This window comes from Streptomyces sp. NPDC028308, assembly GCF_055565855.1.
Map to the genome: position 1 here is coordinate 57,370 of NZ_JBVHTO010000008.1, position 57,393 is coordinate 114,762.

Here is a 57,393-nt window from a genome sequence, read left to right on the forward strand (position 1 = left end):
CACCCCAGAGGGTGATCGTCGATTCCGGCGCGGACACCGGGTTCTCAGCGCCGGGCTGACCGGTCTCGTGGCGGACGGGCTGGTCCGCGAGCGCTCTCGTCTCGGCCTTGGCCCGCTTATCGCCGCGCGAGGGCTTGTCGAGCGCCTCCACGAAGACCGCGGGTGTGGCCTCCCTCCTGGGCCCCGTGTCCGCGGGCGGCGCGCCCGGTGCCCGCGCCTTGTCGTCCTGCGGGGTGGCAGGGGCCGGGACGGCCGGTGCGGCGGGCGCCCCGTTCGCCGTGATGGGAGGGGCGCCGGCGGCCGGTGGCAGCGCCGCCCGGCCACCGACCAGCGTCGACGGGTCCCAGACGGCGAACGGCCCCTCGTCCGCACTGTCGTGCTTCTTCCGCTGCGGCTTGTCGTCGCCGGTGCGCTCGGCTCGTTCGCCGTCCATGACCATGGTGGGCTCCCCCGGTGCGGGCGGCGGAACGGGATCCCGCCGCACGGTGGTTGTTGGGTACGCGCGCTCCTGGCGCGCGGTGGTGTTCCGGTCTTTCAGCCGGTCGCGGGCAGCCAGTCCCCGCCCGCACCGTCGGTCACGACGAGGCGGATCGGTGCGCCGTCCTCGGGCCGGCAGAGAGCGGGCGCGGCGACGGCGGAGGCGATGAAGCGGGGGTCGTGTCCCGCGGCGAAGCGCCCTTCGGCGCCGAACAGGTCCCAGGCCCGGTCCGCCCACTGCGCGAGGTGGGGCTCACCCGCCAGGCGGTCCATCCACGACGGCTCGTCGACGACCGCGACGCAGTGCACGCCGTCGTAGTGGCGCAGCGATTCCAGCGCTCTCTCCCACTCCACACGGTCCGGACAGATGCGCACGGCCGCGCCGCGCCGCAGGACCTGGGGCGGCCGGCTGTGCGGATGAGGGGGGCGGGAGCCCAGGACCAGGAGGACCCGATGACTCTCCGGCCTCCAGACCGTGCTCCAGTGGGCGAGCTCGTGCGGTACGTGTTCCAGTCCCGTGGCGAAGTCGTGCCGCAGGGCGGTGCGCTGCCAGTCGGCGAGTTCCTTCGCGGCCGACGTGGCGGATGACAGGCCCACCCGGTGCACGAGTGGGTCGCTGTGGTGGCGCCGGTCGAGCGGCGCGTGGTCCCGGTAGCCGATCAGTCCCACGCGGAGGACGGTGTCGTCTCCCACGGCATCCCGCACGGCCGCGACGACGGCTGTCGCCTCCTGCAGCCGCTCCTCCACGGCCACGCCCCCGTCGGCCTGCGGGCCGGCAGTCTCCACCGCGAGAACGAGGTCGACGGGGCGAGGCCGGGAGAGCCGTCGCGGCGTGTGTACGGCGAGGGCGGCCCAGGGCGAGGTCTCCGACTCGTGGCGGCCCTCGTAGTCGAACTCAACCCTGCCCGGGCGGGTGAGCCGGTAGCCCAGGGTCACGCGGGCACCGGGCGACAGCTCGAGCCGGTCCACCCGGACGGGCCGCCACCGGGACGGCGGCTCCCCCTCGCCCGCCGAGACGACGGCTGCCACGCTGTGCCCGGCGGTGGCGGCACCGGGCGGCGCCGCCACGGGCACACGGACGACGGGACCGGCGGCGGGTTCAGCGGGACGGCTGCCGGCCGGGAAGAGCAGCCGCCGAACCAGTCCCACGGTGCCGGACGTACCGTCGATGTGAGCGCCCGCGAGCCAGATCGGGTGCCGCAGGGGCAGCCCGGCGACGAGGTCGCCCGGTGTCTGCGGCCAGTGGACCGGCAGCCGCAGGCGCAGAAGCGGTTCATCCTGCTCGTTCAGCGCCTCCGCCGCCCGCTCGACAGGTGACCACCCCGCCGCGCGGACGACGAGCACCAGTGGCGCCGAGCGGGCCGCCCACTGGCGCACGAAGGCTCGCAGATGCCGGCCGAGGCTCGCCGCGAGGTCTGCGGGCACCGCCCCCGGGCTCATGGCACCCGCGCCCGGACCGGCGGCCGTTCGGGCCGGTGAGGACGTGACGTAGGCCGCCGTGCGGGGGGTGACGCAGGTGCCGTCGGTACCGCCCGCCAGCAGAAGCAGTCGTCGCAGCCGCCCGTCGGGGAGCCCGTCGGCTGCCGGCACGAGGTCGGTCCAGACGGTTTCGGCGACGGTACGGATCTCCGCCTCCGCTCCGTCCGAGCCGTACGACAGACGACTCAGCCGGATCCGCTCGCAGCCGATCTCAAGGAATTCCAGTGCCGGAAAAGCTTCGCGGGCCAAGGACGTGAGAATCCAGCTCAGTCCCGATGTCGTGACGCGGGCGCTTTCCGCGGTCAGCACCTCGTGCCATGCGCGTCGCCACACCTGGGGCGTGGGCAGTGCGCCGCTGAACAGATCGGTCACGGCGCCCCGTTCAGGTACCGCGGGAACCGATCCGTGCTGCGCCCGATCCCCGTCCAGCAGGTCCGCGACCCGTAGCGCGGCACGCAGATTTCCGTTTCCGCCGTCTCTGACCTGGTCCCCAAGCACGATTCCCCCCGCCCCCGCTGCGCTCTCCGGTACGTCGCCGACGCGGCCGGACCACGCGGTGCACCCCGCCTCGGACCCATGACGGCCCAATGCGCGAACACGCAGGTCTGATCAATGTTCCCCCGGAGTCCCCACTCCGCTTACGCGTCACACTATTCGCCGAGTGATGACCGGCGCAGGACTTTCGCCAGCCTTTCAACAACATTCGTCCAGACCACTGAAATATCCATTCTCATGCCGAACAATTGATCGGAATGCACGTTGAATTTCGATTCTTACGGCTTCGGTGCCCCGCAAATACGCCATCGAACACCGGCTTGCTCGGTCGCCGTCTTGGGCCAGCCCCCTTCCCGGGCGCCACTACTGGGTAGTCCTCAAGTCGCCCGCGCTGGACGGGGCGGCTTCCATGCCGTATCCATCCGGATGCACAACCACCGAACTCGCCCTACGGCTCGGCATCTCAGCCGCGTCGGCTTCGGAGCGCAGTCGCGCCCTCCGGAAGGCCGGCTTGGTCAGCAGCAGCCGGGCAAACACGGCGTCGGCGCTCGGGCTGCAACTCTTCGAAAGCGCGCAGAATGTGCTCGCAAAGGGCCACGAGACAGTGGGCGCGAGGACGTGTCGTGTGACCGGGTAGCAGTGGGCCGCAGCCTCATGGCACGTATCCGAAACCTGCCCGTGCTCACGTAGCAGATCACATCACGTCATATCACCAGTGCTCCCGCTGTGAGCCCTTATAGAAAAAAGCTCCCGAGTGGTGCGCCCGGCCTCCTACCGTGACGGCTTCACCAGCTGTCTCCCTGGGAGGGGTGAAGGTTGTCGACAGTGCTGCCGGAAAACGACCGACGCGTCGTCGGGGCGCTCGCGCACATAGTCGTCACAGACGGGGCGCCTGGCGAACTGCCGGCCTTCCGGGTGATGCGGGACGAGTACTTCAGGCGGGGCATCCGACTGGACCGCAAAGGCCGGGACACGCTGCTCGGCATCGGAGTCGAGACAGCGGTGGCACTGCTGAGCCCGGTGGCGCTGGAACTCTGCCGACGCCTGTGGGACACGCTGTGCGCAGAGGCCGCGGGAGCCATGGTGCGAGCAGGGCGCGCACGGGCCGAGGAACTGCTGAACGGTCTGCGCGCACGCTTCGGCACGGACACCGGTGAGGATCCGACCGTGACGTTCAGCCCCGAACATCTGCGGGAAGTGCACCGGCGGATCCTGCAGCAGGCCGGAGCCATGGGCCTGCCCGAGGAGCAGCAGTGGCTCATGGCGAATGCCGTAGTCGGCGCCCTTCAGGGCCCTCAGGACACCACGGCCGCACCCGACGCCCCGACGGCGCAGGAGGCCACGCCGGCACCGAACCACGCTGACCAGGAGGGCGCCCCGGAGGGACCCTGCCAGCCGCTCGCCGACGAGGAAACTACGGGAGACGCGGCATGAGCGAGCAGGAAAGAGCCGCCACGGAGGACCCGACCGGCACGCCCGTGACGGTCATCTCGGAACCGGGGCCCATGCGCCGCCGACGCGGGTCCGGGCCGCCCGTAGAGACCACCTTCCTCTTCGTCCTGCTGCTCATCATGATCACGCTCTCCTGTTCGGTGTTCCTCTCCACGCTGCTCACTCCCAGCGCGGAGGCACGGCAGCACGGGCGGGTCCTGACCAGCTGCCTGGAGCGCATGGGCGAAAGCGGTGCGGCCAAGCCGCCGACCGGTCCACTCGATCTGCACACGGCCATCGACGCATCCCGGGGCGAAGCACAACGAGCGGCTCAGTGGGGGCGGTGCATGGCACCGACGCAGCGTCGTCTGCTCTCGTACCAACTCGGCGGCCTGGGCTTGGTCTTCGGCGCAGGACTCTTGCTCTACCTGGTCCATCCCGCGTGGCACGAGCGGCGTCGCCGGCTGAGCTCCTTGTCCACCGCCGACGCTGCCGACCTGCTCGAGGAACTGGAGCGGCTGCGACGGCTCGCCGGCGTGAACCGTCTGCGTTTTCGCCTCGAACCCTTCAACGCGGTGCCCTGCGCCTTCGTCTTCGGACTGCCCCGAAGGCGCAGACTGGCCATCAGCACTGGCCTGGTGGTCCGCTACCAGACCGACCCGGCCGCCTTTCGCGCGGTCGTCCTTCACGAACTGGCTCACCTGCGGAACCGGGACGTCGAACCCACCTACCTCGCCCTCACCTTCACTGCGTCCTTCGGGATGGTGCTCGGGGCGGATTCGGTGAACCGCCTCCTCAACTCCGGTCCGCTGCGCCTCATTGTCCTCGGTCCCGTTGCGCAGGCTCTGCTACTGGGCGTCCTCGCCCTGCTGCTCCTGGCCTCGCTCGTACGCTCGCGCGAGTTTCAGGCGGACGCGCGGGTCGCCGAGTGGGAAGGAAGGACCAGCGCGTTGCCCCGTGTGCTGCGAGACATGCCGGCGCCGCGCCACCGAGTGGGGGCCGGCTTGCGTACGCTGCACCCCACACCGGCCGAGCGAGCACGGCGCTTTGCGGGGACGAGCCTGCCCTTCGGACTCGGATACTGGGGTGGCGTCGGCGCCGGGCTCACGGCCACCGTCACCCTGATGGGACTCCGGAATCTGTCCATCCTGAGCAACATCGTCTTCGTGCCGTTGTGGATGAGCGCGGTCCCGGGCGTCCTGGTGGCGGCGGTCGTCGTGGTGGGCCGCTGGCGGTACGAATCCGCCCACCCCCAAGCTGCTCCCCGCCGCATGTGGCCCTACGGTCTCGGGCTGGCCACCGGCACAGTGCTGGGCCCCCTCGCCTCGCCCGACTCGTTCATCGTCTGGACGGACGCGCATGATCTGCTGGCCTGGATTCCAGGATGGATCCTCCTCGTCCTCCTCGCTTCCGTGCCTGCACCCAGGCTGACCGCCGAGGCGGTGGCGTACTGGCACAGGATGACGGCGAGCAGGACGGTGCCGTACTCGGGACGGCACATGCCCGGTGCGCTCACGTGCGCGGTCGCCCTGGCCGCCGTGAGTTACACCTTCCTGACGCAAGCCGTCCTCGTAGGCCAGTCCGTGGTCGGCTTGGCGGACAACCCGGCACTGAACATGCTCAGGGTCTCGGCGTCCTACAACGCTCCGGTCACGCTGATCTCCCTCGTAGTGACGACCGGGCTGGCACCGTTGCTGCTGACCATGGCAGCCGTGATGGCGGCGCTGTCGGTCCCGGCCGTGCTGTGGCGCAAGTCGAGCACGCCCCCGTCGCCCTTGGTACGGCCTGGGCCACCGCCGACAGCGACAACAGCGGCGGGAGAGGTTCGCAGATCTCTACGTATCGGCGTGACCGGAGTATCGCTACTGGTGGTGTTCCTGCTTCTGACCTCGGCGCTGGGCCACCGGCTGACTCTGGCGGAACGCTGGCACACCGAGTTCTTCACGCGGTTCTACCTCCTGCACATGGCCGCTGCCGTCGCCACCGTGGTGCTGACCGCTTTGGTGGCCACCGCACGGGCTGGACGACAGCCGCTCCTTCACGGGCTGTTGACAGCCGCGGCGTCCGTTGCCGCGGCGGCGGCGGTCGTCATCGCACAGCCGAGTCTCGGCAACTGCGTCGACGTCCTTGAGGGACCGGTGTCCGCCCGGCGATGTCTCGCACCCCCCGTCGCAGCCGGGATGTGGGTAGTCGTCCAGGTCTTGCTCGGCTGGACCGCGGTGGCCACCGCGGTGCTGCTGCTGCCGTGCTCCGCGTTGCGTGAGCGGGCCCTTCGCGCCCGTGGTGCCCGGGCCGGCGCCGGTCCGGCCCGGGATCGGCCGCGGGAACGCCGGTGGACATCTCCGTGGCACCGTGCCGCTTTGGCCCTCACCACGGCCGGCGCCTTGTCGGTGGGAGCGGTCACGCTCGTCGAGCACAGCCGGGTCGATCCGGCGTACTTGGCCGGGGTCAGCATCGGCGACCGGGGGTGGGTCGACGGCGGGGACTTCCGTATGCACCTGGCACCCGGCTGGTACGAGTTCACTGGCGCCGCGGCGCACCCGGTGACCGGGCAGAGGACGGTCCAGGCGCAGATGGGACTGCTCAGGCCGGGCTTCGGTCAACGAGGCAGGGTATGGATCGGCCGCACAACGCGCTGGCCGATCGACGACGTGACCGCCTCGATCCTGGCCGAGGGCGGACACCGCACCACGGTCGCCGGAGCACGGGCACTGGTCCTGGACGTGCCGGACAAGAACCTACACGTCGTCCTGATCGAGAGGGGAAGCGAGCAACTACGCCTCGAACTCACCGACCACGACAACAACTTCGCGGACACCACACGCCACTTGGACGTCATGCTGTCCACTTGGCAGTGGACGTAAGGCGGCCCACGCCCCGTGGGCGACACGACGCGAGCGCGCCTTCGACTCGCCCGTGACCATGCCCCGCGGGTCACCCACCGTCCGGTCAGCCGAGGTTCGACCGTCGTGCAAGAGGTCCGAGCCTGGTGGTGACCTCGCCGGTCCGGGGCCAGTGGCGGGCGAGGCGCCGGATGCGGCTGCCTCGGCTGGTGGCGACGAGTTGCCGGTTTGCGAGGGAAGGAGCGGAACTGCACAGGCAGTGCCGGCACGTACCAAATTTCGCGCTCCCACCCGGGCGCTCAGGTGCAGGTGGGTACCCCTTCAGCCATGCCGCGCCGTAGATGTTCCACCAGGACGACCGAGCCGACAGCCTTCCGTCCGGCTTGATTTGTTGAAGGCGCTCGGGAGTCGGACCGTACCAATCACTACGAGAAGTATTGACGCCTACATGACAGGTGCCCTTCACTCAGCCCAGGGCCGGAACCGGTACCGGAACCGGTCCCGGCAAACATCCCCCACCTCTTCTCACAAGGAGGAGTGCTGTGCTGAGGAATCCCCCACGCCCTCCCACGGACCGCCGCCGGAAGCACCGCGCCTGGTCGACGGCCCTGGCCGCACTCGGTCTTCTGTTCGCCGCTCTGTACAGCGGCGCCCCTTCGTCCGGTCCCCAGCCCAAGACCGGCGAACTCAACGCCACTCCCCAGGGCGCCCAGGTCATCCGGGTCGCAGAGTTCCTCGCCGAGTGCCCCTACAGCCACCGACTGCCCGACGACCCCATCGTTTTCCCCGGCCTTCCCGGCGCCTCCCACATGCACAGCTTCTTCGGGAGTCGGGTGACCAACGCTCACACGGACGTCACGGATCTACTCGGCTCGTCGTCCACCTGCAGTCCGGCGGTAGACACGTCCTCGTACTGGGTGCCGACGCTCTACCGAAACGATCAGCCGGTGGAACCCACCGGCACCACCTTCTACTACCTCGGTGAAGGTGTCCGGGACGACGTCATCCAGCGCATTCGCCCCTTCCCGCAGGGACTGCGGATCGTAGCCGGAAACGCCAAGGCCACGGGCACCAACGACCCCACCTCCATCGCCCGTTGGTCCTGCCTGCACCACGGCGAGGTCAACCCTTCCAAGGACTTCGTGACCTGCCCTGCGGGTTCGATGATGGAGTCCTACCTGGACTTCCCTCAGTGCTGGAACGGCAGGGACCTGGACTCCGCCGACCACAAGAGCCACATGTCCTACCCAGTCAACGGCGAGTGCCCTGCCAGCCACCCCGTTCCCGTACCGAAGCTGCGCCAGGTCCTGCGCTACCCGGTATCAGGCTCCACACAGGGCCTGCGGCTGGCCTCGGGGCCCGGGTACACCATGCACGGTGACTTCTTCAACGCGTGGCCCGAGAACGAACTCGCCCGCAGGGTCACGAACTGCATCAACCCCATCGTCAAGTGCGGAGCCGACGGCAACCCCTCCTGATCGTCGAGCCAAGGCGCCCAGCCCCCGACACGTCAGAGCACGGAGAAGAGAGGAACAGCGATGACGACAAACATCGTCGCTGGAGCAGGTAAGGCCCTCGCCGCCGCTCTGTTCTGCTCGCTGAGCGTGTCGGGGTGTGCCCACTCCTCAGGGCAACCCGTTCCCTCCAAGACCTCAACGCTTGACCCCGGACCGCCCTCCCCTGGCCTCGGTCGGCCCCAGGGCCATCCTGCCGCCACGACGACCTTCAACGCCACCGATCTCGGTTGGATACAGCTCATGCTGGCCATGGACCGTCAGACGCAACGGATCCTGGAACTGGTACCAGAGCAGGGCTCAAGCACTAACCTCAAAGCCTGGGCCGTCGGCACCTCGGACCGTAATAGAGCCGAGCTCTCCTCCCTGCGCGCTTTGCTCGCGGACAGAGGCGCAGCCGACAACAACCCGCACGAGGGCCACGACATGCCCGGCATGGTGGATGAACGCGAGCTGCAAGCCTTGGAGAGCGCCCGCGGAGCACATTTCGACCTCCTCGCGCGGTCCGCCCTGCACGACCACTACAGCCAGGTACGAAAGCTGGCCTCAAGCGTTCAGGAGGCTGAGGCAAGCGCAGGTGTGCGCGAAACCGCTCGTAAGGCGGGAGCGGACGCCGCAAGAGCCCTGCGCCACCTTGGCCGCCTCTGAGAGCGCTGCCCTGCCGTTCGAGGCTCCTCGCCAGGCCGGGCAATCTCCTCGGCGAAACGATCACCGCGGCCTGGAGACCATAGGGCCCGGCCCCGACCCAGCCTCCAGGCGGCCCATCCCCCACCGGCCGACTGTCCCGCCGCTCATCGGCGATCACGCCCCGGCGCGAACACGGTCACATCGTCCGGCGTCGCCATTGGGGCCCGACCTGTTCCCACTCCCGCGCCCAGAGGTCGTAGCGTCGGCGGTCCAGCCGCCACCGTACGGCCCGTCCGGCGGCGTACGTCAGGCCACTGAAGGCAACAGCCGCGCCGGCCCCCAGGAAGGCCGACTCCGCCGCCGCCTCACCCGCCGAAGGTGGTTCCCTGGTGAGCCGGCCCTGGCCGTCGGTCCATACGGGCACGGTCGCACCCGCCTTCCGACCGGCGTCGACCCAGGCTCGGGAGGTATGCGTGGCGCCGTCCGAGGTGGTCCAGCGGACCTGCGCCCGCACACTGATCCGCTGAGGTCCCTCCGCCATCGCGACGGCGTCCATCGTGCTCTCCAGGAGCACTCCCTGATCGGCGTGTAGCGCGGCCCGCCGCTCCGCAAAGGACTGGTCGATGCTGTCCGCCGTCAGCGTGCCGACGAACGCTCCGCCCAGCCAGACGGCCGCCCATACCGCCACGACGACCCTTGCCTCGACGACGTCGGCGTGCCGCCGCAGCGGATTGCTCCGCCACCGCCACATGAGGTGGCGCCTGGTCCTCGCGTACTCCGCCTCCGGCATCGGACTGCACCTCCCGGGTCGTCCCCCTTCAAGGTGCATCGGGCGGGCCGTCCCCGCATGTGCTGAGCGGTCCGGGCCCGAGTGCACGCGGCCTGCCGGCGAGGAGACTGAGGAGGCCGTTTCGTCCCGGCTCCCCCACGGAAGCACCGTGGCAGTCATGGGCAGGACGGGGACGCGCGTTCCGGCGCCCAGGTCAGGGCGGGTACGGACCGAGTAGGCCACCGACTCGTTCGTCCAAGCCGCGACGCGGAAGGGGAGCGGGAAGCCTGCGAGCCGGTCACCCATGGTCACCAGGCGGCAGAACCCGGTGGCCACAATGCCCCAGCCCGGGTGCGTCTCCGGGGCCATGGCAGCGGCTGTCCCCTACGGCGTCGAGCCGAGGGCGCCACTCGGCTGGGCGCTGACCGCTCGCCGTCGGAGCCGAACGAACAACCCGTCACGGCCGTCAGCAGGAGAGCCGCGGACGCGGCGGGCAGGGCGGACTTGCGGAGGCTGATCGGCATGACGGAGGAGCCTTTGCCACGGGTGCCCTGCACCCCACCGGATTTAGGTGGTCACAGGCAGAGGCTCGGGCGGTGCAGCCGTGAGCAGTGCGACGAGGTACCAGTGGATGGAACCGCGACAGGCGTCCTCGCGCGTCTCGGCCCCTTGAGGGTGCCAAAGTAGCCCGCATTCCGCCGATTTGAGTCACCGGACGCGAGAACGGTGGAGGGGCCCGGTTGCGCCGGGCCCCTCTTCACACGTTGGGAGTCGACCCGCGGCCCTCGCAGGCTTCGGGCGTCGACGGACGGCTCAGGTCAGCCGCGGACGATGTTCTCGGCCTGGGGGCCCTTCTGGCCCTGCGTGACGTCGAACGTGACGTGCTCGCCTTCGACCAGCTCACGGTAGCCGTTGCCGGAGATGTTGGAGTAGTGGGCGAAGACGTCCGGGCCGCCGCCCTCCTGCTCGATGAAACCGAAGCCCTTTTCGGAGTTGAACCACTTCACGGTGCCGCTGGCCATACTGCTGTCCTTCGAATTAGCGCCGGGTCCACCCCGGCTGATCTGTGGCGGGCGCCTCTCCGTCACCGGAGTGCACCCGACACCTGTTCTACCCCACACGGCGCACAGATCAACCACCGACTTCGGGTATGTCCTGGGAGCGGTGCGGGAGTTCGCGTATTTTGCCGCTTGGTGGGCTTTTCGCCCCTGCAGCGCCGACCACAGCAGACCCGGGATTCGTGCGCCTAGGCAACCGGTCGCCTAGCAACCTGTACGGCACCTCCCACACGGACGGCCAGAGCACCATCCCGTCGACGACGCCGTCCGCACGGCCGCCCGCAACCAGGTCGAGCGGGTGATCAAGACGACCGCGAAGCTCAAGGCGGCGGAGGCCGAGACGTGCGCCGAAGCCCAGTCCCACGCCGCGGAGGAGAGCCACCAAGGCGCCCCTCCCCCGAGTCGTTCACGGAGCCGGACACGGACGCCCTCCGGTCATCACTGGGCCCGCCCACTTGCTTCGTCCCCTTGATGCCGCATGCCGCCGGGCCGCCGGACGTGCGCACAGGGGAGAATGCCGGGAAGGAGGCATCCGAACGGTGCGAGAAAGGGGGAGATCCGTGTCCGAGGACGACGCACGTGCCTCGTCCCGGCCTTCGGCCGGCGACGACTGGTCCGCGCGGCTGCACACCCTGTGGCGTGCGGCCGCACAGATCCAGGACGTCACCGCCCTTGCGGACGGCGTGTACCCGGCTCTGCTCGCCCACCCCGACGTGCTGGCCAGTGTGGGCAGCCGCTGGGACGCCCGGGACGTCCAGTACGTGCGCTACTCCAGCGACGTAACTGGACCGACGATCACTCTGAGTCGTGCCGAGCTCGCGGCGCGCGACGAGCACGTATGCCGTGCCAGTCGAGCCGACGCGGTCCCCCACAGCCCGAAGATTCTGCGCCACGTTCCCCTTTCGGCCGAACCTGCGGCTCGCGGCCCTGAGAGCCGGCTGCTGGCCTCGGCAGGCGCCGTCCACGCTCTCGAATGCGTCATCCCGTTCGGCGGGTCCGACTGGGCGTCGCTGTGGGTGGGTCTCGCCTCGCCGCCGGCCGAGGACTGCGTCTTGGAAGAACGGCTGCTCCAGATCGCGGACGTCCTGATCGCGAGCAACAAGCGGATCGTGGAGTACCGCATACACGACCGGCTTCAGGTCGAGGACGCCTTTCTCGCCGAGGCATCGCTGCAGATGGACGCCAGTCTCGATGTCGAGGAGACCCTGCGGCGGGTGGCCCGGCTCGCGGTTCCGGCCGTGGCGGAGGGATGCGTGGTGCACCTCTTCGGCCCCGGCGACGAACTCAACCCCGTGGCGTCCGCCCACGTGGCCGCCTCCGCCCAGGACTGGCTGGCCGAGGTGTCCCGTGCGGACTCCTGGCTCGCGAAGGTTCTGCGGGCGGGGGCCGAGGGCGGCGCGAGTGAGGTCCTGCGCGGGACGGACCTGCTGGGCGGCCCCTTCGGTACCGGCGCCGCGGCCGAGGGCGCTCCCGTACGTGCGCTGAGCGTGAGTCCGCTGCGTGCACGGGGCCGCTCCCTGGGAACCCTCACTTTCCTGTACCACCGTGACGACGCGGAGATCGGCAGCCCGAGACTCCTGGACGATCTCGCGGGACGCGCCGCCCTGGCCATCGACACCAGCATGCTGTACGAGCAGCGCCGCCGACACGTCCAAGTCCTGCAGCGACACCTCCTGCCCCGCGCACTGCCCGACGTGGACGGCGTGGAGCTGAGCGCCGCGTACGCCGTCGCCGACTCCTCTCTCGACGTGGGAGGGGACTTCTACGACGCCGTTGTCGCCGGGGACCAACTCGCCCTGCTGATCGGCGATGTCTGCGGGCGAGGCGCGGAGGCCGCCGCGCTCACCGGCCTTGCCCGGCACACCCTGCGCACCCTTCTGGAGGACCGCACGCCTCCCGCGCAGGCGCTCGCCCGCCTGAACCGGGCCCTACTCACCGAGCAGACCACGCGTTTCGTGACCGCCGTGGTCGCCGTCCTGTCGCCCGCGCCGGGCGGCTGGTCGGCCGAGGTGGCCAGCGCCGGGCATCCGCGCCCCCTGGTGCGCGGCGCCGACGGGCGGGTACGTGAGGTCGACTGCTCCGGGGTGTTCCTCGGCGTCCTCGAGGACGCCGACTACCAGCCCACGCACCTGCATCTGTCCGAGGGTGAGGCCCTGGTGATGTTCACCGACGGTCTCACCGAGGCCAAGGGTGCCGACGGCAGCTATTTCGAGGACCACCTCGCGGACGCGCTACGCGAGAGCGGCGCCGCGACCGACCCGGCCGGACGGCTGGTCACCATGTCGGCGGACTTCCGTCGGCACGGCGACGACGACACAGCCGTCCTCGTGGCAAGGCTGAAAGGACGAGCGTGAAGCAGCACGACCACGAAAGGTCCATCGACCACGGCCGCGTACTGGTGGTGGAGGACTCCGAGGAGGATGCGGAGGCCATCCAACGTGCCCTGGCGCAGACCCATCCCGATCTGCGTCTGGAGTTCGCGAACCGCGGCGAACACGTGGTCGCCGGGCTGCAGGAGGCGGACGAGCTGCCCGGCCTGGTTCTGCTCGACCTCAACATGCCCGGTGCGGGCGGGCACACGCTCCTCGCCGCCATCCGCTCCCATCCCGAGTTCTCGGCGGTGACCGTCGTCGTGTTCACCTCCTCCACCGCGCCGGCGGAGGTCGACGCCTGCTATGCGGCAGGGGCGGACAGCTACATCTACAAACCCGTCAACTTCCACTTGTTCCGAACCGTGTTGAAGGGCGCCGTGGACTACTGGCAGCAGACGAGGATTCACGCGGGTTCGGACGGCGGCGCCGGCTCACCGAACGTGAAGTAGAAGGCGGATCCCACACCCGGCTCGCTCTCAAGCCACAGGCGTCCGCCATGCCGCTCCACGATCCGCTTCACGACCGCCAGTCCCACACCGGACCCTCCGCCGTGGTCGCCGGGGCCGTGCAGCCTCCTGAACAGATCGAAGACCTCGGCCTGCCGGTCCGCCGGAATACCGAGGCCGTTGTCACGCACGACGACGGCCTGTTCGGTGCCCGCGCCGTTCGGTCCGTCCACGTTCTCCACGTCGATCGTGACGGTCCTGTCTGGCCGGTCCGCGGCGTACTTGGCGGCGTTGACCAGCAGGTTGACAAGGATCTCGTCAAGCCGGTCCGGGTCGGCGTTCACGTAGGGCAGCGACGGCGGCCGGAGTACCGTGACCCGCTCCTCCGCCAGGCGCGGGCCGGCGACCTCCAATGCCCCGTCGACGGCCTCGTCGAGGGGCAGGTCACGGCGGCGCAGGCCGGCCCGGCCCAACCTGGCATAGTGCAGAAGCGAGTTGAGCAGCTCGTCCATGCGGCCCGCCAGGCGCTCCATGGTCCGCAGACGCGCCACGCTCCTGTCGTCCAGGGAGTCGCCCGCGTCCTCCAGCGTGAACGTCGCCGCGTTCGAGATACCGCGCAGGGGCTCCTTGAGGTCGTGCGCGGCGGCGTGGGCGAACGAGTCGAGGTCCGTGTTGGTCATCCGCAGCTCCTCGTTGAGTTCACCGAGGACGTCCGCGTGGTGCAGCACCAGCCCGGTCAGCATGCGCCACAACTCGCCTGCCACCGCCCGGTCCTGTGGCGTCCACGGACGGCTCCGACCGCGCGTCACGGACCGGAACACCTCACTCGAACCCCTCGGCGTCAGCCGTTCTCCGCGAGGCCCCACGCGGACCGGCACGGACGGGTCGGCCGCCCACTTCCGCGGCAGCGGCCGCTCGTCACGCAACCACGCCAGGTAGTCCCCGGGACGCAGGGGAATCAGCAACGCCCCAGCGGGGACGCCCCCCGCCCAGTCCGGGTCCCCCGTCCCTCCTGCCGAACCCAGTTCCTCCGCCGCGCCCGGTCCGTCGGCCGCGCTCTCGTGTGCCGCGTGCGACTCGGGAGCCGTGCCCCGCTCTCCCGTGATCCCGGGCACACGGGTCGTCTCCGGCGCCGCCCCCTTGGCCAACATCTCCGGCAGTCGGTCCGTGTCCCATACCTCCCCCGTCAGCAACTCCGCTGCCCGCAAGCCGAGTTCGTCGGCCACATCCCGGCGTACGGACGGTCCGGCACATGTGAGGCGCCCACCTCGCATGAGCAGCACCGCGTCCGCCTCCATCAGCTCCTGGACCTGTGCGGCATGCCGCACGAGCGAGGTCTCCAGGTCGGCACCGAGCAGTTCCGCCACTGCCGCCGCGCGTCCGCCCGAGCGCGTCAGCGCGTCCGCACGGTCGCGCTCCTCGATGGCCGCCAACTGAAGCGAGAACGCCGCGCCGAACAGCTCGCACGCCGAACGGACCTCGGGAGCCAGCCGCACGGGGTCTCCCCCATGACAGGCGATGAGCCCCCACAACCGGCCTTCCCGCAGCACGGACACGGACATGGACGACCGCACTCCGATGTTGCGCAGGTATTCCAGATGAAACTCCGACACCGTGCGCAGGGCCGACCCCGAGAGATCGAGCGGCGTGCCGCTGGCCGCCCTGACCCGCGGGTACAGGCGCACCGTCGGATCATCGACGTCCGCGATGACCCTGATCCAGTTCTCCTCGTACAGTCGGCGGGCCTGGGGAGGGATGTCGGTCGCCGGGAACCACAGGCCCAGCCAGGGCTCCCAGCCTTCCGTCACGTCCTCGGCCACCACCTCACCCGGCCCGTCGGCGCCGTCGAACCGGTAGGCGACCACGCGGTCGTATCCCGTCAGCTCGCGTACCTGCCGGACGGCGACCCGGCAGCAGTCCTCGACGGAACCGGCCGACCGCAGGCGCGCCAACGCGCGGCGGATGCCCTGGTAGAACCCGGAGAAGTGGAAGGCCGCGGAGTCCTCTCGGGGCTCGAACTCCATGATGACCAGGCCCTCGCGACGGTGGGCGCTCACGTCGAAGGACCGCCGCTTCGGTCCGGCCCCCGCCACGACAGGCAGTGCGGCACCCGTGCCGTCTTCTCCGGTGGTGGCGTCGAGCACCTCCGCCCAGTCGTCCGCGTCCAGCACCTCAAGGACGTTCGCGCCGACCAGGTCGCCGGCCGCGACGCCGAGCAGCGCGCCGCTGTTCTCGGCCGCCGTGTCGACGATCCCCGAGACGACCGCCACGGCCAGGAGCGTGCCGTAGGACTGGACACCGCCCAGGAGGTGGATCGGCTCACGGACGCACTCCGAGAGGTCGAAGCCACCCGGCACGGCCGCCTCGGCCTCCCTAGCGCGCTGTGACAGCCAGTCGGATCCCACCTGCGGCTCCTTCACCAGTCAGTGCCTTGCATATGCCGCATCCTCCCACCCGGAGCGGTTTGCCTCGTGACGGACGCACCGGCACGACGCCGCTCCACGGCCGAGCGGACGATGCCGTTCGGGCTCAGCCGTCGCCGGAGGCTGCGGAAGGCGGAATGCCCAAACGGCCGTTGCCGTCCGCTTCCGGCAGGGAGGTACGGACGGCGGGTGACGCTCAGGCGCTCCGCGCTGTGTGCCCGGCGCCAGTGGTGTAATTCCGGCATGGACGCGACGGTGGCAACCCTGATCGGTACCTCCATCGGCACACTGGGAGGGCTGGCGGGAGGGGTCCTCACCGCCCTTCTCCAGAGTCGGCACGCACGCGCCCAGCTCGACATCGAGGAGCAGCGCCGCAGAGCCGACTTGCGCCGCGAGGCGTGCAACGACCTCGCCAGCGCTGCGCATCAGTACCGGATGCACTGGTGGCAGCTGAACGCCAAACTGGGCAAGGGGGTCGCTGACCGGGAGCTGTTCGACGACAGTGCCGCTCTGTGGACCGAGGTGACGGCCGCACACAGCCGAGCGGCGATCGCCGGGCCCGCGCGCGTCGCCGAGGCCGCGGACCAGTTGCTGGCACAGTTGCACGCGATGGACAGCGCGGGTACGGAGTGGTTCTCCAGCGTCGAGTCCGGCTATCAGCACAGTGTGGACGTACTCCGCGACGAACTCCTCGCAGCAAGGCGTGCCGTGCGCGTCGGAGCGTTCGCGTCCGTCGTCCGGCGGGAACTCGGCAACGACGCACCGTCGTTGCCTGTCCCGCGTGCGCGAGCACGAGAGGCCGCTGACAGCCCCTCGCCCCGTGTCCGGTCCGGTGACAACTCAGACAGCGCCTGAGGCAGTCGCATCGGACGACCCGCACGTGGTGCGGCACAGAACACGGCCTACCGCACCGGAATGAAGCCGGAGAAGCATCAAGACACGAATGCGCGCGCTGTCGTGTCACGCCTCCGTGGTGAGTTCCCGTAGCGATCGAAGCAGTTCCCTACGCTGCGCCTCGTCGAGAGGTGCGAAGAGGTCTTGCAGTACGGAGACCGACAGGCGTCGCCCTTCCGTGAGCGCCTCCCTCCCCGCCTCGGTGAGGGTGTGCTCCAGGCGTCGCCCGCGGCCCGCGGACCGAGTGATGAGCCCCCGGTCCACCAGGCGGCTCGCGAGGGTGCCGAACGCCTGGTCGCTCTGGAATGTCGCCACGGCGAGCTCGTGTCCCGACGCCCCCGGCATGCGGTCGATGGCACGCAGGGCGTCCCACTGGACGAGGCTCACTCCGATCTCGCGCAGCGCGGCATCCATGGTGCGGTGGTTCCGGTACTGCGCCCGCTTGATCGCGAGTCCGAGCGCTTCGAGGTCGGTCGTCATGGTGCTACGGTATCAACATCAGTAGATAAACATGTTGATTCAGGAGGAGCGTCATGAACGCCTCACTTCCCGCAGACCTTCCTGTCCTCCAGGCCGGCGACCCCCGGTCACGCACGGCCCTCGTCCTGCACGGCGGCGGGGGACCCCGGACCGTCGCGCCCGTCGTGGGACGCCTCGCGGCCACCCTGCACGCGCTCGCACCCACACATCCCGGCTGGGAGGGCACAGCACGTCCCGACTCCATCTCCACCATCGCGCAGCTCGCAGCCGCCTACCTGGAACGCCTACTGGAGGACGAGCAGCACGACGTCGTACTGGTGGGGTCCTCGATCGGCGGGTGGATCGCCCTGGAAATGGCGATACAGGCCGCCCACGACGAGCGGTACGCAGGACTGATCGGGGCCGTCGTCGATATCGACGGCGTGGGAGCGGAAGTGGAAGGCGAGCCCGTCGCGGACTTCTTCGCCCTCGACGCCCGCGGACTCGCCGAAGCCGCATGGCACGACCCCGAGCGCGGATACATCGATCCGGCCGGCCTCACCGATGAGCAGCGCGCGATCCAGCAGGCGAACGGACACACTATGTCCGCCCTCGCGGGCACGAACATGAGTGACCCGACGCTCCTCGATCGGCTAGGCGCGGTGACGGTCCCCACGCTCGTGGTGTGGGGCGAGAGCGACCGGATCGTCACGCCGGCGTACGGGCGGGCCGTCGCAGCCGCCGTGCCAGGCGCACAGTTCGTCGAGATCCCGCAGGCCGGCCACCTCCCACACCTCGAGGCCCCCGACGCGACCTGGGCGGCCATCACACCTTTCCTGGCGAAGTCCTAGCGCACTCGACATTTGACGGCCTGCGGTGGCACCGGCGACGCGCCTGGGTGCGACCGCAGCCGTACCCGGCCGTGCCCGGGGTGCGACTTGAGGTGGACACGGTGGCGACCGGAGGGCGATGTGGCAGGGCATTCCCTGAGCCGAGGATGGCCAAGTGACCGAGACCATCACGGGGTTGTACCTGTCCCCTCTGGAACTGTGTGCCGTGCTCAGTGCTCTCGCGCTGGTTGCGGCGCGCTGGCTTCCCCCAATTGCCCGCCCGCGCACCACGATCGCGGCCGGAACGGCCTTCGTGCTGTGCGCGATCGTGCTGGGCGTGGCTGGGATGCGCTGGCAGATGCTGCCGGTGCTGGGCGGTGCCGCGCTCGCGCTGCCCTTCGCGGTGGCCGCGCTGCTGCGCCGCCGTGACGGCCGTCCCGCCAGGCGGGCCCGATGGTGGCTGGCGTTGCCGGGATCGACTGCCTGCGTCGCCCTGATCGCTTCGGGCCCGGTGAGCGCCTGGGCTTTCCCGGTGCCCGTGTTCCCCGAGCCGTCAGGCACCTTCGCGGTCGGCACCCGCGTGATGCAGTGGACGGACCCACACCGTCCCGAGAGCTTCACCGCCGACCCGCACGACCGGCGCACGGTCGTGGTCCAGCTCTGGTACCCCGCGAAGCCGAACCTCGCAGGGGCACAGCGGGCTCCGTACCTCGGACGCACACAACACGAGGCCCGCATCGTCTCCGACGCCCTCGCCCGTTACGCCGGCATGCCCGGCTTCCTTCTGAACGACGTCCCTCAGGCCCGCAGCCATGCGGTCTTCAACGCGCCGGTGGCCAGCGAGGGCGGACGGTTCCCCGTCGTGCTGTTCTCCCCCGGGGCCGGTGGCGTGCGCACCCAGAACACCGCCTGGGCGGAGGAACTGGCCAGCCACGGCTACATCGTTGCCGGCCTGGACCATCCCTACGACTCCGCCGCCGTCGTCCTTGCCGACGGCCGGACGATCACCACCACGCTCACCTCCACCGGCGACCGGGACAAAGACGAACGGCTGGGGGCCGAGTGGACGGCTGTCCGGGCAGCCGACCTCCGCTTCGCCCTCACCCAACTGGAGCGCCTGGACCGGGGCGAGGCCACCGGCCCGCTCACCGGACGGCTGGACACCGGCCGGGTCGCGGTGACCGGTCACTCCATGGGGGGTGCCGCCGCACTGCAGGCCGCCCGCCAGGACCGCCGATTCGACGCCGTCATCGATCTGGACGGGTACCCGCACGGCCCGCTCTCCCCCTCCCTGCACCAGCCGACGCTCGCGCTCACCCAGGCCATCACCTCTGAAACCGACCCGCGGTACCTGCCCCGTCTCACCAAGGCCCTCAGGCTCAGCACCGCGACGAGCTACCGGCTCACCATTCCCGGCGCCGCGCACCTCACCTTCATGGACGCTCCTCTGTATCTGCCACCGATGCCCTCGCTGGTCGGGACCCTGGGCCGCACCGAGAGCCCACGGGTCGTCGCCGCGACCACGCTCGCCTTCCTGGACGCCACCCTGCGGCACGACCCCGGTGACCTGCCCCGCGCTCTGTCGACCTACGGAGACCTGAGCGTCCAGCGCCCGGGCAGAGGCGGTTGAGCACCCTCACCGGCAACAACTGCTCCGGGTGTCGAACGGATGGGTTCGGGCCGCATGAACGGCCATCCCGGCATCGGCGCCTGTCGGCAAGACGGCTCGCAGCGGTACGGAGGAGTTGGGCGCGGTGGTGTGGCGTCAGGTGGCGAACCGGCCGCCGGAGGAGGCGTCACGCCTGGGTGGGATGGCACCGGAAGAGGTCGTAGGTACGGTGGTTCACGCGCGTCACCGGTTGCGGCGGGCCGCCCTAGCAGGCAGGGTTCGATGCCGTGCCTACCTTGCTGATTGTCCATCACACACCCTCGCCGAACTGCCAGGCGATGTTCGAAGCGGTCGTCCAAGGCGCGACGGCACCGGAGATCGAAGGCGTGCGTGTCGTGCGCCGAGCAGCCCTCGCCGCCACCGCGTCCGACGTCCTGGCCGCCGACGGCTACCTGCTGGGCACGCCGGCCAATCTCGGCTACATGTCCGGCGCCCTCAAGCACTTCTTCGACCAGGTGTACTACCCATGCCTGGACGCCACCCGCGGCCGCCCGTTCGCCTACTACGTGCACGGAGGCAACGACGTCACCGGCGCCGTGCGAAGCATCGAGGCTGTGACGACCGGCCTGGGTTGGCGCCGGGCGGCCGAAGCGGTGACCGTCACCGGGGAACCGGGCAAGACGGACGTGGAGGCGTGTTGGGAACTCGGCGCGACCACCGCCGCCGGCCTCATGGAGTGAGGGCCGCCGCAGGCCCGGGCGCGGGAGACAGAGAAGGCCGCCGGTGCACGCCGCATCGAAAACGCCAACCCCAAGCGCACGTTCCGGTGTCCCTAGTCCGCTGTCAGTTAGCGGTGGTTGCGTGGCGTGGGTTGTCGCCTGCGGCGAGGGATTCGGCGAGGATGCGCCAGATCTCCGCGGCCAGGTCGATGTTGGCATCGGCCTGCGCCTGTTCGGCCAGCACCCGCAGCCCCTGCACCCCACTGACGTCACCGGAACGGATCAGCAGCTGCTGACGCAGGATGTCCAGCCGGACCCGGTCCCGGTACGTCATCCGCGGCTCGACCTCGGCCAGCTCCGCCAGCAGCACCCGAGCATCGTCGTAACGGCCCGTCAGGAACGCCAGATCCGCCTTCAACGCCGTCAACTCCTGACGCAGACCCGCAGTCCCCACGAACGCCAGAGCCGGCTCGGCCGCACGGACACAGTCCTCAGCCGCCCCGGGATCAGCCGGCAGCTTCTGAAGATGCAGCCGCCCCGCCGCAAGACGCAACCGCAGCCACAACACCAAATCCAGCGCGCTGTCGAACCCCTCCAGCGCCTGCTGCAAATAGCCCTGGGCCGCCTGGTGATCGCCCTGGCGCAAGCGCACCGCCGCGGCCGTCCACATCGCCTCCGCCCACAATACATCCGAACGCCCCGCCACCAACGCGACCAGCTCATCGGCATGCGCCCGCGCATCCGGCATCCGGCCCGCCTCGGCCTCCACCGACACCAACGCCAGCAACACCCCCGCCCGGTCCTCCACCTCCACACCCCCCTCACGCGCCAACTGGTGCGCGGTCGTCGCGGCATCCAACGCGGCAGGAATCTCACCCAGCGAACGCAGACAGCGAGCGAAACGGGTCAGACCTCGCACCCGTAACGCCACCACCCCGACCACCTCGCCCAGGCCGACGAGTTCCGCGAGGTCCTCACGCTCCCCCGCATGGTCACCCTGCACCCGCCGCCGCCCCGCCAACTGCCACAACGCCTGCCACCGCAACACCGGCGACTCATGCCCCTCCGCCCCCAACGCCTCCCGCAACACCTCCAACGCCGAATCCGAACCCGTAGAAGCAACCAGCGTCAACGCATTCGCGAGCGACCCACCGGCAGGCTCCTCAAAGTCCGCCACCTCAAGACCCAGCCGCTCAGCCAAAAACGCCACAGCCCGCTCCGTCGGCTGACGAGCCCCCGACTCCAACCGCGACAAATACCCAGTCGACATCCCCTCCCCCACCAACGCCGTCTGCGACAACCCACGAGCCACTCGCAAGCCACGAAGACGACGCCCAAAAGCAGGCTGACGCAACATAAAACCAATCCCTCACAGATACACACGAGGCGGCAGGGCAGTAGCAGAGCGGCAAAGGCTGAGAGCGGAGTCGGAAGCAGTGGGTGCCGAACCAGGGCAGAGAAAAGCAGGAGCCGAGCAGACCACCGGGAGCGATCGAGGCAAGGGCAGCGGCAGAGTAGGTGCGCGGGAAGAAGCAGGTTCACGGGATCACAAACCCGCCCCGAGCGTAGGCGCGGGGCAACCACCCGGCAATGTTTTGCCACACCCCCTGAACCCCACCTCAGGCCAACCTCACGAGACCTTCATGCGTTCCTCAAGCGGTCCTTGACCAGCAACGCGCAGCATTTCAACCAGAAATGGCACAACCACGCCCCGCAACCACAAAACCACCGACCATCCACGGGAACCGTTCTCGTTCACCTCCACGGGAGACACCCACGACATCTCCGGTTCCCCACCAGCACCCCACCCGACACCCCCACACCCAGCCATCCGCACCGCCACCCAACACCAACACCAACACCGCCGACGAAGACGACATCGGCTGGCCCAAGTAGCACCTCGACACCGCCGAGGCCACCTGTACGCGCCGATCCGCCATAGTGCGGAGGCTGATCCGTCGAGCCTCCATTGGGGCCGGGGTTGATGCTCCCGTGCCTCCTCTATTGGGCGGCCTCGCGCGTGGTGAGTATCGGCGAACCCGCAAGCTGTTCGCGCTTGTGTTGGGAGAGTTGGGGTTGGGGCTGCTGCCGCTGAATCTCTGGAGATCTCGACAAGACGAGATGGACAGCGGCCCAGTGGTGGGGCGCTCAGATCGGTCGGCAGCGAGTCGCCTGAGCCTTCTCGTTCATAGCCTCGGGACACGGATCGACGAACGCGGACACGGAGGAACAGTTCTGCTCCTCCGCCTTGCGCTACGGCGCAGGGAAGACCAGGCGTAGGCCGTGTTCCTTCGCCGCTCGGTGGAGACGTGGGTAGAGGGTCTTGCGCAATGTACGTACGACGTCGTCGTGTTGAGCAAGGAAACGGGCGCGCAGTCGCAGCCGTGCTGCTTCGCGAACGGTTTCTACCGGGCGCATGCATTCTGCGTAGGCACTGCCGAGTTTGTGCTCGACTGCGGGTAACTCGTCCGGGGCCGCGGTCTGTTGCTGAGCGTCGACCAGGGCGAAGAAGCCGTTCTCGTCGCGTACCCGGATTCCGTGTCGGCTCAGGCAGTCCGGCAGGGTGCCAAGAGCGCGCAGCACGGCGGCGTCGCGGCGCAGCGAGACGAGAGTGTCGAACCACTTTCCCTGGAGTGCCGCGTAGGTGTTGCGCAGAGCGGCGGCAGCTTCGGTCCCCTCGGCCAGGCACCGGCGCGCGGCGGGCGTATCGCTCGATTCCTCTCCGTCGCCGGCCGCTTTCCCCTGGCGGTTGCCCGTGCCCCCGGCGATGTCCCGCTCGCTCTGGCTCTCGCGACGCGCACCGGCACCCGTTGTCGTGGGGCGGGACACGGAGGCTGCCGGTTGCGGCACAGCGGCGGGGACCGCGGCGCTCTCACTCATCCCGTGCCGTGCGACGAAATCCAGGTCGGGGAGTTCGTAGTACCTGATGAACGTGAGCGGGGCCTGTGGGGGCAGGTTCGTCTGATCCTTCCGTGCGCACGATGTCGCGGCGGCACGCGCCTGTTGCCGTACGAAGACGTCCAGCCCTTGCGTCCAACGGGTCTCCCGGCCGGTCGCGGGCAGGACCATACGCACCGGGTCGTCCGGCAATGCGGTGCTGAGGCGGGCGGCGGACACGCGTGTCGCCGTAGCCGGGGGTGCCGACGGGGCGGAGTCGGTCGAACATGAAGCTGTCAGCACAGCGGCGACGGCGAGGGCGACTCGTAACCCGTCCCGGTGCCTCGCTCGGGTCCGGCCCCCGGTTCGCCCGACGCTGCCGGACAGCGGCCGCTGGTGGACCGGAAACCGATACCGGCCGGTCAGGCGGATCACACTCACCACTCCCCCACGTTTCGCCGTGTTGTGTCTTCGCTGCCTCACCCGTGACCCGGGGGTGCCATCGAGCCGTGTCGATGGCACCCTTCCGGCACGTGGGAGCCGGACCACGAGCGCCCGGTTCTCCGATCAGTGCGTGATCTTGACGGAGTCGCCGCCGTCGAGCTGGCTCGCGACCGTGAACGGCGTGTTGTCCGAGACGTCGGTGCAGAGCCAGTACGTGGAGTCGTTGACGCTGTGGCTGCCGTCCGAAGCCCAGACGTAGCCCTTGCTGCAGGTGCGCCAGACGCCGCTGGAGTTACGTAACCGGCCGGCGTAGTAGTCCCCGTACGGGGAGGTCGAGTCGTCCGAGTAGGTGAGGTTGAGGTCTCCGCAGCTGCTGGTGGCCGACTTGTTGCGGACGGTCCCCACGCCTTCGTTGCCCCCGGTGGTGAGTGTCGAGGTCACGCAGGCCTGCGGAGCGGCAGAGGCCGCTGGAGCGAACGTCAGACAGGCCGCGGCGGAGGCGAGCGCGAGCGCGCCCGCAGCGATGGCTCTGGTCATGCTTCCCCTTTTTCGGTCGTTCGGTCTGGGCCGTGCCCGTCTGCGTGGACGCGACCGCGGGTCCGGACGGGCGATGTCTGCCGCGTCCGGAGTGCACGCCGGAGACGTTCGCAGAGGAGGGCGCTCCGGCCTACGGCCTTCGACCGTGCTCGAAAGTCCCCGACCAGACGCCGGATCCCCTTGTTCCGGGGGTATGGGTGAGCCGTGTGGAGTTGCTGTGGCGCCTGCGACGCCGTTCACCTGTCGCCGTCTGCGGTCACGGCTGAAATTCGCCGTATGTGGCCGAAGAGCCACTTGGTGCGGCAGGGATCCGGCGGAGCAGGGCCACCCCGAGCGGAGTCAGGGTGTGCAGCACGATGTTGTGCCACCGTCGGCTGGTGATCAGACCCGCGTCGCGCAGCACGTTGGTGTGATGCGTGGCGGTGGAGGGCGAAACCCCTAGGACCCGCGCCAGCTCCGAGGTGGTGGCACCAAGAACCAGTGACCGCAGCGCGGCGGCGCGGGTCCGGCCCAGGAGGGCGGCGAGCGGTGCGTCGACGGCGTCGGCCGCGGCCGGTTGCCGGGAGTCGTGCAAGGGATAGACCAGTACCGGGGGCAGGGCGTTGTCGGCCACGGAGATCGGCGACTGCCAGCAGAAGTACGACGGGACGAGGCGCAATCCGCGGCCGTCGAGGTACAGGTCCCGGTCTTCCACGTAGTCGACGTGCAGGACCGGGGCACGCCAGCGCATGGTCGGCGACAGCCCGGTGAGCAGCCCGTCGATGCCGGTGTCGAGGGTCTGTCGGGCCCACAGTGCGCGTTCCCCGGCGACCGCCGCGTGGATACGGTCGTGGTGGGGCGCGATGACCGCCTCGTAGTAGGCACGCAGGGCGTTGGCGAGCGTTTCACGGGTGCCACGCTCGACCAGGCGAGGAGCCCAGGACGGGGAGCCGCTGAGCCGGGCGAGCATGCCCACCTCGCGAGAGATGCGGGCGGGTGGCGTGTCCACGAACGCCGCAAGTCCCTTGTCCAGTCCCTCGGCGGACTCGTGCGGAGTGAGCGAGTCGGGGAAGTACAACGCCCGGGGCGCGATCGGAACGAGCAGCCGGCGGACGGCCGCACCGAGTGCCGTGCCGGCCAGGGCCTCCCGGGTGGCGCGGTACCAGTCCGCGTAGGCCCAACGCCCGCGCGTGGTCTGGAGCCTGTGCAGACTGCAGACGATCTCCCAGAGCGGATCCGGTGTGCCCGACACCCGGATACGCGATAAGTCCTCAGGCGTGAAATGAATACGCAGCACGGGATTCGCCCCCGAATCGGTTCTCCTCGGCTCGGGGATCCGCTCGGGCGTCTGCCGTCAGGGAGGATCACAGCTCCCTCGGTTCACCCCGATCCCTCAGAAGCCCTGATACCACTCCCACTTATCAGGCGAGGCAGGGAATGTACAGGCTTGAGTGCCGCGGCCTTCCTTGCAGGGTGTCGGGCGAGACGCGCCTCCGCGCTGCGCCTACGGCTTCCACTCCTCGCGGCATCCTGCGCGGTCCACGTAGCCGGCCACCATGTCCCGCAGCTCGACGCACGGCCAGTCGTCCCCATCAAGGATCGTCACCTGACAGAGGGGGCAGCCCAGGACGTAGGTGGTGGGGTCGGCCGGGTCGCTGTTGCGGCCCACCATCATCTGCGGGGTGTGGCGTTCGAGGCGACGCCGATTCGCCTGCACCTCCCGCAGCACCCGTGCCGGGCGGTGAGCCGCGATGTGCCGTGCCTCAGCTGCCATCTCCGAGGAAAGGGGCTCGATTCGACTAAGAATTTGATTCAGCTCCGGGTCCGACGCTTGGGCGAGCTGTTCGTCCTCGTCGAGTTGCTCGCCCAGCCACCGCACCAATTCATCCATGTGACGCCCCTTTCGCCTTCTTCCTACGATCCTTCCGACCACAGCCAGACCGCAGTGCGATCTTCTGTCGTCATTGGCGACACACTGGCCTCTCGTGCGATCTTTCGTACGGAGGCGCGCTTGGACGTCGGCTACTGAAGCACCGCGTACCGCCCCCTGGCAGGACAAGCCGCTCTGCAAGAGGCTGTCTCGGTTGGCGAGCAGATGAGTACCCGTAGTCAGGTGTACTTGGGGATGGAGCGGCATGCCGGTCGCCCCACAGCGGCCGCAGCGGGCTGGGTGATTTGGTACATGGTCGCCACGGCAGCTTCTCGTCATGCTCTGGTGGGACTGACACCGGTCTTCTGCCGTCGGCTCGCGCCAGCAGAGGAGGGCCTCTGAACCTCCGCCTGGACAGGCAAACGCGCTGATCACGGCGACTCATCGGTGGCAGCTGCGCGGACAGTCGCCGCGTAGAGGGGCGAGGATGTTGTGGCCGGTTGCGGCGGGCCGATGCGTCTTGAGACGACGGCTCCCGCCCACGATCGCCCGCCGCTCGCGCCAACCGGCCACCTCCCCGGGGCCTGTCACTCCAAGCCGCTGTACGCGGCCATGACGATCTCCATGCCTCGGTGGTCCTCCTGCCGGTCCCGGTCGAGCATCTGGTTCATCACGTAGGCCACCGTCATGCGGGCGGCAGGATCGCTTACGACCAGCGAACCACCCCAGCCGCCCCAGCCGAAGGTGTCGCCGAACTTGCCGAAGCCCGTGGTCCAGGACATCGGGATCCCCAGCACGCGGTCTTCGCCGCGGAACACCTCCTGCCACGCAGGCTCGCACCCTTGTGGGGACAGCAGCCGCACGCCGCCGGATGTCCCCCCGTTCGCCAGCACCGATTGGACGAGGGCGACGGATCGGGCGTTGCCGAAGCCGTTCACCGCGGGGATCTGGGCACGCCGCCATGCCACCGAGTTCACGTCACTGACCCGAATGGCCACACCGTTCGCCCGGCGCACACCGTCAGGACCGGGCGGCCCCTCGGCGGTGAACCCGTCGGTCAGTGCCGGTGGCGGGATGAGCGGCGTCACGCGGTGGTCGAGCTTCGCGGAGAGTCCGATATGGAAATCCGCGCCCAACGGCTGGGCCACCTCCTCGGCGAAGAACTGGCCGAGGCTGCGGCCGGTGATGCGGCGGACGATCTCACCTACGAGGAACCCGAAGGTGAGTGCGTGATAGCCGGCTTCCGTTCCCGGTGTCCAGTCGGGCGTCTGCGCGGCCAGCCCGGCCACGACGCGTTCCCAGTCGTAGAGGTCGTCCACCGTTCTCGGACCGGAGAGGTCCGGGAGGCCCGCGGTGTGGGACAGCACGTGCCGTACGAGCACGCTGTCCTTGCCTGCCGCGGCGAACTCGGGCCAGTAGGCGGCCACCGGTGCGGACAGATCGAGCCGGCCGCGGTCAGCCAGGACGAGCGCGCACAGGGCGGTCATGTTCTTGCTCGTCGAGTTCACTCCCACGAGGGTGTCGCGCTCCCAGGCTACGGAGCGGTCCGCATCGGCGTGGCCGCCCCAGATGTCGACCACCGGCTCGCCGTCCACGAAGACGGCAGCCGAAGCGCCCACGTCGTCCTTGCCGAGCAGAACCTTCAGTGCGTCACGGACTGCGACGAAACGCGGTGCGCAATAGCCCTCGATGTCAGTCATGGCGTAAGCCTCGGTCGGCACGCGGGGCTCCGGCCCGACAGTTCCCGCACCGGTTCTGTCGGGCGCGGCGTAGCCGGACATCCGGTATTCAATCAGCACAGCTTCGGCTGCTCCCCCGATGATTGCTGCCACAGGAGCGAGCGAACCAAGGACGGATTGCGGATGCTGGAGCGGTTCAATCAGGCGCTGGACCATCTGGAGGGGTGTCTCGACCGCGAGATCGACATGGCGGAGGTGTCTCGGATCGCCGCGGTGTCGGAGTACCACTTCCGGCGGATGTTCTCCGCGCTCGCCGGGATGCCCCTCTCGGTCTACGTCCGGCGTCGGCGCATGACGCTCGCCGGTGCCGAGGTGCTGGCCGGGGAACGGACGCTGCTCGATGTCGCGGTGCGCTACGGGTACGGCTCGGGCGAGGCGTTCGCACGCGCCTTCCGCTCGGTGCACGGCATCGGACCGGGCGAGGCCCGGCTCGCGGGAGCCGTGCTGACGTCCCAACCGCGCGTGTCCTTCCGCGTGGTCGTCGAGGGGAGTACGGCCATGCGTTACGGGATCGTGGAGAAGGGGCCGTTTCGGGTCGTCGGTCGGAAGGCCACCGTCCCGCTCGTTCACGAAGGGGTCAACGCGGCCGCCGCGGCACACGTACGGGGCTTGGACGAGCAGACAGTCGCTTGCATGAAGGCCATGAATGACGGTGAGCCTGCGGGTGTCCTGTCCGCGGTGGTGTACCTGACGGACAGCCGGGAGGAAGGAGCCGGGGCGGACTTCTGGGTCGGCGTGGTGACCGGCCCGGAGACGGCCTCGAAGGAGTTCGACGTCCTTGAGGTGCCGGCCGGTACGTGGGCTGTCTTCGACGACCACGGGCCGTACCCGAGCTCCCTCCAGCAGTTGTGGCGGGACGTGTTCACGCAGTGGTTCCCCTCCAACCCGTATGTGGCGCGGGCGGGTCCGGAGCTCCTGCGAACCCGCCCGGTCGAGGTCGGGGTAGTGACCGACTCCCAGCTGTGGATTCCAGTTGAACGGGTCGGGGGGCGTCAAGGCGTGAAGACGGTCACGGTCAGCGTCGAGCCGGCCCGACGCCGGAGGGCTGGGAGCCGGCCACCGCATCAGCTGGGTGAGCGATGCTCCGGCGCCGGGGACGTGCTCAGCTCCCCTAAAACCCCAGCACCTCGCCGTACTTGACGGCCCCGTTGGGCAGCGCGAAGCCGAACGGGGTCAGCGACTTGCCCAGCGGATACGTCTCCTCGGTGCTGCTCGGCACGAACCAGACGCCACCCGACCTGGGCTCACCGGCGTTCTCGCCGGGCGCGCTCACCGCGGTGTCCCGGAGCCCGTCGCGGTTGTAGTCGCCGACGGCGACCTGGGCGCCGAAGCGGTCGCCCGCCTCGGCCGTGCCGGGCATGTTCGGGGTGCTCTGGCTACGGGCCGTCCCTCCGTAGGGGCCGTGCTCGGTGCCGTTCAATGTGACGAAGCCGCCCGCGTCCTTCACGGTGCCCACGTCCTCGCCCGGCACGCCGACCACCAGCTCCGGCCGGTCGTCGCCGTTGAGGTCTCCGGCGGACAGCGCGGCGCCGAAATCGTCGCCCTCCTCGGAGGCACCCCCGACCTCAGGGCTCGACTGGGTGATGCACTGGTTCTCGGTGCCGAAGGCGGCGGTGCTGGAACCATCGAACAGGAGCACTGCACCACCGAGCCGTTCCGGGCAATGCGTCGTCTCCGACTCGGGGTTGGGCTGGACGAGGCCGACCGCCAGGTCGTCGGTGCCGTCCCCGTCGAAGTCTGCGGCCGCGAGTGCGCTGCCGCGGTCGGCGTCGGCCCACCACCGGGCCGGGTTGCCCTGGCCGTCCCAGCGCGTGATGAAGGTGCCGGAGTCCTCCAGACCCCGCCAGGTCGCCGCGAGATCGTCCCGGCCGTCGCCGTCGAAGTCGCCGGTGGCAAGGTCGCTGGTGGTGCCGCTCATCGAATAGCTGCGCAGGACGGTGGTGGTCACCGGGTCCGCGGTGAGCGGCCCCGGGCGGAACCGGAGCGTGCCGTGCTCCTCACCGTTCTCGCCGTACGCGAGGTCGGTGTCCCCGTCGCCGTCGTAGTCGCCGGTGGCGATGCTGCCGCCGATCCTGCTGTACTCGGACGTGCCCCTGGCCACTGTGGTGCCCTTGACGTTCCACTCCGAGCCGTCGATGACGGTGATGGTGCCCTCGTCCTTGAGCTGATCGGACGTGAGCGACTCCCCGCTCGCGCCGACGACGAGTTCGAAGACGCCGTCACCGTTCACGTCGACGGGCGCTACGGAGGACCCGAAGCGATCGCCCGCCTCCGGCGTTCCGGGTATACCGGCCTCGGCCTGGCTGATTACGCCGGTGGACTGGCTCGGGCTCTGCGGGCCGCCGAAGATGACGCTCACGTAACCGGCCTTGGCCTTGCCGTCCACCGTGGCGTTGGGCATGCCGACCGCGATGTCCGCGTATCCGTCGCCGTTGAAGTCGAAGCGGGGAGTCGTCGCAGCCGTCGCGCTCCCGGCGAGTGGCAGGGTCAGACCGGCGGCGGTGAGAGCTGCTACGGCGGCTGTGGCGGCCAGGGTGCGTGTACGCACGGTGGAACTCCCGTGAGTCGAGGAGGAAATGGGGGCGATGGTCTTCGCAGGTGTGACTCACGAGGTGTACGGAGGGTTGTGTGACGGTGGCGACCACGAAAACGCGGTCGATCACCAGCCGTGTACTTGACGGCAGTGAGACGGGGCGCCTCGGCGGGACCGCGTCCTCAGGCAAGCCGGCGAGGTGGAGCACCTCGACCGCTCTCGCGCCTCGTACACGCGGGCTGCCGGGACCCCAGATCCGGCTCAGTCGATGACCGGGCTGCGGCGCTCGATCAGGACCACGTCGCGCCACCGGCCGTTGTGCTGACCGATACGCTCGCGGGTACCGATGACCCGGAAACCGGCCCGCTGATGCAGGGTGAGGCTGGCGATGTTCTCGGGGAAGACGCCGGACTGGATCGTCCAGAGGCCCGCCGCCTCGGTGGAGGCGATCAGAGCGGTCAGCAGGGCCCGGCCCGCACCGCGGCCGCGAGCCTCGGGATGGACGTAGACGGAGTGCTCGACCACTCCGGCGTACGCGCACCGGTCGGACACGGGCACCACCCCTACCCAGCCCACCACTTGGCCTTCGTCGTCCAGTGCGACGAAACGGTGGTCGGGCAGCTTGGCCGCGTCGAATACGTCCCAGGTCGGAGCGACGGTCTCGAAGGTGGCGTTCTGCTCGTCGATGCCGAGCTGGTAGATCTCCAGTACGGCCGTGGCGTGCTCGGGCAGCATCGCCGCGACGTGTACGCCGGTGGCCGTCCTCACGCCGTCCCCTCGGTGCCGAGCTCGGCGAGCAGGTCGCGGATGCGCCGCTCGATCTCGTCCCTGATCGGCCGGACGGCCTCGACACCCTGACCGGCGGGATCGTCCAGCTGCCAGTCCAGGTAGCGCTTACCGGGGAAGTAGGGGCAGGCGTCTCCGCAGCCCATGGTGATGACCACGTCCGAGGCCTGCACCGCCTCTACCGTGAGGACTTTCGGGATCTGAGCGGAGATGTCGATGCCCACCTCCCTCATGGCCTCTACCACGGAAGGGTTCACGGCGTCGGCGGGGGCGGAGCCGGCCGAGCGGACCTGGACCTTGTCACCGGCGAGGTGGGTGAGGAAGGCCGCGGCCATCTGGGAGCGGCCCGCGTTGTGCACGCAGACGAACAGCACGGAGGGGGCGGTGGGAGCGCTCATGAGGACATGGTGCTTTCTTCAGCAGGTCGGGCGGGGGCGGCAAGACACTGCTCGCCGTGCGGGACGACGGCCTCGTCCCCGGTCACGGGCGCCGGGCGGCCGAAGGTGAGGGCGACCAGGACCACGCCGAGGCCGGAGCCGGCGAGCTGAGCGGCGAGGAACGGTGCCACGGAGGCGGGAGCGATACCGGCGAAGGTGTCGGTGAACGCCCGGCCGATGGTCACGGCCGGGTTGGCAAAGCTGGTGGAGGAGGTGAACCAGTAGGCGGCGCCGATGTAGGAGGCGACCGCTACCGGCGCCAGGTGGGCCCGGCCCGCCCGGGCCAGTCCGAAGATCAGCCAGACCAGTCCCGCGGTGGCGACCAGTTCGGCGAGCCACAGGTGCCCGGCGGACCGGTCGTGCGTCGACCACTGCACCAGCGGCCGGGCGAACATGGCGTCGGCGAGGACCGCGCCGCCTATGGCCCCGGTGATCTGGGCGGGCACGTAGGCGGCCACCTCCCGCGGACCGGGGCCCTCGGCGGTACGGCGGCCCGTGTACCAAGCGGCGAGCGTCACGACGGGATTGAAATGCGCGCCGGAGACCGGCCCGAGCAGAGCGATGAGCACGCCGAGGCCGAATACGGTGGCCAAGGAGTTGGCCAGCAGCTGCACGCCGACGTCGCGGGTCAACTCGGTCGCCTGAATCCCGGAACCGACCACGACGGCCACCAGTGCGGCCGTGCCGATCGCCTCGGCCGCCGCCTGCCGCACCAGCGGCACCGGGGCGCTCACACGGCCGCCTTGGCGGGCGCGGCAGGGGTCTCCAGCAGGGCGGACAGCTTCGCGAGGGCCTCGGGGAGCACCCAGTAGTACACCCAGGTGCCGCGCCGCTCGGAGCCGACGAGGCCGGCCTCCCGCAGCACCTTCAGGTGGTGGGAGATGGTCGGCTGAGAAACGTCGAACGGGCCGGTCAGGTCGCACACGCACGCCTCCCCGCCCTCGTGCGAGGCGATCAGGGACAGCAGTCGCAGCCGGACGGGATCCGACAGAGCCTTGAACATCCGCGACAGCTCGGCTGCGCCGGCTTCGCCCAGCGGCTCGCGGACCATCGGGGCGCAGCACTCCCCGTCCTGGACGAGCACCGACAGATCAGCTTGTTTCGGCATGGCTCTATGTTGACATCTGTCTATCCAGGTGGCAACCTCGCTTGTATCGACAGCCGTCGATACAGCATCGTCTGCAAGGGGAGACCGCCATGTCCCGAGTCCAGCTCGCCCTGCGCGTCGCCGATCTGGAAGGCTCGATCGCCTTCTACTCCAAGCTCTTCGCCACCGAGCCCGCCAAGCGGCGCGACGGCTACGCCAACTTCGCTCTCACCGAGCCCCCGCTGAAGCTCGTCCTCATCGAGGGCGAGGCCGGTGAGGAGACCCGCCTGGACCACCTCGGCGTCGAGGTCGCCAGTACCGAGGAGGTCACCGCCGCCACGACTCGGCTGAGGGAAACGGGCCTGGCCACATTCGAGGAGTCCGACACCTCCTGCTGTTACGCCGTGCAGGACAAGGTCTGGGTGACCGGCCCGGGCAGGGAGCCGTGGGAGGTGTACGTGGTCAAGGCCGATGCCGACACCCTGGAGAAGTCCGGCACCGCCCCGGACGCCTGCTGCGGCACCACCGCCTGCTGCACCCCCGAGGAGCAGGCCCTCGACTCCTCCCAGACCTCGACCCAGGCCAAGGCGGCCGCCGGTTGCGCCTGCGCCGGCTGACCGGTGGCCGGCCGGAAGCAGTCGCATCGGCAGCACGCGCGCGACCGCTCGGCGCCGCCGCCGAGCCACCGGCGCAGGTGACTGCACTTGCCCCGGCTACCGGAAGCCGCACAGAGTGAGCTCTTGCCCGACTGGGACGGGAGACTTCGCTGGACTGCCGAATCCACGAAAGGACCGCCGCTTCCCCAAGGCGGCGGTCCTTCCTGTCAGCTTGCGCGCCAGGTGTCGGGTCGGGGCTATTCGGTGTAGGCCTCGATTTCGGAGAGCTGCGCCGCGGGCCATCCGGTGTTCGCCGTGATCAGCACGCGGAGGTAGCGAGTCGCGGTACCGGGCAGGGTGATCGTCACGGTGTTGCCGCTCGACGGATTGAAGGTGTAGTCCGCTGCCGCCTTGAGTGTGGTGTAAGTGTCGTTGTCAGTGCTGCCCTTGACGCTGAGGGTCTGGATGCGGGTGGCCCAGGCGGACGCCGGGGGCAGTTTGAGGACCATCCGTTTGACCGTCTTGGCGGCGCCGAGGTCGGCGGTCACGGATTGCGGGAAGCTGTTGTTCGCACTCTCCCAGTACGTGTTGGCGTTGCCGTCCACCGCGTTGGACGCGCCGTACACGTCCGTGTGGCTCGACTCGCTGACCGGGCGGCTCTTCGCGAGGTTCACCGTGGGGTCGGTCGGCGGGTCCGTCGGAGGATCGGTGGGGTCGGTGGGCGGGTCCGTCGGCGGGGTGCCACCGCCGGGGACGCCGTTGTTGGTCCACTTCGGCGCGGGCCAAGTACCCGTGCAGACCGGCGGGTCGGCGTACCAGCCGCTGTTGCCGCTGCCTCGCGTGATCTGGAAACCGGAGCCGACGCAGTTGTGGATCGGATTGGACTGGCCGATGTTCGTGGCTGTGACGTTGCTGAAGGATGCCGTGCCGGGGGCCTGGATCTGCAGGGCGTAGGTACCGGCCCCGTCGATCCGGACGTGGTCGAAGTGCAGTCCCCGGGTGGCACCCTCGATGTTCATGATCGCGGCGTAGGAACTGTCGAGTATCTCGCTGTCGGTGATGTTGATCGTGGCGTCGAGGGCCTCGTTGAGCCCGCTGAACCAGACCGCGCCGACCCCGAACTGCCAGTTGTAGTCACTGTTCCCGGTCCGGATCAGCGTGTTCCGCGCGGCCGTCGTGGTGCCGGAGACGGCGTTCCCCTGACCGGAGTTGACCCCCGGGTACCGGTTGGCGACGTGCAGGCCGCCGCCGTTGGTGACGGTGTCCGACATGACGTTGTCGGAGATGGTGATGTCCTTGCCGCCGTACGTCACGATGTTGTTGGCGAGGATGGGCAGGATCACCGTGTTGAACGTGAACTTGTTCTTCACGTTCGGGATGTTCTCCGCCCACATGGCCAGTCCGTCGTCCCCCGTGTTGCGTACGAAGGTGTTGGTGACGGTGGAGTTGGTCACGCCCATGTGGAAGTTGACGCCGTCCGCGGTCTGATCCAGGATGCGGCTGTTCTTGATGGTGAAGTTGTCCATCGGCCCGTCCATCCAGGCCCCGCACTTGGTGTGCTGCATCCACACGTTGTCGACGGTGGAGTCGGACATCGCGCCGCCGATGGCGTTGACCTGGTCGTTGTCCTCGCGTTCGCGGATGTCACCGATGATGGCGAAGTTCTTGAGGACCACGTTCTTGCTGCCGCCCTGTGCGGCGTACTTGCCGTACACCCCGACGGCCTTCGAGCGGTTCGAGGGGTCGCGGCCGGTCAGGACGCTGTACCAGGGGCCCGCTCCCGCCACCGTCACCTGGTCGACGACGATGTGGTCCCGCACGTTGAAGGTGCCTTTCGGGATGTAGACCGTCTTGCCCTGGGCCTTGCCGGCGTCGACCGCCGCCTGGATCTTGGCCGTCGAGTCCGTGGCTCCCGTCGGGTCGGCGCCGAAGTCACTGACGACGTCGAGTGCTCCGGACGGCTTGTCCAGCGGCGCGCCCACCTGCTCGAAGTCCGCGAGGTCGATGGTGAACGACGGGGACGCGCTGGTGGAGGACACCTGAAGGCGCACCTTGCTGCCCGCGGGCAGGGTGGAGCCGAACGTGGTGCGTGCCTCGTCGTAGAAGTGGTGCGGGTTGGTGTCGCCGGGGTTGTTGTTGAACGGATAACCGCCGTAGTACCAGCCGTACTTGGAGGTCACGGGCACGCTCTTGAGCTGGCTCCCGTTCACCTTCACATCCAGGTCGGCGTCGCGGCCGGTGCCCGCGGAGTTGTCCGGGAGGGAGTAGCGGAACGTCATGGCGTTCGCCGGTGCGGTGAGCGTGAACTCGACGTACTCGCCCGCCGCGTCCAGGGTGACCGCCTGGCGACCGGAGGCCTCCGACGGAAGGCGGCCGTACAGACGGTCCGGTCCGATCAGGGTGCCGTTGGTGGCGGCGTACTCGGCCTCCTGCTCCTTGAACGAGACGGTGGCTCCGCGGCCGGAGATTCCCACGGGGGAAGGGGCGGGCACGCCGGCGGCGACGGCGTCGGGGGCCGACACCGCGACGGCGGCGATGGTTCCCGCCGCGGCGAGGATCAGGGAAAGGGATGCCGACACGCCACGGCGCAGCGGTCTGCGTTGGGGAAGGGGGGTCACAGGCATGTCCTTCTGAACTCATGGGGGGAGTGCGGACGCAGGAAGGCTATGAGCGCCTGGGTAAGAAGTCCATGACCGTGCGCAAAATCCGTATGCAGAACTGCAAAATATGGATGATCTCAAATCATGCACGCGACGACGGCGGGGCTCAGCAGGTCACCACGGACCTGCGGGACCTTCGAATGCCCTGCGGCAGCGGCGCGTTCACCGAGGACGCGGGCACGGCGGTTGCCGAGCGCGACAACGCACCCTGCTGGTAGCGGATCGATGCGGCCGCAACGTCGCGGAGGGGCCACCCGTGCCGCAACAGGCCCCCGAGTCAGCGGTCGACGGCCGGCAGGTCGACGAGACCGGTCTCGTTCATGATGCGGTCGACGATCTGATGCAGACCCCTGTCGGCGCCGATGACGGTCTCGACTCCGCCGGGCAGCAGATCACGCACCCGGTACCACTCGCGCAGCTGCGTCTCGGTGACCTCGTCGGCGATGGGTTTGGTGGTGTGCCGCGCGAGGGTCTCCTCAAAAGGAACGTCCAGGTAGTAGCCGTGAGTTGGACCGTGATGTTCGGCACGCAACTGCGCCAGCATCTCGCCGTAGTGGTCGGCGTAGAGGATGCCTTCGACTACGACGTGAAATCCGGCATCAAGGGCGTAACGTGCGGTCAGGTCGATGAGGCCGATGTTCGCCGCTCCGGGCCGGTCGCGCTCTCGAAGCACGATGCGGCGCAGATTGTCCTGGCCGACCAGGGCCAGGCCGCGGCCGAACCGCTCGCGCAAGCCGGCCGCGACGGACGACTTCCCTGAAGCACTGTTGCCGCGCAGAATGATCAGCCGGGTCTCACCGGTGCCCACCACCACAGCGGCCACGCTATCCAAAGCCAGCCCATACCGAGGACCGTGCCAAGTACGCCCTCCTCACAGGTGACATGAGATCGCGTCATTCAGATACGCGTTCACGGCGAGGACTTCAGGGCGGGCGCGCGAGCACCGTTGCCGCTGACGTCACATGCGTGGCGGTTGCAAGACGCCTGCGATGACCGCGGTCACCGTCCTGCGGACGACGGTGATCTGCGGCGGAGGGCTCGTACGGTCGGCGAACAGCAGGTGCGCGGCTCCGACGAGGGTGGGGGCGAGCGTGTCGATGTCGGCGTCGTCGGCCACGCGGCCGAGGTCCCGCTCGGCGTCAAGGTAGTTGGCGATCATGGAAGTTGCCTGCATGGCGAGCGGGATACCGGTGAGACCGGCCTGGCGCAATTGGGCGCGTAGGCCGTCGCGGAAGGTGATGAGTGCGACGATCGCCACCGTGACCGGGCCGAACAGGTCCTGCAGAGCCTCGGTCAGGTTGTCCACCACGCTCCCGGTTCCCGCGGCCGCGTGCAGAACCGTGGCCCGGTCTTCGATCTCGCGGATGCGGTCCAGGACCAGTTCGGTCAGGAAGGCATCGAAGTCGGTGAAGTGCCGGTGCAGTACACCCTTGGCGCAGTTCGCCTCCTCCGTGACAGCCCGACTCGTCAGCGCGTCGGGCCCGTCCCGAAGCAAGACGCGCTCGGCGGCCTCGAACAACTGGCCGCGCACATTGCGGATATGCACCCCTGACGGCATCGCTCTCTTTTCCGTTCCGGTCCGCTTCCCCAAGTGGGCAAGCGCCCATTAGAGTGGGCGCATGCCCATTTTATCGCAGGGCCAGCCGGACCACGCCGGACCCGAACCTCATCAACATCGTGACGTAGCGCAGTCGTTCGGCGCGGACGCGGAACGCTACGACCGCGCCCGACCTGCCTATCCCGAAGCTCTGGTGGAACGGATCGTCACGGCAAGTCCCGGACGGGACGTCCTGGATGTGGGAGCCGGGACCGGCATCGAAGCCCGGCAGTTCCAAGCGGCCGGCTGCACCGTGCTCGGTATCGAGCCCGACGAGCGGATGGCAGCCTTCGCCCGGCGCAGCCGAGTTGAGGTCGAGGTAGCCAGGTTCGAGGACTGGCAACCGGCCGGACGGCAGTTCGACATGGTCATCGCCGGTACCGCCTGGCACTGGGTCGATCCCGTCGCCGGCGCGGCCAAGGCGGCCGAAGTACTCAGGCCCGGCGGACGTCTCGCGCCGTTCCATCATGTCCCCCAGCTCCCGGAGGAGGTGACCGACGCACTGGCCGAGGCACACCGCCGTGCCGCCCCCGACTCCCCCCTCGACCTCGGTCTGCTGAAGGGAGCGGCCCTGGACGCATCCCGACCGCTGTTCGCGAGAATCGCCGACGGGATCCGGCAGACGGGCAGGTTCAGCGAGCCGGAGCAGTGGCACTTCGCCTGGGAGCGCGCCTACACCCGGGAGGAATGGCTCGACCAGCTCCCCACCCTCGGCGCCCTGACCCAACTCCCCGCGGACAGACTGACGGAGGTCCTGGACAGGGTCGGGGCCGTGATCGACAGGCTCGGCGGCCACATCGTCGTGCCCTACGTCACCGTGGCCGTCACCTCGACCCGCTCCAGTACAGCCTGATCACCACAGACTTCGGGTGTCGCCGGCCGCCTGCAACCCGACTAGCCCGGTGCCCGCCCGGGCGGGCACCTGACCCAGCGAGGAGGGTCATCCGGAGTGTGCTCCGGGGTGTAGCAGTCGGGAGCGGCGACGCACCTCGCCCTCACCTGTCGTACGGCACCCAGGCTCGCGTGCCCGCCTCGTTCGTGCCGTACCAGAAGTGGGCCATCTTCTTGATGCCGGTGGTACGGAACGGGCGGCCGTGGTCATCGATGCGGACCGTGCCGGTGCGGCCCTGGCAGGACCAGTCGAGTTCCAGATACCAGCGGGCGTCACTGGTCTGTGTGGTCGCGTCCACGAGCAACACCTCGGGGTCTGCCGCGGACACCCGGTAAGGGAAGTGCGCGGCCGGGATGACGCGTCCTGCGTCCGCACCGTTCTTGGACCGCACGATGGGACGGTCGGCATCCAGATCCGCAGTGAACCGTCGCAGCGTGAGATCGCTGCCGCAGCCCTGGTCCGTGGCGTACGCGTACCCCGCGGACGGCTCGCCGCGGCTGGCGACACGGACGCGGAGCGCCTCCAGGACCACGGCGGTGGACGACCTCCCCTGTACGGAGATCTGCACCATCGTCTGCTGACCGTGCACCGCGTCCTGGGCCGCTGCCCACGCGCCGGCGTCCTGTTGGACGGGAGGCGGCGGCACTTTGGCGGGCGGTTTGCCGACGACGTAGTCGTGGCGGCAACCCAGATCCCAGACCTGCGAGTCGGCACTCCAGGCGAGAGGCAGGCCGGTGAGCGGCTTCTGAGTCCTCGTCCGGCTGTCATTCGTCACGGCCGGGGCGGAGGCTCCGTGCCGGGAGCGGGGGGACGCCGAACTCCGCGGAGGAGAGGAACGGTCCGTCGGAGTTACCGAGGCGTGAGGTGCGACGGAGGGGGCTGACCGCGGGAGGGCAGCGCCGGACGAGCGATCCCCCGACGGAAGGGACGTGCCTCCCCAAGTGGCCAGCAAGGCGCAGGTGATGGCGGCCGGAACCAGGACGCGCCGACGGCGGTACCAGGCGCCGCGAGCAGGGTGCTCGGCCGGCGTACTTGAGTCGGAACCAAGTCCTGACTGCGCCCCGACGCAGCTCTCCGCAGCGGGTTCGCGGCCCTCGTCCCGTGAAGGTTCCGGAGCAGCAGCCGGTTTGGGGGCCGCCGCTTCCACTGGAGCGCCCGCACGCGTCTGCTGCCGAGCCTCCACCAGCGACATCCACAGACGGTGCAACTCCAGCCGCTCCTGCGGTGTCGCCTGGCAGAAGGCCGCGAGGCGCTCGACGGGCGCGAAGTCCTGCGGCACCGCGTCGCCCTTGCAGTAGCGGTGGAGTGTGGAGGTGTTCATGTTGATGCGGCGCGCCAGGGAGCCGTAACTGCGGTCCGTACGGCTCTTCAACTGCCGCAGCAGGGCCGCGAACTCCTCGACGTCGTCCCGCTTCGACACCGTTCTCCCGTCGTCCGCCCGCGATCCGGGCACTCGTGTACCTGCACGTCAGATGGTCGGGAATGGTTCCACAGGCCCGCAGGGCGACACGCAGTGCGCCAAGTCTCCGACGACGTCCGCGGCCTGACGACGACGCGCCGGCCTCGTGAAGTCCCTGGCGGTTCCTCGGAGCAGCGGCGGACCGCGGCCCGCTCCAAGTCGGGCGCAAGGGGGGTGACCGATCACTCCCCCGAACCGTCCCAGCCGCGCTGGACGGCATCCCAGGCCGCTCTGTTTCTGCAGGTCAACACCCCTGGGACCGTTCCACCGGTGCGAGGTCGGCGCCGGCTGTTGTCGCGCATCCCCGGCGTCGTCAAAGCTTTGGGCATCGCCCCGGCCGGTATCGAACGAGGCGCCCCAGCAGCACGGCGACGACAGCCGACGTGTGCCTGAGTCGTGGGACACGACCGTCTCCGCTCATGCCACGGGGCCTTCCCGTCCTCGCATCGGACGCGGACTGGGGACGACAAGACAGCCGGCACCGGCGACGCGCTCACCGGAGCCGACCAGAGCCAGCACACCACGGACACGAAAAGGGAATCGACATGAACAGCAAGTCCTCCACACACCGCCGCCCGGGCCGCCGCGCGGCGGTCATCACCAGCCTCGTCCTGGCTGTCGGACTGGGTGTGGCGACACAACTGCCGGCACAGGCGTCCGTGCATGCCTCTGCACAGGCGTCCGCCGCTGCGCCGGCGCCGGTCAACGGCACCGCCGGTCAGCCGGTCACACGGGTCGCCGACTTCTACGGTGCGTACGTCGACGCGAAGGGCGATTACGCGGACCCGGACTCCACGCTGGCCTCCACCCTCCGCAAGCACTACCTGACGCCCGAGTTCGCCGACCGGCTGGCAGCGTGGGAGGAGGAGAACGGAGCGGACGGCGTCCTGCGAGCCCAGAACATCCCCGCACGGTGGACGGTCACGGACAACGGTGCCGTGGGCAACGGCCACGAGGTCATCGTCACCCTGACGTTCGGCAGCGGGCAGACGGCGCAGAAGACCAAGCTCTTCGTGCTCCTGGAGCGGTACGACCACATCGCCGACATCGAAACCACGAGCGCCCGTTAGGCAACGGAGACAGCCCCCACACGGCGGCTTGCCCCGCCCCGCCCTGTTCTGCACGGGACGGGGCGGGGCGGTTCGGGGCGCTGCCCTGGTTCTCTCCCGTCGACACCTGCACCGTCGGGTCAGCCGGTCCCGAAGTCGACAGCCGGACCCTCGACGGTTACGACGACGTCCGACGCTGCCTACACCTGTGGTGAGGGCGCCTGTCGCACAACACGTCACCCGCATCGATTCCGAGCGACGCACCTGCCCTTCCCGATACGAGGACCCACGGCCCGCTCGCCGCTCCGCGCTCGCAGCGCCTCGTACTCACGTGGGTCCGCCGTCGGTGTCCTCTCGTTTCGATCAATGGATGAGCATCCTGATCAAAAACGCCCACTTCGGCGACTCTCTCTAGACAATTTCAGCCAATTGCGGAGCGTCAGAGAGATCGCGAAGGCTCATCGTGGCACCCAGAAGCCCCACCGGTCACCCTCTTGCCACTCAACTATTCGAAGCCGAAACCGGTTCGAATTGAAGGCCAGGCTGATATTATCTCCGTTTCGATCTAAAAAATCGAGATGCGGATACCGTGGCTGGGGGACCAATGGCGAACGCGGACGATCTCTTAGGCCGGTTACCTGCGGCCAGCCCCACCCGGGCGACGAACCGCAGGAAGGTCCTCCTCGCCGTGGCGATCAAGTCCGGCACGCAAGCCGACATCGCGCATCGCACCCTGCTCTCACAGGCCACCGTGTCGGCCGCGGTCCGCGAACTCGCCGGGGCCGGCCTCGTGCCCACCGCCAAGGAGCGCGGCAAGGTCTGCCTCTCGGCTGTGAACGGTGTCGGCGTGGGCGTGCACCTCGGGTTCAACCACATGACCGTGGTCGCCCGCAGGCTCGACAAGGAATTCGACCAGGTGACTTCCCGGGTCAGCTCGGAGGGCGTCAGCAGAGGCTGGTCCCGGGCCCTGCCCGAGGTCAGGCAGATGATCGATGAAGCGATCGAGGGAACGGGGCAGCGTCGTTCCGACGTGTTCTCCCTCGGCATCGCGGTACCCCGGATGATCAACCCGCGCACCGGCGAGTTCACCCCGCCGATCCTGCCGCCCTGGCGGGCGGGCGACGACCCGGCGGGAGACCTGGGCACGTGGCTGGGCGTGCGCGCCTTCATCGACAACGACGCCAACCTCGGCGCGTTGGCCGAACAGACCTACGGCACACGGGAGCACGCCGAAACGGTGGTCTACGTGAAGGCGTCGACCGGTGTCGGCGCCGGGATCATCGTGCACAACAGCGTGCTGCGCGGGCACGGCGGCATGGCTGGGGAACTGGGGCATCTCACCGTGGACCCGCACGGCGCGGTCTGCCAGTGCGGTGGGCGCGGCTGCCTGGAGACGGTGATCGGCGCCGACGCGCTCATCGCGCAGGTCCGTGCCGCGCGTGCCCGCAACAGCGCGCCCGCACCGGAAACGCTGGAACAGGTCATCGGAGCCGCCCAGGCCCAGGACGCGGTCTGCATGCGGGTGATCCACGACGCCGGCCGGCGCCTCGGGCAGTCCCTGGCCCAACTGTGCAACCTGCTCAACCCCGACCTCGTCGTCATCGGCGGGCAGCTCGCTCAAAGTCCCTTGCTGCTGGAGGGCTGCAAGGAGTCGTTGCGCCGTTTCGCGCTGCCCGGCGCGGTCGCCGAGGACTCCAAATTCGTCCTCGACCTCAGCGAACTGGACACCCGGGCCGAGGCCCAGGGCGCTCTGATTCTGGGACTTCGCGGCATGGAGCACCCGGCCGACAACACCTAGGCCCCGACTATCGAACACGCATCCCACCCGCCGGGGGTGCCTACGCAGATACTCGATGGCCGACTTGCCGCGCGGGCCCCTCGCTTCTTCGATATGACGCCGCGGACCCACTGTCACCGCCGCGTTCGTTCAAATGAGTGAGCGCCGTTGTCCGAATGAGTCAGGGCCTCTCCGGTGACCCCGTCGGGGGGATCGGAAAATCTTTCGTCACCAGGGGATGAGTGCAAGAACTGCCAGGCCGGAGCACCTTCGATCGCGGGCCTGTTCGGCACCTGAAGCTCCTGGGGGATCGCTACACTTTGGGGCCCCGACGACGCCGGAATGGCCGGCGCACGTGTCTTTCCCGTTGCGATCCTTTTCCGGGGCAGCTGATGCCCCTGACCCGAGGCGGCCTCATGACCTACGAGCCTATTGCCGTATCCCCGTACGAGGGTTTCGGATACCCGCGACAAGCGGTGAAGCCCGGGGCAGCGCCGTCCCCCGAGGAACCGGCGCCTTACGAACCGCCGATGCTGGTCGACCTGGGTCATGTCCGTGAGGTGACGCTGGGCAGTTCTCCCAGCGGGAGTGCCGATGCCAATGCCCAGTACTACTACTGATATCCCGGACAGCTGTCATGCCCCAACCCGCGGCCCCCGCCGCCACGGACCTACGCTGCCCGTCTCCTGTCCTTCCCTCTCCCGACGGGCCCACCATCGCGGGACTGATGCCACCGGCACCGACACAGCCGTCGCCACGCGGGGCCACTCGGCTGTGGCCAGGCGAAGCCCTGCTGTGGTCCTGGGGTTCGTGGCACCCCGGCGAGGTCCGCACCGTACAGTGCGCACACACCCGACTGGCCGCTGTCGGACAGTGTCTCGCCGACGAAGTGACGATGCGTCATGACTTACGCCGGGCTACCCAGGACGGCCGCTGGGAACGTCTGACCCGATGGCCCGGCGCCTACCTGCTCATCCTGCTCCACGACGACGGCCACCTCACCGCGTATGCCGACCCGGCGGGGCAGTTTCCCCTCTACTACGGGCGGCACGGCCACAGCACTGTGCTGTCGACCCGTGCGAGGAGCGCGGCGACCCTGTCAGGAGTAACGGATGGGCCCGACACCACCGCGATCGCCGCGCACATCGTCTGCCCCGCAGTTCCCGAACTCACCGAAGGGCGCACGGCGTTCGCCGGGATCCGTCGGCTCGGTGGCGGCCAGGCCCTGAGAGTCGCCCCTTCCGGCGCCCTCACCCACTGGACCTACGAGGACCTCACCCCCGACCCCGGCACACGGTTCGAGGACAGCGCAGCCCAGTTGCGGTCAGCCCTCACGGGCGCAGTCACGCTGCGCACCGCCGGCGCCGCCCGGATCACCTCTGACTTCAGCGGCGGCCTGGACTCCACCTCCCTGGCCTTCCTTGCCGCCCGCACAACCAGTCATCCGCCCCTGGACGCCTTCGTCTACCACCACCCCGACGCACCCGCCGGCGACCTCGGCCATGCCACGGCATACGCCGAGCAGGCGCCCTCGATCCAACTCGCCGTCACCCGCGGCAGCGAGGACTCCCTGCCCTACAGCGGGCTGTCCGAGCGGGTGCGTGCGGACCAGCCCGACCCGGCGGCGGTCATCGGCGCCCGGCAGCGGCTGCGACTGGACCACATCGCGCGCGGCGGCCCCGGCATCCACCTGACCGGAGAGGGCGGCGACGCACTACTGGCCGCACCACCCTCCTACCTCGGTGACATCGCGGCCACTGCCGGGCTGCGCAGGCTCGTGAGCGACGCACGTGCGCTTGCCCGCATACGCCAACTCTCCCCCGTAGATGTCGTTCTGCGGGCCCGTCGCCTGGCACGCACTCCCCTGCGGCAGTCGATGATCGAACTCGCGGCCCGCTTCGACGAGCCCATGGATAACCCGCCGCGGTGGGTGGACGCGGTCGCCTGGTGGCCTTCCCCGGGACCGGAGACGGCCTGGCTGACCACCAGGACACGCCGGTACCTGGCCGAACTGGCCTTGGAGCGCGCACGATCGGCTGGTCCCGCCTCCTCTTCACCTCACGCGACACCGGGCACCCGGGCGGTCCTGTGCGAGCTGCGCACTTCCGCCGCCGTGCAGGCGCAGTTCACCGCCACGGCCCGTGAGTTCGGGATCTGGCCACACGCTCCCTTCCTGGACAGCGAGGTCGTACGGGCATGTTCCCGCCTCGCGTTGCCGCACCGGATCGACCCGTTCACCGCCAAGCCGCTGCTGGCGGCCGCCTTGACCGGTCTGGTCCCCGACCCTGTGCTGCGGCGCAGGACCAAGGGCGACTACGCGGCCGAGAACTACCGCGGGGTCCGCCGCTCGGCGGACCAGATCAAAACCCGGCTCCTGCGATCACCACTCGCCGACCTCGGGATCGTCGAACCCTCGCGGGTGATCGCCTCGGTGGAACGGGCGGTCGCGGGCCTGCCCGTGCCCTTCCCGGCGCTCAACCGCCTGCTCGGCGCCGACCTGTGGCTGACGGCCGGCGACAGCGGACAGGAGCGGCCATGACGAGACTGAGCGTGTCCGAGCATGTTCGCGAGAGCACCTCACCGCACGGTGGCAGCGTGCTGCTGGACGTGCGGTCCGGCCGCTGTTTCGCGATGAACTCCATGGCCCGCACCCTGTGGCTCGAATGGCGCCGCAGCGGGAACTTCGACTCCGCGGTGCTGGTACTGGCCCGGCGTTACCCGGACCAGCAGCACGACCGGATCCGCGCGGACGCCCGCCGCCTCGCCGACGACCTGATCGGCCGCGGCCTCCTCGCCGCGCACGCCCCGAGCCGGACGCCCCCCGATGGCGAGCTACGCACACACCCGTCCCTGGGCGTCGATGTTCCGCCTTCCCTGGCGGAGCGCGCACCCCTGCCCGGCCGGCGGCCTCCAGACCATGCCGGATGCTCCGGGCCCGACCCGTCCGAGGACGAGGTTCCACCCGCCGCCGAAGTGCCCCTGGCCGCAGCCCAGATGACCATGGCCGCCGAGCCGGTACGGGGCGAAGGCGGCCGCACCCTGCGCGGCGTCGTGACCGCGGTACTCGGCCTGCTCGCACTCCTCGGGGCCCTCCTGCTGATCCGGCTGCCGCTGAGGGCCGTGTCCCGCACGGTGAGTTGGACCGCGCGCACCTGGTGCCGGCGGGAGGCCACGCCGGAGCAGGCGTCAGCCTCCCTCGCGGCGGTACGGCACGCAGCCCAGTGGTACCCGGGACGTGCCGCCTGCCTGGAGTTGTCCCTGGCCACGCTCGGGATGCTGGCACTGACGGGCAGGCGTGCGATGTGGTGCATCGGCACGGCGGACGATCCCTACCGTTTCCACGCATGGGTGGAAGCGCAGGGGGTCGCCATCGCCTCGCCCGACGAGTACGGCAACGCGGCATTCCGCCGGGTTCTCTCCGTAAGTTGATCAGTCAGACGACCAGGCTGCGCGAACGGCCCCTGTTCAGGGCCTCTTTCCCGCAGCCGTGTTCAATTCGCATACGTCTGTCGCTCTGGCGCGACTCCTACCGGATAGTTCCAAGAGCACTGTGGAGAAATCGAGTGGATTCCCCTTCATCGACCGGACTTTGTGCGCTAGCCTGACAAAGTGAAGGGGCGGTCACCGGTCTCCCGGCAACCGCCCCCTTGGAGGGACCTACTCGCCCCTCAGACGCGCGGCAACAGCGTGTCGACCAGCGTCAGATCACCGTCTCCATGAGTCAGCACACTCAGGAGCACGAGGATCATGACGATGATGACCACTCGCACGTGCTGCCAGTGCACAGAGACCGAACAGCGGGTGGTCATCGTCATCTTCATACCCATTGGACTTCACCTCTCTTCCCCACGCGTCGGCGCCGGTGCCCGGCAATTCGGGAATGCGGCGGCGACTCCGTGTGAAGAACAGTGTTCCCGTCAACCTGCCGCAAGACAATGGCCTTTGACGCGCCCCCACATGCCACAGTGGCCCCAGCCCAGGGGAATCCACTCCGCGCCGCACTTCAATTCGCCTATTTGAAGCGGATAGTGAATGTCGTCGCGGCGCGAACTGAAAATTGAGACCGCTCTCCGCCCCTGGCTTCGGCCCAGCAGACACCGCGGCGGCAGCCCGTCTCGCACTGCCGAACCTTCAGCGCTCCTTCCCTCACCTCAGCCCACACCGGGCCATGTTGAGCACCCGATTCGAAGGAGAGCCGAGGGTGAACGCCCCTCACCCCCATCGAATAACGCGGCAATCGCTTCGCAGCGACGCCTTCCGGACGCACGAGCCACCAGTACTCACTCGCCAAAATGTGACACAAGTCACAACGTCCTGCAGGTCTTTGCGAGCGGTGGATCCGGTTGCGAGCGGTGCACCGACTGCTGGTCAAGATCTTTACGCGACGCTCATCGGCTGCGATCATCCTCGTCACGACGCAAGTCGACAAGTATGGGGGTAGGGACCTTGCGCAGCTTGATCGTGAACCTAGTGTTGGTCATCGCTGTCTTCGCCCTGGCGCTGGTAGCGCTCGGCGGCGGCATGGGAGAGGCGGAGCTGAGCATCTGGCTCGTCGCTCAGCTCGCGGCGCTCACCTTCGTGATCCTTCGCTACCGGCGGCAGAGGCGCCTGGGCTAGCACCTCCTGGGCAGGCGGTCGGCGGCCACTAGGGAACCCTCCTCCTCAAGCGGCCCCCGGCCGTAATTCGTTTGACCAAGGTGCGGGTCACCGTTGCACTGTGCCCAGGCGCCGCCACGAGCCGTGGTGCCGGCATCCCGAGGAGGCAGCGGCAACGATGGAGATCCGTTCCACGACCGACAAGGAACTAGACGTCTTTGTCGACACGGTCCATGCCGCGTTCGGGCGCTTCCCCGAAACCCCGGTCGAGGGCGGCGGGCTCTGGTGGTCGGCGCTCGAAGTGGACCGCTGTCTCCTTGCGTTGGAGGCCGACGGGCGGCCTGTCGGTACGGCCGCCGCGTACTCCTTCGAGCTCACCCTTCCCGGGCAGACCCATGTCCCGGCCGCCGGAGTGACCGCCGTCGGCGTCCTGCCCTCCCACCGACGCCAAGGCGTGCTCAGCGCGATGATGCGCCATCAGCTCGGCCAACTGCGGGCCCGTGGGGAGTCCCTCTCCGTGCTGTTGGCGTCCGAGGCCCCCATCTACGGGAGGTTCGGCTACGGACCGGCGACCTACACGTCACGGCTGACGGTTCCGCGCCGGGGGGCCGCCCTGGCGGCTCCCCGGGCACGCGGAGCCGCCGGCGCGGCAACCGGCTCGGTCGAAATCCTCCGTCGTGCCGACTGCGGAGAGATCCTGGAAGAGGTCTACGACCGGTACCGCCGTGCCCAGCCGGGTGCGCTGTCCCGGCCGCACCGCTGGTGGGCCCTGCGAGCCGGGCAGCCTCCGATCTCTCCGGCACCGCGCTACGTCGCCGTACACCGTGACGCAGACGGAGTCCCGGACGGGTACGCCAGCTATTCGATCGGCGAGCCCGACACCTTGACGGTCGACGAGACCATCACCACCGACGACGCTGGCTTCACGGCCCTGGCCCGGTTCGTACTCGGCCACGACCTGGTCACCAAGATCGTGTTCAAACATCTCCCGCCGGAACACCCGCTGCGCTGGCAACTCGCGGACTACCGCGCCGGCCAGGTGAGTGAGGACACCGACTGGCTCTGGGTACGACTGCTGGACGTCCCTCGTGCGCTGACCGCGCGCGGCTGGTTCACGGACGCCGATCTCGTCCTCGACGTCGACGACCCGTTCCTCGCCGAACACGGCCGCTACCTGCTGACCGTTCGGGACGGCGAGGCCAAGTGCACCCCGACCAACCTGGAACCCGACCTGTCCCTGGACATCAGCGACCTGGGCTCGATCTATCTCGGCGGCACCGCCTCGAGCAAGCTCGTGCGTGCCGGACACATACGCGCCCACCACCCGGGCGCGGCCCACCTCGCTGACGCCCTCTTCCGCGCCGACCGTCCCCCGCACTGCCTGCACTGGTTCTGACCGCGCGTTCGCAGTCTGCGGAGAGCTCCACCCTCCCCCGCTATTCGCTCTGCCCGACGAACGGACCGCGGGCGACGCAAGGCCGTGCGCCGTGGATCAGCCCTGCGGCGGACACGCCTCCGCGGCGACCGCCGTCACTCGTGCGGGTCGCTACGCGGCGACTCGCGCCTGCAGGGGTCAGCCACTCATCGCCCATCGTGTAGAGATGCCCGGTACGGACGCGTGGATCAGCGTCGCCTTGGGCAGTCCCCGAGCCCAGCGCGGCTCGCCGTTCAGGACTGTCCGATCCGCAACACATCCACCGAGGCGACGGAGGCCCAGCGCGCACATGACCACCGCTCACTGGCTCTTCGGCGACCAACTGGGACCTCACTTCCTCACTCCCGGCGATGACGGCCCCGAGCACGACGCGCCGGTCGTGATCATCGAGGCCCGTTCAATGTTCCGCCGTCGGCGCTTCCATCGCGCGAAGGCCCACCTCATCCTCTCCGCGATGCGGCACAGGGCGGCCGAACTCGGCGACCGTGCCTCTTACATCCGGAGCGACACCTACCGCGAAGGGCTCCACGAAGCACTCGGGAACAGTCCGGTGACGGTGCATCACCCCACCTCGCACGCGGCCCTTCGTCTGGTCCGGTCCCTCGGCACCGTCACCGTGCTTCCGGCCCGCGGCTTCCTGGTCCCCCAACCGGACTTCACCGCCTGGGCCGACGGCCACGGCGGCCGGCACCTGCGCCAGGAGGACTTCTACCGGTGGGTACGTCGTGGACACCATCTGCTGATGGACGCGGACGCCCCGGCGGGCGGCCGCTGGAACCACGACCACGACAACCGCGAACCCCCGCCCAAGGACGCACGGACCCTGGACGTGCCGCCGCCCTACCGGCCGCGGGAAGACGCGATCGACGAAGAGGTGCGGCACGACCTGGACCGCTGGGAGCGCAGCGGTGACACCAGCTTCGTCGGAAACGACGGACCACGGCGCTTCCCCGCCACTCGGCGTGAGGCGTCGGCCGCGCTCCGGCGCTTCGTCGAGCACCGCCTCGCGGGCTTCGGCCCGCACGAGGACGCCATGCTGCGAGCGGACCCGGTGATGAGCCACAGCCTGCTGTCGTCGTCACTGAACCTCGGCCTGCTGCACCCTGTGGAGTGCGTCGAGAAGGCCGAGGAGGCGTGGCGCTCCGGGCAGGCGCCGATCAACAGCGTGGAGGGGTTCGTCCGGCAGATCGCCGGATGGCGCGAGTACGTCTGGCAGCTCTACTGGTACTTCGGCGACGACTACCGGCACAGCAACGCACTGGGGCACCGCACGCCACTCCCGGACTGGTTCCTCGAACTCGACGCGGACGCCGTCACCGCCCGCTGTCTGGCCACGACCTTGGCCCAGGTCCGCGACACCGGCTGGACCCATCACATCCCCCGGCTGATGCTGCTCGGCAGCTACGCCCTGCAACGCGGCTGGGACCCGCGGGCGGTCATGGACTGGTTCCACCGCTGTTTCGTCGACGGGTACGACTGGGTCATGCTGCCCAACGTCATCGGGATGTCCCAGTACGCCGACGGCGGCCGGATGACCACCAAGCCGTACACCTCGGGTGGCGCGTACATCCACCGCATGAGCGATCTGTGCACCGGCTGCGCCTACCGCCCCACGGAACGCGCAGGCGACCGGGCGTGCCCGTTCACCACCGGATACTGGGCCTTCCTCCACCGGCACCGCCAACGGCTGTCCGGCAACACCCGGATGAGCCAGGCAGTCCGTGGCCTCGACCGCCTGCGTGATCTGGACGAGTTGCTACAGCGGTCCCGGGACGAGGGAGACGACCCGCCGTGACGGGCACACCGCGATGAGGGTAGCCGTGCCGCCCGCGGGCGGCACGGCTCGGTGGGTGTCAGGCCCAGGGGGAGGTCACGGCCCAACTGGTGTCGTCGGCCCAGGCGGTGGTGCTGTCCCAGTCGTGGGTGCCACCGTGACTCGCCACGTAGGCACCGTAGTTGTAGTGGCGGACGAAATCACTCGGGTAGTTGGCGGACCGGAGCGAGACGCCCTGGCCGTTGTGGCCGGCCTGTGGGCAGAACGTGGCGTCCAGCCTCGACAGTGCGCCGTTGTCCAGGGTGTCGACACGCAGCCGGAGATCGTAATGGCGCAGGTACTGCCCCGGCTTGTCGACGGACTCGAAGGACACGCAGGAGGCGTCGCCCAGTCCCGGGCGCACGGTCCAGGTGGCGGCGGCCTTGTCGGCGGACGTGCTGGAGGCGGAGACCGCTGCGATGACGGCATTGTTGTCGGCGCTGTTGTGCCGGAGATAGCTGTTCGTGCAGCAGGAGGTGGTCGCCCGCAGTGAGACCCTGGCGCCCGGTGTGGGAGCGCCTGCCACAGCAGAGGTGGTGTACCCGGCTGCGTTGACGTTGGCCTGGACGGCGTTCTCGGTCGCCGCCGAGGGGTAGCCGGACGTCATGACGCCCTCGTAGAAGGTGCCGGCCGAGCTGTTGCTGTTGTCGCCGCCGATGCCGAGGATGATCGCGCCCTCCTTCTTCATCGGGTTGTAGCCGGAGGCGTTGGGGCGCGGGCCGTCGTAGTAGGTGGACAGGCCGCCCGACTGGGCGTTGCCGGCGCGGATCGCCCAGTGGTTCGGCCCGCCCTTGACGACGGCGGTGAGGAACCGGTGGCTGACGCTCGGGTCGTTCGCGTTGTAGCCGGGGTTCACTCCGGAGAACAGGCCGTTCTCCAGGTCGGCCATGACCCAGGGCCCGTTGCCCGTTCCGTAGCCCCACACCTTGATGTTGCCGAAGTAGATCGTCTCCATGGTGCCGTTGCCGTTGTCCCGGCTGTTGGTCTCTGCGTTGCCGTAGTCGAAGCAGCAACCGCCGTTGTAGTGGGTGCCGTCGAGGACGGCGTACATGCCTTCGGGCTGGTCTCCGGTGGCGATGCCGTTGGTGCTGTTGTCGCGGTAGCCGGTGCCGGGCGCGACGAAGACGCCGTACGCCTTGTGGCCGCCTACGGTGACGGGTGCCGCCGAGGCTTCGGCGAGATTGTCGTACCCGCCTGCGGCTGGGCCCTGGAATCCTCCGGGCGGCGCCTGAGTGAGGTGATTGCCGCGGGCCGACTGGTCGTAGATGACGGTGATGAGGCAGCTCGTGCCCGCACAGAACGAGTCCTGCGCGGCGGCGTCGGCGTAACCGCCCGCGCTGAGCGCACCGATGTCCCGGGTGGAACCGTCCGAGGCTCGCCTGACCTGGTAGAGGCGGCCGTTGTAGGCGGAGTACAGGGCGCGGGTCGTACTGTGCGCTGCAACGCAAGGCGTGCCACCGGCCGCGTACAGGTCGCATGGCAGCGAGCCGGCGGCCGCGGCACTCCCACCGGCGGAGGCCGGGCTGCCGAGCAGAGTGGCGGCCAGAGCCGCAACGACCGCCAGCAGGGCGAAGGGCCTGAACCGCCGTAAGTGAGCTGGAGTCACTGACATGGGGTCTCCTGAGGTGGGGGGGGTTCGGTGGAGCCCTGCCGCCGGGGCGGACGGGTCTTTCTGATGTCATGGCCTGCGACATCGGGTGTTCGACGCGTCGTTCGGAGTCTGCCGTGGGCGGTCTGGGCGGTCGTCGCGCAAACACTCGCTGTTCGCCATCTCGAACGTTGAACGTATTCCCGGACAACATTTGATGATAGGAGAGGCCGAAGGGGTGTCAACACATCGCGCACGTCCGATACTTCGACCACAGGGGAGCACAGTTGTCACCGAGGGCACCGCAGCCTTGGACAGGCCGGCGGGACCGATGAGACCGTCCCCTCACCTGCCTCGAACCGCCACCGGCAGAGGTCCGGCTGACGCCGAGCAGAACGAACGCTTTACCCGGCTGCGGCGTCAAAGATTCATGAAGACAACGCTTCGTAAGGCCGTCATGCTGCTGAGCGCCGGGCTGCTGCTGTCCGGCTGCTCGAACTCGGGCGGCAACGCCACCGACTCGCAGCATGCCGCGCCCACTTTGCCGGCGCGCACCGGCGTACTCGACGAGCAGCACAAGGGACCGGCTCACCCCAAGGAACTCAAGGCCTATCCATACGACATCTACACGCACTGCGGCATCAAGTGGGCCGAGTTCGGCGGACGTTGGTGGGTACTCGACTCCGTTCTGCCCGGCGCCGAACAGGTCAAGGGCGAGGCGCAATCGCAGGACAGCGAGACCCTGGCCGGGTACATGACTCTGACCAGCCCGGACACGGCCAACTTCGATGCCGCCGGGACACCCACACTGCAGTTCGTGCCGAGCAAGGTGGACCCGCCTGGATGCAAGTAGCCCACTCCCCCGGCCACCCTGTCTCGACCACTCTGCCGAGGGTGTCCCCTCGCAGTGCTCCAGCTCCGGGCCAGGCCTGCGCGCGCTGACGCTGCCTGACTCTCCGGAGCTGTCCGTCCGGCAGATCAGGCCAGGCGCAGGTCGATCCAGGGCACGGTGTCGCCCTCGCGCAGCAGATAGCGTTCGAGCTCGACGAACCCGTGCTGTCGGGCGAAGCGCAGTCCGTCCGCATTCGAGGCCAGTACCACCGTCTCGATCACTTGGGCGTCCAGCGCGCGGGCCTGCTCCAGGGCGCGCTCATAGAGTCGAGTGCCGAAGCCTTGGCGGCGGTGGTCCGGCAGAACGCGGGCGATGACCGTGGCGGTGGCGCCGTTGTCCTGAGTGGGCGGACGCACGGTGGTGCAGCCGATCAGGACGTCACCGAGATAGGCGACCTCCATGCGATTGCGGCCCGTGCGGGCACGGACGTCGTCGAGCGACAGCACGTCGCCGGGGACGATCACGTTGTGGGCATACTGCCAATCGCGAATCGAGGGGTCGTCGTCAACCGCTTGGATACGAAGGTCGTTCATCCGCCCAGCAAATAGGTGCCCGCCGTGGCGCGTCAACCGTCGATGTTGCCGGGATGCGGTCCAACTCCGCGAGACAGGGCCGGTCTTGAGTGGAGCCGCTGACAGGAAGTGGACTGCCCGGGGCGTTGCAGACAGTGAGGCAGCGCAGCAGGCCGCGCTCAGGCGGCGAACAGGTCGAACGTCGAGGAGTGGCGCGGGCCTGCCAGCACGTCGAGTTGCGGGTCCACTGCCAGTACCGCATGGTGCATGCGCTGCAACTGCGGTGACGGCTCCACGCCCAGGTCGTCGATCAGACGCATCCGCAGCCTGCGGTAGACCTCCAACGCCGTCGCCTGCCGGCCCGCACGATACATCGCCAGCATCGCCTGCGAATGCAGCCCCTCATGATGCGGGTGACGCGCCGTCAGCTCCGTCAGCTCAGCGATCAACTCCGAGTGCCGGCCCAGCCGCAGATCCGCGTCGATGCGCCGCTCCACCGTCACCAGCCGACTCTCCTGCAACCGCATGACCTCGATCTCCAGCACCGGCCCCAGCTTCACATCCACCAGCGGCGCACCGCTCCACAACGCCAGCGCCGCACCGAAACGCGCCGCGGACAGCTCGTTGTCACCCGCATCGAACGCCGCCTGACCCTGACGGATCCACTCCTCGTAGCGGTTCACATCCACACAGCTCTTGTCGACCTGCAGCAGATACCCGCCGTGCCGAGTGGCCAGAACATCCTTCGCCCCCGACCCGGCGCCCGGCCCCATCGCCGTCCCCAACCGCCGCCGCAACTGCAGAATGTAGGTCTGCAGCGTCGTCAGCGCACTCGCCGGCGGCTCACACCCCCACAACTCCTCCATCAAGGTGGGAACCGGCATCACCCTGCCCGGATACAGCGCCAGCAACGCCAGAATCTGCCTCGGCTTGCCCGCCGACGGAACAATCGACGCCCCGTTGACCTCGGCACTCAACGGACCCAGAACCTGAATCAGCATGGCGCCCTCCCCACCTCGTCGAGTTCGTGCCCCAGCTCCAACGCGGCCGAAATACACCGCCACCACGCACGCTAGCCCTCCACCCACCACCCCAACACGACCCTGTAGCCATCCTCCAGCAGCACTCCACACCACATGAGGCAGCAACCCTGTGAACTCGCCTTGTGCCAGGCGACCTTGAGTGACTGGGGCACGACGTCAGGGGTGGCGGTAGGACCACCCCTGATCCGGTGTTCAGGACCAGCGACCGGAAGCGCGGCCGGCGGCAGGATTCACACCACCGAATCAACGAGGAATCCCAACAAGGAATCGCTCCTACGAATCCAGGGGGACACCCATGCACGAAAACGTGGCCAGGCGCCTGACAGGCCTCGTCGGCATCGCCACTGCTGTCGCCTTCATCGTCGAAGTACCCCTGTACTTCATCTATTCCGGCCCGCCGCCGGACGCGAACGTCCTCGCCAGGCTGTTGATCGGAATCTTCGCCCTGGCCTTCCTGCTCGTCTTCGTGACGGCCTTCCGCGAGCTGGTCAAGAAGGCGAACCCGGCCTATGAATGGGCCGGTACGTTGGTCTTCGCCACGGGACTCGTCTACGCGACGGTCACCCTGGTCTCCAGCGGGCTGGAAGCCGGTGCGGTCATCGCCGCCGACCACTCGATCGACCCGACCATCACCGTAAGCGGCACCTACATCCTCTACGGGTCGATCGACCGCCTCATGCTCGCCCTGTTCCTGACCGCCGTCGGCTACGGAATCTCCCGCACCGACCTGCTGCCGAAGTGGACCAACCGCTCGGCCTTCGTCCTGGCCGGGGTCAACCTGGCCTTCGTACCGTCCCTGTTCTTCGGCAACACCCCCGCGCACTTCTACGCGGCGAACGGGTGGGGCACCACCGCCCTGATGGGCGCCGTCTTCAGCTACTGGATGCTGGCCCTGGGCATCTCCCTCTACCGCAGCGCCACGCGCCGTACGCCCGCTGCCACGCAGGCTCTGCCGCACTGAGTCGGACCTCATCCACGGTGCCCCTGATGCCCACGCCGGGACTGTGCTCCATCCGGCCCGAACGAAGAAGGCCGAGAACGCAGAGACGCATCCCCTCCCTGGCACGAAACAGGGAGGGGATGACGTTGGTGGAGCGAGAGCCCGCGGTCCGGCAGACCCTGCTACTGAACCAGCACCCCTCTGCGTGCGCCCAGTACGCATGTGAGCGAGCGCGCCCGGCAGCCATCAAGGGCCGGCCCTCGCCCCTCCCCCGCGCATGCGGCCGCCGGAAGTGATCTGTGCGACCCGCCCGTGGTGAGCGGCGTCTCACCTCGGCGGCGTTGCTATGCAACGCGGTGCATAGCAGGATCGTGCGCATGGCGCTCGAGCACGCGATCCTCGTTTCCCTGCTGGAGAAGCCGGGCTCCGGCTATGAGCTGGCCCGGCGGTTCGAGCGGTCCATCGGGTACTTCTGGAACGCCACCCACCAGCAGATCTACCGCGTGCTCAAACGCATGGAGGGCGACGGCTGGGTCGACGTCCGGGACGTCCCGCAGTACGGACGCCCCGACAAGAAGGAGTACACCGTCGCCGCGCCGGGCCGCACCGCGCTCTCCGCGTGGCTGCATGAGGCGACCCAGCCCGAGAACATCCGGCACGAACTGGCGGTCAAGGTCCGAGGCGCCGCCTTCGACGATCCGACGGCCCTGATCAGTGAGGTCGAACGGCACCGTCAGGCGCACGAGGACCGTCTGGCCCACTACCTCGCGGGCGAGAAACGCGACTTCGCGGAAGCCCCGGCGAGCGGGCCGCCCGACGCCGAGCGCGAGCTCCAGCACGTGGTGCTGCGCGGCGGCATCGCGTACGAGCGAATGATGATCGCCTGGCTCGACGACGTCCTCTCCACCCTCGCCGGTTTCACTACCGGCCACTGACCGGCCGACAAGCCCCCCGACATCCGTATCCACCGACATCCGTCCCGCTCCCAGCCGAAAGGCGGCACCCCGTGGCCGACGCGCTGCTGTTCAACCCGCGTACGTACAACCCCCGGCACTTCGACCAGGAGACCCGCAGGCTGCTGCGCGCCACCATCGACTGGTTCGAGGAACGCGGCAAGCGCCGACTGATCGAGGACTACCGCACCCGCGCCTGGCTCGAGGACTTCCTCGCCTTCGCCGCCAGGGAAGAACTCTTCGCCACCTTCCTCACCCCCGCCTCCGCCGCCGCTCCCGGTGAGAACGACAAGCGCTGGGACACCGCCCGCATCGCCGCCCTCAACGAGATATTCGGCTTCTACGGCCTCGACTACTGGTACGCCTGGCAGGTCACCGTCCTCGGGCTCGGTCCCGTATGGCAGAGCGACAACGCCGCCGCCCGCGCCCGCGCCGCCGCGCTGCTCTCCCAGGGCGAGGTGTTCGCCTTCGGCCTGTCCGAGAAGGCCCACGGAGCCGACATCTACTCCACGGACATGCTCCTGGAGCCCGACGGCGCGGGCGGTCTGCGCGCCACCGGCTCCAAGTACTACATCGGCAACGGCAACGCGGCCGGTCTCGTCTCCGTCTTCGGCCGCCGCACCGACGTCGAAGGCCCCGACGGTTACGTCTTCTTCGCCGCCGACAGCCGTCATCCGTCGTACCACCTCGTCAAGAACGTCGTGGACTCGTCCAAGTACGTCAGCGAGTTCCGCCTCACGGACTACCCCGTGACCGAGGACGACATCCTGCACACCGGCCGCGCCGCCTTCGACGCCGCCCTGAACACCGTCAACGTCGGCAAGTTCAACCTGTGCACCGCCTCGATCGGCATCTGC

General features: G+C 69.2%; 50 protein-coding genes and 1 pseudogene (2 of these 51 cut by a window edge). 26 read left to right on the plus strand and 25 right to left on the minus strand.

Features of this window, described 5'->3' with window-relative positions:
• Window positions 1-433, minus strand: partial view of a hypothetical protein gene (locus ACZ4VA_RS19195; RefSeq protein ID WP_468082170.1) — the beginning only. It extends 944 nt beyond the left edge of the window; only the first 433 of its 1,377 coding nucleotides appear in the window; it begins with the start codon at window positions 431-433; the stop codon falls past the left edge of the window.
• Between the two features lie 101 nt (window positions 434-534).
• Entirely contained in the window at window positions 535-2,328 is a 1,794-nt protein-coding gene (locus tag ACZ4VA_RS19200) for a hypothetical protein (RefSeq protein ID WP_468082172.1), read from the minus strand.
• 948 nt (window positions 2,329-3,276) lie between these two features.
• Between ACZ4VA_RS19200 and ACZ4VA_RS19205 the strand changes: the two genes are divergently transcribed.
• The 4 genes from ACZ4VA_RS19205 (at window position 3,277) to ACZ4VA_RS19220 (ending at window position 8,887) form a co-directional block, all read left to right on the plus strand.
• Window positions 3,277-3,885, plus strand: coding sequence for a hypothetical protein (locus ACZ4VA_RS19205; RefSeq protein ID WP_468082174.1), 609 nt, complete (start codon window positions 3,277-3,279; stop codon window positions 3,883-3,885).
• A complete protein-coding gene (locus tag ACZ4VA_RS19210) occupies window positions 3,882-6,746 on the plus strand; it encodes a M48 family metalloprotease (protein WP_468082176.1) in 2,865 nt (954 codons plus the stop codon). The genes ACZ4VA_RS19205 and ACZ4VA_RS19210 overlap by 4 nt, the downstream gene beginning before the upstream one ends.
• 521 nt (window positions 6,747-7,267) lie before the next feature.
• Window positions 7,268-8,203, plus strand: coding sequence for a DUF1996 domain-containing protein (locus ACZ4VA_RS19215; protein WP_388904941.1), 936 nt, complete (start codon window positions 7,268-7,270; stop codon window positions 8,201-8,203).
• A 60-nt stretch (window positions 8,204-8,263) separates the two neighbouring features.
• A complete protein-coding gene (locus tag ACZ4VA_RS19220; protein ID WP_468082179.1) occupies window positions 8,264-8,887 on the plus strand; it encodes a DUF305 domain-containing protein in 624 nt (207 codons plus the stop codon).
• Between the two features lie 175 nt (window positions 8,888-9,062).
• Here the strand turns inward: ACZ4VA_RS19220 and ACZ4VA_RS19225 are convergent, their stop codons facing one another.
• Together ACZ4VA_RS19225 and ACZ4VA_RS19230 are read right to left on the minus strand one after the other, a co-directional pair.
• Entirely contained in the window at window positions 9,063-9,656 is a 594-nt protein-coding gene (locus tag ACZ4VA_RS19225) for an Rv1733c family protein (RefSeq protein ID WP_468082181.1), read from the minus strand.
• A gap of 797 nt (window positions 9,657-10,453) precedes the next feature.
• The gene (locus tag ACZ4VA_RS19230; RefSeq protein WP_081220973.1) at window positions 10,454-10,657 is read right to left on the minus strand and encodes a cold-shock protein; all 204 of its coding nucleotides are present in this window, start codon (window positions 10,655-10,657) and stop codon (window positions 10,454-10,456) included.
• Window positions 10,658-11,253: 596 nt separating this feature from the next.
• Between ACZ4VA_RS19230 and ACZ4VA_RS19235 the strand changes: the two genes are divergently transcribed.
• Window positions 11,254-13,047 carry a PP2C family protein-serine/threonine phosphatase gene (locus ACZ4VA_RS19235; RefSeq protein WP_468082184.1) on the plus strand — a complete coding sequence of 598 codons (1,794 nt, stop codon included), beginning with the start codon at window positions 11,254-11,256 and terminating at the stop codon, window positions 13,045-13,047.
• Window positions 13,044-13,514 (plus strand): response regulator, encoded by a 471-nt coding sequence (locus ACZ4VA_RS19240; RefSeq protein ID WP_355791882.1) that lies wholly within the window; start codon window positions 13,044-13,046, stop codon window positions 13,512-13,514. The genes ACZ4VA_RS19235 and ACZ4VA_RS19240 overlap by 4 nt, the downstream gene beginning before the upstream one ends.
• Here ACZ4VA_RS19240 and ACZ4VA_RS19245 read toward each other — a convergent pair.
• A complete protein-coding gene (locus ACZ4VA_RS19245; RefSeq protein WP_468082186.1) occupies window positions 13,469-15,916 on the minus strand; it encodes an ATP-binding protein in 2,448 nt (815 codons plus the stop codon). The two genes, ACZ4VA_RS19240 and ACZ4VA_RS19245, sit on opposite strands and share 46 nt — an antisense overlap.
• A 261-nt stretch (window positions 15,917-16,177) precedes the next feature.
• Between ACZ4VA_RS19245 and ACZ4VA_RS19250 the strand changes: the two genes are divergently transcribed.
• Window positions 16,178-16,789, plus strand: coding sequence for a hypothetical protein (locus ACZ4VA_RS19250; RefSeq protein WP_355787990.1), 612 nt, complete (start codon window positions 16,178-16,180; stop codon window positions 16,787-16,789).
• Window positions 16,790-16,894: 105 nt separating this feature from the next.
• Here the strand turns inward: ACZ4VA_RS19250 and ACZ4VA_RS19255 are convergent, their stop codons facing one another.
• The gene (locus ACZ4VA_RS19255) at window positions 16,895-17,308 is read right to left on the minus strand and encodes a MarR family winged helix-turn-helix transcriptional regulator (RefSeq protein ID WP_355787988.1); all 414 of its coding nucleotides are present in this window, start codon (window positions 17,306-17,308) and stop codon (window positions 16,895-16,897) included.
• Window positions 17,309-17,361: 53 nt separating this feature from the next.
• On the opposite strand from ACZ4VA_RS19255, the gene ACZ4VA_RS19260 reads away from it, so the two are divergent.
• The 3 genes from ACZ4VA_RS19260 to ACZ4VA_RS19270 all read left to right on the plus strand — a co-directional run bounded on the left by ACZ4VA_RS19260 (window position 17,362) and on the right by ACZ4VA_RS19270 (window position 20,466).
• Window positions 17,362-18,138, plus strand: a complete 777-nt coding sequence (locus ACZ4VA_RS19260) for an alpha/beta fold hydrolase (protein ID WP_355787985.1) — start codon at window positions 17,362-17,364, stop codon at window positions 18,136-18,138.
• A 154-nt stretch (window positions 18,139-18,292) separates the two neighbouring features.
• Window positions 18,293-19,747, plus strand: a complete 1,455-nt coding sequence (locus ACZ4VA_RS19265) for an alpha/beta hydrolase family protein (RefSeq protein WP_468082190.1) — start codon at window positions 18,293-18,295, stop codon at window positions 19,745-19,747.
• A 266-nt stretch (window positions 19,748-20,013) separates the two neighbouring features.
• A complete protein-coding gene (locus tag ACZ4VA_RS19270; RefSeq protein ID WP_355787979.1) occupies window positions 20,014-20,466 on the plus strand; it encodes a flavodoxin family protein in 453 nt (150 codons plus the stop codon).
• A gap of 103 nt (window positions 20,467-20,569) precedes the next feature.
• Here the strand turns inward: ACZ4VA_RS19270 and ACZ4VA_RS19275 are convergent, their stop codons facing one another.
• The 6 genes from ACZ4VA_RS19275 to ACZ4VA_RS19300 all read right to left on the minus strand — a co-directional run bounded on the left by ACZ4VA_RS19275 (window position 20,570) and on the right by ACZ4VA_RS19300 (window position 27,852).
• Window positions 20,570-21,802, minus strand: a complete 1,233-nt coding sequence (locus ACZ4VA_RS19275; protein WP_468082192.1) for a helix-turn-helix domain-containing protein — start codon at window positions 21,800-21,802, stop codon at window positions 20,570-20,572.
• Between the two features lie 896 nt (window positions 21,803-22,698).
• On the minus strand, window positions 22,699-23,562 hold the full coding sequence (locus ACZ4VA_RS19280; protein ID WP_468082194.1) for a hypothetical protein: 864 nt from the start codon (window positions 23,560-23,562) through the stop codon (window positions 22,699-22,701).
• 327 nt (window positions 23,563-23,889) lie between these two features.
• Window positions 23,890-24,303: a hypothetical protein gene (locus tag ACZ4VA_RS19285; protein ID WP_356175780.1), complete on the minus strand. Its 414-nt coding sequence runs from the start codon at window positions 24,301-24,303 to the stop codon at window positions 23,890-23,892.
• Between the two features lie 256 nt (window positions 24,304-24,559).
• On the minus strand, window positions 24,560-25,534 hold the full coding sequence (locus ACZ4VA_RS19290; protein ID WP_468082197.1) for an ArsR/SmtB family transcription factor: 975 nt from the start codon (window positions 25,532-25,534) through the stop codon (window positions 24,560-24,562).
• Between the two features lie 252 nt (window positions 25,535-25,786).
• Window positions 25,787-26,173 (minus strand): DUF6221 family protein, encoded by a 387-nt coding sequence (locus tag ACZ4VA_RS19295; RefSeq protein WP_355784115.1) that lies wholly within the window; start codon window positions 26,171-26,173, stop codon window positions 25,787-25,789.
• A gap of 566 nt (window positions 26,174-26,739) precedes the next feature.
• A complete protein-coding gene (locus tag ACZ4VA_RS19300) occupies window positions 26,740-27,852 on the minus strand; it encodes a serine hydrolase domain-containing protein (protein ID WP_468082349.1) in 1,113 nt (370 codons plus the stop codon).
• Window positions 27,853-28,014: 162 nt separating this feature from the next.
• Here ACZ4VA_RS19300 and ACZ4VA_RS19305 point away from each other — a divergent pair.
• A pseudogene (locus ACZ4VA_RS19305) lies at window positions 28,015-28,881 on the plus strand (AraC family transcriptional regulator); the annotation flags it as partial.
• Window positions 28,882-29,002: 121 nt separating this feature from the next.
• Here the strand turns inward: ACZ4VA_RS19305 and ACZ4VA_RS19310 are convergent.
• The 5 genes from ACZ4VA_RS19310 to ACZ4VA_RS19330 all read right to left on the minus strand — a co-directional run bounded on the left by ACZ4VA_RS19310 (window position 29,003) and on the right by ACZ4VA_RS19330 (window position 32,755).
• The gene (locus ACZ4VA_RS19310) at window positions 29,003-30,439 is read right to left on the minus strand and encodes an FG-GAP repeat protein (RefSeq protein ID WP_468082200.1); all 1,437 of its coding nucleotides are present in this window, start codon (window positions 30,437-30,439) and stop codon (window positions 29,003-29,005) included.
• 246 nt (window positions 30,440-30,685) lie between these two features.
• Window positions 30,686-31,159, minus strand: coding sequence for a GNAT family N-acetyltransferase (locus tag ACZ4VA_RS19315; RefSeq protein ID WP_468082350.1), 474 nt, complete (start codon window positions 31,157-31,159; stop codon window positions 30,686-30,688).
• Window positions 31,160-31,188: 29 nt separating this feature from the next.
• Window positions 31,189-31,608, minus strand: coding sequence for an arsenate reductase ArsC (locus ACZ4VA_RS19320; RefSeq protein ID WP_355780824.1), 420 nt, complete (start codon window positions 31,606-31,608; stop codon window positions 31,189-31,191).
• Entirely contained in the window at window positions 31,605-32,381 is a 777-nt protein-coding gene (locus ACZ4VA_RS19325; RefSeq protein ID WP_468082202.1) for an aquaporin, read from the minus strand. Before ACZ4VA_RS19325 ends, ACZ4VA_RS19320 begins: the two co-directional genes overlap by 4 nt.
• Window positions 32,378-32,755 (minus strand): ArsR/SmtB family transcription factor, encoded by a 378-nt coding sequence (locus ACZ4VA_RS19330; protein ID WP_389392230.1) that lies wholly within the window; start codon window positions 32,753-32,755, stop codon window positions 32,378-32,380. The genes ACZ4VA_RS19325 and ACZ4VA_RS19330 overlap by 4 nt, the downstream gene beginning before the upstream one ends.
• A gap of 89 nt (window positions 32,756-32,844) precedes the next feature.
• On the opposite strand from ACZ4VA_RS19330, the gene ACZ4VA_RS19335 reads away from it, so the two are divergent.
• Entirely contained in the window at window positions 32,845-33,351 is a 507-nt protein-coding gene (locus tag ACZ4VA_RS19335) for an ArsI/CadI family heavy metal resistance metalloenzyme (RefSeq protein WP_355780818.1), read from the plus strand.
• Between the two features lie 236 nt (window positions 33,352-33,587).
• Here the strand turns inward: ACZ4VA_RS19335 and ACZ4VA_RS19340 are convergent, their stop codons facing one another.
• Window positions 33,588-35,948 carry a discoidin domain-containing protein gene (locus ACZ4VA_RS19340; protein ID WP_468082205.1) on the minus strand — a complete coding sequence of 787 codons (2,361 nt, stop codon included), beginning with the start codon at window positions 35,946-35,948 and terminating at the stop codon, window positions 33,588-33,590.
• 71 nt (window positions 35,949-36,019) lie between these two features.
• Here ACZ4VA_RS19340 and ACZ4VA_RS19345 point away from each other — a divergent pair, with 71 nt between their 5' ends.
• Entirely contained in the window at window positions 36,020-36,208 is a 189-nt protein-coding gene (locus ACZ4VA_RS19345) for a hypothetical protein (protein WP_355780812.1), read from the plus strand.
• A 59-nt stretch (window positions 36,209-36,267) separates the two neighbouring features.
• Here the strand turns inward: ACZ4VA_RS19345 and ACZ4VA_RS19350 are convergent, their stop codons facing one another.
• A complete protein-coding gene (locus ACZ4VA_RS19350; protein WP_468082207.1) occupies window positions 36,268-36,813 on the minus strand; it encodes an AAA family ATPase in 546 nt (181 codons plus the stop codon).
• A 135-nt stretch (window positions 36,814-36,948) separates the two neighbouring features.
• Window positions 36,949-37,536 carry a TetR/AcrR family transcriptional regulator gene (locus ACZ4VA_RS19355; protein ID WP_468082351.1) on the minus strand — a complete coding sequence of 196 codons (588 nt, stop codon included), beginning with the start codon at window positions 37,534-37,536 and terminating at the stop codon, window positions 36,949-36,951.
• Window positions 37,537-37,609: 73 nt separating this feature from the next.
• Between ACZ4VA_RS19355 and ACZ4VA_RS19360 the strand changes: the two genes are divergently transcribed.
• Window positions 37,610-38,440, plus strand: coding sequence for a class I SAM-dependent methyltransferase (locus tag ACZ4VA_RS19360; RefSeq protein WP_468082209.1), 831 nt, complete (start codon window positions 37,610-37,612; stop codon window positions 38,438-38,440).
• A gap of 142 nt (window positions 38,441-38,582) precedes the next feature.
• On the opposite strand, the gene ACZ4VA_RS19365 is transcribed toward ACZ4VA_RS19360, so the two are convergent.
• Window positions 38,583-39,899, minus strand: coding sequence for a helix-turn-helix domain-containing protein (locus tag ACZ4VA_RS19365; protein WP_468082211.1), 1,317 nt, complete (start codon window positions 39,897-39,899; stop codon window positions 38,583-38,585).
• Between the two features lie 584 nt (window positions 39,900-40,483).
• Here ACZ4VA_RS19365 and ACZ4VA_RS19370 point away from each other — a divergent pair.
• The 5 genes from ACZ4VA_RS19370 (at window position 40,484) to ACZ4VA_RS19390 (ending at window position 46,193) form a co-directional block, all read left to right on the plus strand.
• Window positions 40,484-41,008 (plus strand): hypothetical protein, encoded by a 525-nt coding sequence (locus ACZ4VA_RS19370; RefSeq protein WP_468082213.1) that lies wholly within the window; start codon window positions 40,484-40,486, stop codon window positions 41,006-41,008.
• Window positions 41,009-41,675: 667 nt separating this feature from the next.
• The gene (locus ACZ4VA_RS19375) at window positions 41,676-42,785 is read left to right on the plus strand and encodes an ROK family transcriptional regulator (protein WP_468082215.1); all 1,110 of its coding nucleotides are present in this window, start codon (window positions 41,676-41,678) and stop codon (window positions 42,783-42,785) included.
• Between the two features lie 395 nt (window positions 42,786-43,180).
• Entirely contained in the window at window positions 43,181-43,384 is a 204-nt protein-coding gene (locus ACZ4VA_RS19380; RefSeq protein WP_355795124.1) for a lasso RiPP family leader peptide-containing protein, read from the plus strand.
• A gap of 107 nt (window positions 43,385-43,491) precedes the next feature.
• A complete protein-coding gene (locus ACZ4VA_RS19385; RefSeq protein WP_468082218.1) occupies window positions 43,492-45,303 on the plus strand; it encodes an albusnodin/ikarugamycin family macrolactam cyclase in 1,812 nt (603 codons plus the stop codon).
• Window positions 45,300-46,193: a lasso peptide biosynthesis B2 protein gene (locus tag ACZ4VA_RS19390; protein ID WP_356175810.1), complete on the plus strand. Its 894-nt coding sequence runs from the start codon at window positions 45,300-45,302 to the stop codon at window positions 46,191-46,193. The genes ACZ4VA_RS19385 and ACZ4VA_RS19390 overlap by 4 nt, the downstream gene beginning before the upstream one ends.
• 239 nt (window positions 46,194-46,432) lie before the next feature.
• Here ACZ4VA_RS19390 and ACZ4VA_RS19395 read toward each other — a convergent pair whose 3' ends face one another.
• On the minus strand, window positions 46,433-46,591 hold the full coding sequence (locus ACZ4VA_RS19395; protein ID WP_389392223.1) for a hypothetical protein: 159 nt from the start codon (window positions 46,589-46,591) through the stop codon (window positions 46,433-46,435).
• Window positions 46,592-47,234: 643 nt separating this feature from the next.
• Between ACZ4VA_RS19395 and ACZ4VA_RS19400 the strand changes: the two genes are divergently transcribed.
• The 3 genes from ACZ4VA_RS19400 (at window position 47,235) to ACZ4VA_RS19410 (ending at window position 50,590) form a co-directional block, all read left to right on the plus strand.
• Window positions 47,235-47,381, plus strand: a complete 147-nt coding sequence (locus tag ACZ4VA_RS19400; RefSeq protein ID WP_468082220.1) for a hypothetical protein — start codon at window positions 47,235-47,237, stop codon at window positions 47,379-47,381.
• A gap of 157 nt (window positions 47,382-47,538) precedes the next feature.
• Window positions 47,539-48,756 (plus strand): GNAT family N-acetyltransferase, encoded by a 1,218-nt coding sequence (locus tag ACZ4VA_RS19405; RefSeq protein ID WP_468082222.1) that lies wholly within the window; start codon window positions 47,539-47,541, stop codon window positions 48,754-48,756.
• 328 nt (window positions 48,757-49,084) lie between these two features.
• On the plus strand, window positions 49,085-50,590 hold the full coding sequence (locus ACZ4VA_RS19410) for a cryptochrome/photolyase family protein (protein WP_468082224.1): 1,506 nt from the start codon (window positions 49,085-49,087) through the stop codon (window positions 50,588-50,590).
• 58 nt (window positions 50,591-50,648) lie between these two features.
• On the opposite strand, the gene ACZ4VA_RS19415 is transcribed toward ACZ4VA_RS19410, so the two are convergent.
• Window positions 50,649-52,220: an alpha-L-arabinofuranosidase B gene (locus ACZ4VA_RS19415; RefSeq protein WP_468082226.1), complete on the minus strand. Its 1,572-nt coding sequence runs from the start codon at window positions 52,218-52,220 to the stop codon at window positions 50,649-50,651.
• A gap of 406 nt (window positions 52,221-52,626) precedes the next feature.
• Between ACZ4VA_RS19415 and ACZ4VA_RS19420 the strand changes: the two genes are divergently transcribed.
• The gene (locus ACZ4VA_RS19420; RefSeq protein ID WP_468082228.1) at window positions 52,627-53,049 is read left to right on the plus strand and encodes a hypothetical protein; all 423 of its coding nucleotides are present in this window, start codon (window positions 52,627-52,629) and stop codon (window positions 53,047-53,049) included.
• Window positions 53,050-53,174: 125 nt separating this feature from the next.
• Here ACZ4VA_RS19420 and ACZ4VA_RS19425 read toward each other — a convergent pair whose 3' ends face one another.
• Both ACZ4VA_RS19425 and ACZ4VA_RS19430 read right to left on the minus strand, forming a co-directional pair.
• Window positions 53,175-53,621 (minus strand): GNAT family N-acetyltransferase, encoded by a 447-nt coding sequence (locus ACZ4VA_RS19425; RefSeq protein WP_355789841.1) that lies wholly within the window; start codon window positions 53,619-53,621, stop codon window positions 53,175-53,177.
• Between the two features lie 158 nt (window positions 53,622-53,779).
• Window positions 53,780-54,601, minus strand: coding sequence for an AfsR/SARP family transcriptional regulator (locus ACZ4VA_RS19430; protein ID WP_355789838.1), 822 nt, complete (start codon window positions 54,599-54,601; stop codon window positions 53,780-53,782).
• A gap of 337 nt (window positions 54,602-54,938) precedes the next feature.
• Between ACZ4VA_RS19430 and ACZ4VA_RS19435 the strand changes: the two genes are divergently transcribed.
• The 3 genes from ACZ4VA_RS19435 to ACZ4VA_RS19445 form a co-directional block, all read left to right on the plus strand.
• Window positions 54,939-55,604: a hypothetical protein gene (locus ACZ4VA_RS19435; RefSeq protein WP_355795850.1), complete on the plus strand. Its 666-nt coding sequence runs from the start codon at window positions 54,939-54,941 to the stop codon at window positions 55,602-55,604.
• A gap of 356 nt (window positions 55,605-55,960) precedes the next feature.
• The gene (locus ACZ4VA_RS19440; protein ID WP_356175447.1) at window positions 55,961-56,518 is read left to right on the plus strand and encodes a PadR family transcriptional regulator; all 558 of its coding nucleotides are present in this window, start codon (window positions 55,961-55,963) and stop codon (window positions 56,516-56,518) included.
• A gap of 71 nt (window positions 56,519-56,589) precedes the next feature.
• A protein-coding gene (locus ACZ4VA_RS19445) for an acyl-CoA dehydrogenase family protein (protein ID WP_468082231.1) crosses the window boundary here: on the plus strand, window positions 56,590-57,393 show its beginning. The gene runs 921 nt beyond the window's last position; 804 of the gene's 1,725 nt are visible here — the first part of the coding sequence; it begins with the start codon at window positions 56,590-56,592; its stop codon lies off the right edge, out of view.

Bases quoted from the DNA above. Each gene is read 5' to 3' on its own strand.
- ACZ4VA_RS19255 (WP_355787988.1), bottom strand. From the start codon at position 17,308: ATGACGACCGACCTCGAAGCGCTCGGACTCGCGATCAAGCGGGCGCAG.
- ACZ4VA_RS19250 (WP_355787990.1), top strand. From the start codon at position 16,178: ATGGACGCGACGGTGGCAACCCTGATCGGTACCTCCATCGGCACACTG.
- ACZ4VA_RS19385 (WP_468082218.1), top strand. From the start codon at position 43,492: ATGCCACCGGCACCGACACAGCCGTCGCCACGCGGGGCCACTCGGCTG.
- ACZ4VA_RS19275 (WP_468082192.1), bottom strand. From the start codon at position 21,802: ATGTTGCGTCAGCCTGCTTTTGGGCGTCGTCTTCGTGGCTTGCGAGTG.
- ACZ4VA_RS19420 (WP_468082228.1), top strand. From the start codon at position 52,627: ATGAAGACAACGCTTCGTAAGGCCGTCATGCTGCTGAGCGCCGGGCTG.
- ACZ4VA_RS19425 (WP_355789841.1), bottom strand. From the start codon at position 53,621: ATGAACGACCTTCGTATCCAAGCGGTTGACGACGACCCCTCGATTCGC.
- ACZ4VA_RS19410 (WP_468082224.1), top strand. From the start codon at position 49,085: ATGACCACCGCTCACTGGCTCTTCGGCGACCAACTGGGACCTCACTTC.
- ACZ4VA_RS19435 (WP_355795850.1), top strand. From the start codon at position 54,939: ATGCACGAAAACGTGGCCAGGCGCCTGACAGGCCTCGTCGGCATCGCC.
- ACZ4VA_RS19300 (WP_468082349.1), bottom strand. From the start codon at position 27,852: ATGACTGACATCGAGGGCTATTGCGCACCGCGTTTCGTCGCAGTCCGT.
- ACZ4VA_RS19415 (WP_468082226.1), bottom strand. From the start codon at position 52,220: ATGTCAGTGACTCCAGCTCACTTACGGCGGTTCAGGCCCTTCGCCCTG.
- ACZ4VA_RS19315 (WP_468082350.1), bottom strand. From the start codon at position 31,159: ATGCTGCCCGAGCACGCCACGGCCGTACTGGAGATCTACCAGCTCGGC.
- ACZ4VA_RS19360 (WP_468082209.1), top strand. From the start codon at position 37,610: ATGCCCATTTTATCGCAGGGCCAGCCGGACCACGCCGGACCCGAACCT.
- ACZ4VA_RS19380 (WP_355795124.1), top strand. From the start codon at position 43,181: ATGACCTACGAGCCTATTGCCGTATCCCCGTACGAGGGTTTCGGATAC.
- ACZ4VA_RS19390 (WP_356175810.1), top strand. From the start codon at position 45,300: ATGACGAGACTGAGCGTGTCCGAGCATGTTCGCGAGAGCACCTCACCG.
- ACZ4VA_RS19260 (WP_355787985.1), top strand. From the start codon at position 17,362: ATGAACGCCTCACTTCCCGCAGACCTTCCTGTCCTCCAGGCCGGCGAC.
- ACZ4VA_RS19210 (WP_468082176.1), top strand. From the start codon at position 3,882: ATGAGCGAGCAGGAAAGAGCCGCCACGGAGGACCCGACCGGCACGCCC.
- ACZ4VA_RS19395 (WP_389392223.1), bottom strand. From the start codon at position 46,591: ATGGGTATGAAGATGACGATGACCACCCGCTGTTCGGTCTCTGTGCAC.
- ACZ4VA_RS19440 (WP_356175447.1), top strand. From the start codon at position 55,961: ATGGCGCTCGAGCACGCGATCCTCGTTTCCCTGCTGGAGAAGCCGGGC.
- ACZ4VA_RS19370 (WP_468082213.1), top strand. From the start codon at position 40,484: ATGAACAGCAAGTCCTCCACACACCGCCGCCCGGGCCGCCGCGCGGCG.
- ACZ4VA_RS19295 (WP_355784115.1), bottom strand. From the start codon at position 26,173: ATGGATGAATTGGTGCGGTGGCTGGGCGAGCAACTCGACGAGGACGAA.
- ACZ4VA_RS19230 (WP_081220973.1), bottom strand. From the start codon at position 10,657: ATGGCCAGCGGCACCGTGAAGTGGTTCAACTCCGAAAAGGGCTTCGGT.
- ACZ4VA_RS19330 (WP_389392230.1), bottom strand. From the start codon at position 32,755: ATGCCGAAACAAGCTGATCTGTCGGTGCTCGTCCAGGACGGGGAGTGC.
- ACZ4VA_RS19345 (WP_355780812.1), top strand. From the start codon at position 36,020: ATGACCGTGCGCAAAATCCGTATGCAGAACTGCAAAATATGGATGATC.
- ACZ4VA_RS19225 (WP_468082181.1), bottom strand. From the start codon at position 9,656: ATGCCGGAGGCGGAGTACGCGAGGACCAGGCGCCACCTCATGTGGCGG.
- ACZ4VA_RS19320 (WP_355780824.1), bottom strand. From the start codon at position 31,608: ATGAGCGCTCCCACCGCCCCCTCCGTGCTGTTCGTCTGCGTGCACAAC.
- ACZ4VA_RS19285 (WP_356175780.1), bottom strand. From the start codon at position 24,303: ATGACCAGAGCCATCGCTGCGGGCGCGCTCGCGCTCGCCTCCGCCGCG.
- ACZ4VA_RS19220 (WP_468082179.1), top strand. From the start codon at position 8,264: ATGACGACAAACATCGTCGCTGGAGCAGGTAAGGCCCTCGCCGCCGCT.
- ACZ4VA_RS19430 (WP_355789838.1), bottom strand. From the start codon at position 54,601: ATGCTGATTCAGGTTCTGGGTCCGTTGAGTGCCGAGGTCAACGGGGCG.
- ACZ4VA_RS19335 (WP_355780818.1), top strand. From the start codon at position 32,845: ATGTCCCGAGTCCAGCTCGCCCTGCGCGTCGCCGATCTGGAAGGCTCG.
- ACZ4VA_RS19405 (WP_468082222.1), top strand. From the start codon at position 47,539: ATGGAGATCCGTTCCACGACCGACAAGGAACTAGACGTCTTTGTCGAC.